This is a genomic window from Streptomyces tatrensis (assembly GCF_049310065.1).
Lineage (GTDB): Bacteria > Actinomycetota > Actinomycetes > Streptomycetales > Streptomycetaceae > Streptomyces.
In genome coordinates this window covers 2,528,028-2,583,405 of the sequence record NZ_JBMDLB010000011.1, presented here as the reverse complement: position 1 = coordinate 2,583,405, position 55,378 = coordinate 2,528,028, and the positions used below count along the sequence as shown (strand labels likewise).

Annotated in this window: 54 protein-coding genes and 1 tRNA gene (2 of these 55 only partly in view); 34 read left to right on the top strand and 21 right to left on the bottom strand. The window is 71.8% G+C overall.

Going from position 1 to position 55,378, the window contains the following annotated elements; all coding sequences use genetic code 11:
* A protein-coding gene (locus ACODT5_RS27425) for an acyl-CoA dehydrogenase family protein (RefSeq protein WP_422521877.1) crosses the window boundary here: on the bottom strand, window positions 1-219 show its beginning. It extends 930 nt beyond the left edge of the window; 219 of the gene's 1,149 nt are visible here — the first part of the coding sequence; it begins with the start codon at window positions 217-219; the stop codon falls past the left edge of the window.
* Window positions 220-266: 47 nt separating this feature from the next.
* On the opposite strand from ACODT5_RS27425, the gene ACODT5_RS27420 reads away from it, so the two are divergent.
* From ACODT5_RS27420 to ACODT5_RS27410, 3 genes are read left to right on the top strand one after another with little or no spacing between them, the layout of a single operon-like run.
* A complete protein-coding gene (locus ACODT5_RS27420; protein WP_422521876.1) occupies window positions 267-1,127 on the top strand; it encodes an enoyl-CoA hydratase in 861 nt (286 codons plus the stop codon).
* Complete coding sequence (locus tag ACODT5_RS27415) at window positions 1,127-2,272, top strand: acyl-CoA dehydrogenase family protein (RefSeq protein ID WP_422521875.1); 1,146 nt, start codon at window positions 1,127-1,129, stop codon at window positions 2,270-2,272. Before ACODT5_RS27420 ends, ACODT5_RS27415 begins: the two co-directional genes overlap by 1 nt.
* A complete protein-coding gene (locus tag ACODT5_RS27410; RefSeq protein ID WP_422521874.1) occupies window positions 2,272-3,255 on the top strand; it encodes an acyl-CoA dehydrogenase family protein in 984 nt (327 codons plus the stop codon). Before ACODT5_RS27415 ends, ACODT5_RS27410 begins: the two co-directional genes overlap by 1 nt.
* Here the strand turns inward: ACODT5_RS27410 and ACODT5_RS27405 are convergent.
* From ACODT5_RS27405 to ACODT5_RS27395, 3 genes are all read right to left on the bottom strand, one after another.
* Complete coding sequence (locus ACODT5_RS27405) at window positions 3,237-3,611, bottom strand: YrdB family protein (protein WP_422521873.1); 375 nt, start codon at window positions 3,609-3,611, stop codon at window positions 3,237-3,239. The genes ACODT5_RS27410 and ACODT5_RS27405 overlap by 19 nt on opposite strands.
* Before the next feature lie 54 nt (window positions 3,612-3,665).
* Window positions 3,666-4,460, bottom strand: a complete 795-nt coding sequence (locus tag ACODT5_RS27400) for a class I SAM-dependent methyltransferase (RefSeq protein WP_422521872.1) — start codon at window positions 4,458-4,460, stop codon at window positions 3,666-3,668.
* A 67-nt stretch (window positions 4,461-4,527) separates the two neighbouring features.
* Window positions 4,528-5,181 carry a response regulator transcription factor gene (locus ACODT5_RS27395; RefSeq protein WP_422521871.1) on the bottom strand — a complete coding sequence of 218 codons (654 nt, stop codon included), beginning with the start codon at window positions 5,179-5,181 and terminating at the stop codon, window positions 4,528-4,530.
* A gap of 228 nt (window positions 5,182-5,409) precedes the next feature.
* On the opposite strand from ACODT5_RS27395, the gene ACODT5_RS27390 reads away from it, so the two are divergent.
* The 4 genes from ACODT5_RS27390 to ACODT5_RS27375 all read left to right on the top strand — a co-directional run bounded on the left by ACODT5_RS27390 (window position 5,410) and on the right by ACODT5_RS27375 (window position 10,025).
* Window positions 5,410-6,543, top strand: coding sequence for a peptidoglycan DD-metalloendopeptidase family protein (locus ACODT5_RS27390; RefSeq protein WP_422521870.1), 1,134 nt, complete (start codon window positions 5,410-5,412; stop codon window positions 6,541-6,543).
* A 133-nt stretch (window positions 6,544-6,676) separates the two neighbouring features.
* Window positions 6,677-7,882, top strand: coding sequence for a sensor histidine kinase (locus tag ACODT5_RS27385; RefSeq protein ID WP_422521869.1), 1,206 nt, complete (start codon window positions 6,677-6,679; stop codon window positions 7,880-7,882).
* A gap of 127 nt (window positions 7,883-8,009) precedes the next feature.
* The gene (locus ACODT5_RS27380) at window positions 8,010-8,213 is read left to right on the top strand and encodes a cold-shock protein (protein WP_112447913.1); all 204 of its coding nucleotides are present in this window, start codon (window positions 8,010-8,012) and stop codon (window positions 8,211-8,213) included.
* 120 nt (window positions 8,214-8,333) lie between these two features.
* Window positions 8,334-10,025 (top strand): DEAD/DEAH box helicase, encoded by a 1,692-nt coding sequence (locus ACODT5_RS27375; protein WP_422521868.1) that lies wholly within the window; start codon window positions 8,334-8,336, stop codon window positions 10,023-10,025.
* Window positions 10,026-10,146: 121 nt separating this feature from the next.
* On the opposite strand, the gene ACODT5_RS27370 is transcribed toward ACODT5_RS27375, so the two are convergent.
* Genes ACODT5_RS27370 through ACODT5_RS27350 form a run of 5 tightly spaced genes read right to left on the bottom strand, consistent with a single transcriptional unit; the run spans window position 10,147 to window position 14,598 of the window.
* Window positions 10,147-11,079: a tyrosine-protein phosphatase gene (locus ACODT5_RS27370; protein ID WP_422521867.1), complete on the bottom strand. Its 933-nt coding sequence runs from the start codon at window positions 11,077-11,079 to the stop codon at window positions 10,147-10,149.
* A gap of 31 nt (window positions 11,080-11,110) precedes the next feature.
* Window positions 11,111-12,217 (bottom strand): NAD(P)H-dependent flavin oxidoreductase, encoded by a 1,107-nt coding sequence (locus ACODT5_RS27365; protein ID WP_422521866.1) that lies wholly within the window; start codon window positions 12,215-12,217, stop codon window positions 11,111-11,113.
* Window positions 12,218-12,221: 4 nt separating this feature from the next.
* Entirely contained in the window at window positions 12,222-12,974 is a 753-nt protein-coding gene (locus ACODT5_RS27360) for a CoA-transferase subunit beta (RefSeq protein ID WP_422521865.1), read from the bottom strand.
* Window positions 12,971-13,822 carry a CoA transferase subunit A gene (locus ACODT5_RS27355; protein ID WP_422521864.1) on the bottom strand — a complete coding sequence of 284 codons (852 nt, stop codon included), beginning with the start codon at window positions 13,820-13,822 and terminating at the stop codon, window positions 12,971-12,973. Before ACODT5_RS27355 ends, ACODT5_RS27360 begins: the two co-directional genes overlap by 4 nt.
* Window positions 13,819-14,598: an enoyl-CoA hydratase family protein gene (locus ACODT5_RS27350; RefSeq protein ID WP_422521863.1), complete on the bottom strand. Its 780-nt coding sequence runs from the start codon at window positions 14,596-14,598 to the stop codon at window positions 13,819-13,821. The genes ACODT5_RS27355 and ACODT5_RS27350 overlap by 4 nt, the downstream gene beginning before the upstream one ends.
* A 56-nt stretch (window positions 14,599-14,654) precedes the next feature.
* On the opposite strand from ACODT5_RS27350, the gene ACODT5_RS27345 reads away from it, so the two are divergent.
* Together ACODT5_RS27345 and ACODT5_RS27340 are read left to right on the top strand one after the other, a co-directional pair.
* The gene (locus ACODT5_RS27345) at window positions 14,655-15,464 is read left to right on the top strand and encodes an SDR family oxidoreductase (RefSeq protein WP_422521862.1); all 810 of its coding nucleotides are present in this window, start codon (window positions 14,655-14,657) and stop codon (window positions 15,462-15,464) included.
* Between the two features lies 1 nt (window position 15,465).
* Entirely contained in the window at window positions 15,466-16,374 is a 909-nt protein-coding gene (locus ACODT5_RS27340; RefSeq protein WP_422521861.1) for an SDR family oxidoreductase, read from the top strand.
* A 341-nt stretch (window positions 16,375-16,715) separates the two neighbouring features.
* On the opposite strand, the gene ACODT5_RS27335 is transcribed toward ACODT5_RS27340, so the two are convergent.
* On the bottom strand, window positions 16,716-17,129 hold the full coding sequence (locus tag ACODT5_RS27335) for a BAR domain-containing protein (RefSeq protein ID WP_422521860.1): 414 nt from the start codon (window positions 17,127-17,129) through the stop codon (window positions 16,716-16,718).
* Window positions 17,130-17,266: 137 nt separating this feature from the next.
* On the opposite strand from ACODT5_RS27335, the gene ACODT5_RS27330 reads away from it, so the two are divergent.
* The 7 genes from ACODT5_RS27330 (at window position 17,267) to ACODT5_RS27300 (ending at window position 23,078) form a co-directional block, all read left to right on the top strand.
* A complete protein-coding gene (locus ACODT5_RS27330) occupies window positions 17,267-17,482 on the top strand; it encodes a hypothetical protein (protein ID WP_422521859.1) in 216 nt (71 codons plus the stop codon).
* A gap of 216 nt (window positions 17,483-17,698) precedes the next feature.
* On the top strand, window positions 17,699-18,481 hold the full coding sequence (locus tag ACODT5_RS27325) for a 2-keto-4-pentenoate hydratase (RefSeq protein WP_422521858.1): 783 nt from the start codon (window positions 17,699-17,701) through the stop codon (window positions 18,479-18,481).
* Window position 18,482: 1 nt separating this feature from the next.
* Entirely contained in the window at window positions 18,483-19,424 is a 942-nt protein-coding gene (locus ACODT5_RS27320; RefSeq protein WP_422521857.1) for an acetaldehyde dehydrogenase (acetylating), read from the top strand.
* Window positions 19,421-20,467 (top strand): 4-hydroxy-2-oxovalerate aldolase, encoded by a 1,047-nt coding sequence (gene dmpG, locus ACODT5_RS27315; RefSeq protein ID WP_422521856.1) that lies wholly within the window; start codon window positions 19,421-19,423, stop codon window positions 20,465-20,467. Before ACODT5_RS27320 ends, dmpG begins: the two co-directional genes overlap by 4 nt.
* An 88-nt stretch (window positions 20,468-20,555) precedes the next feature.
* Window positions 20,556-21,704: a 3-ketosteroid-9-alpha-monooxygenase, oxygenase component gene (locus ACODT5_RS27310; RefSeq protein ID WP_422521855.1), complete on the top strand. Its 1,149-nt coding sequence runs from the start codon at window positions 20,556-20,558 to the stop codon at window positions 21,702-21,704.
* A complete protein-coding gene (locus ACODT5_RS27305) occupies window positions 21,704-21,934 on the top strand; it encodes a ferredoxin (protein ID WP_422521854.1) in 231 nt (76 codons plus the stop codon). The genes ACODT5_RS27310 and ACODT5_RS27305 overlap by 1 nt, the downstream gene beginning before the upstream one ends.
* Window positions 21,927-23,078, top strand: a complete 1,152-nt coding sequence (locus tag ACODT5_RS27300; protein ID WP_422521853.1) for a 2Fe-2S iron-sulfur cluster-binding protein — start codon at window positions 21,927-21,929, stop codon at window positions 23,076-23,078. Before ACODT5_RS27305 ends, ACODT5_RS27300 begins: the two co-directional genes overlap by 8 nt.
* A gap of 153 nt (window positions 23,079-23,231) precedes the next feature.
* Here the strand turns inward: ACODT5_RS27300 and ACODT5_RS27295 are convergent, their stop codons facing one another.
* Entirely contained in the window at window positions 23,232-24,113 is an 882-nt protein-coding gene (locus ACODT5_RS27295; protein WP_422521852.1) for an IclR family transcriptional regulator, read from the bottom strand.
* A gap of 256 nt (window positions 24,114-24,369) precedes the next feature.
* Here ACODT5_RS27295 and hsaA point away from each other — a divergent pair, with 256 nt between their 5' ends.
* The 5 genes from hsaA to ACODT5_RS27270 are packed head-to-tail and all read left to right on the top strand — an operon-like array spanning window position 24,370 to window position 29,500.
* Entirely contained in the window at window positions 24,370-25,539 is a 1,170-nt protein-coding gene (gene hsaA, locus ACODT5_RS27290; protein ID WP_422521851.1) for a 3-hydroxy-9,10-secoandrosta-1,3,5(10)-triene-9,17-dione monooxygenase oxygenase subunit, read from the top strand.
* Window positions 25,536-26,396: a 4,5:9,10-diseco-3-hydroxy-5,9,17-trioxoandrosta-1(10),2-diene-4-oate hydrolase gene (hsaD, locus tag ACODT5_RS27285; RefSeq protein WP_422521850.1), complete on the top strand. Its 861-nt coding sequence runs from the start codon at window positions 25,536-25,538 to the stop codon at window positions 26,394-26,396. The genes hsaA and hsaD overlap by 4 nt, the downstream gene beginning before the upstream one ends.
* Before the next feature lie 19 nt (window positions 26,397-26,415).
* The gene (locus ACODT5_RS27280) at window positions 26,416-27,321 is read left to right on the top strand and encodes a VOC family protein (RefSeq protein ID WP_422521849.1); all 906 of its coding nucleotides are present in this window, start codon (window positions 26,416-26,418) and stop codon (window positions 27,319-27,321) included.
* Window positions 27,309-27,836, top strand: coding sequence for a flavin reductase family protein (locus tag ACODT5_RS27275; RefSeq protein WP_422521848.1), 528 nt, complete (start codon window positions 27,309-27,311; stop codon window positions 27,834-27,836). Before ACODT5_RS27280 ends, ACODT5_RS27275 begins: the two co-directional genes overlap by 13 nt.
* Window positions 27,833-29,500 (top strand): FAD-dependent oxidoreductase, encoded by a 1,668-nt coding sequence (locus ACODT5_RS27270; RefSeq protein ID WP_422521847.1) that lies wholly within the window; start codon window positions 27,833-27,835, stop codon window positions 29,498-29,500. Before ACODT5_RS27275 ends, ACODT5_RS27270 begins: the two co-directional genes overlap by 4 nt.
* Window positions 29,501-29,518: 18 nt before the next feature.
* Here the strand turns inward: ACODT5_RS27270 and ACODT5_RS27265 are convergent, their stop codons facing one another.
* Window positions 29,519-30,178 carry an HAD family acid phosphatase gene (locus ACODT5_RS27265; protein ID WP_422521846.1) on the bottom strand — a complete coding sequence of 220 codons (660 nt, stop codon included), beginning with the start codon at window positions 30,176-30,178 and terminating at the stop codon, window positions 29,519-29,521.
* 179 nt (window positions 30,179-30,357) lie between these two features.
* Between ACODT5_RS27265 and ACODT5_RS27260 the strand changes: the two genes are divergently transcribed.
* Entirely contained in the window at window positions 30,358-30,564 is a 207-nt protein-coding gene (locus ACODT5_RS27260; protein ID WP_422521845.1) for a hypothetical protein, read from the top strand.
* A gap of 47 nt (window positions 30,565-30,611) precedes the next feature.
* Here the strand turns inward: ACODT5_RS27260 and ACODT5_RS27255 are convergent, their stop codons facing one another.
* Entirely contained in the window at window positions 30,612-31,505 is an 894-nt protein-coding gene (locus ACODT5_RS27255; protein WP_422521844.1) for a hypothetical protein, read from the bottom strand.
* A gap of 143 nt (window positions 31,506-31,648) precedes the next feature.
* On the opposite strand from ACODT5_RS27255, the gene ACODT5_RS27250 reads away from it, so the two are divergent.
* The 7 genes from ACODT5_RS27250 (at window position 31,649) to ACODT5_RS27220 (ending at window position 43,606) form a co-directional block, all read left to right on the top strand.
* Window positions 31,649-32,443, top strand: a complete 795-nt coding sequence (locus ACODT5_RS27250) for a serine protease (RefSeq protein WP_422521843.1) — start codon at window positions 31,649-31,651, stop codon at window positions 32,441-32,443.
* Window positions 32,444-32,735: 292 nt separating this feature from the next.
* The gene (locus ACODT5_RS27245) at window positions 32,736-33,395 is read left to right on the top strand and encodes a response regulator (protein WP_422521842.1); all 660 of its coding nucleotides are present in this window, start codon (window positions 32,736-32,738) and stop codon (window positions 33,393-33,395) included.
* A 1,054-nt stretch (window positions 33,396-34,449) separates the two neighbouring features.
* On the top strand, window positions 34,450-35,637 hold the full coding sequence (locus ACODT5_RS27240; RefSeq protein ID WP_422521841.1) for a sensor histidine kinase: 1,188 nt from the start codon (window positions 34,450-34,452) through the stop codon (window positions 35,635-35,637).
* Window positions 35,638-36,133: 496 nt separating this feature from the next.
* Window positions 36,134-36,457, top strand: a complete 324-nt coding sequence (locus ACODT5_RS27235) for a chorismate mutase (RefSeq protein WP_422521840.1) — start codon at window positions 36,134-36,136, stop codon at window positions 36,455-36,457.
* A gap of 30 nt (window positions 36,458-36,487) precedes the next feature.
* Window positions 36,488-39,028, top strand: coding sequence for an aminopeptidase N (pepN, locus tag ACODT5_RS27230; protein WP_422521839.1), 2,541 nt, complete (start codon window positions 36,488-36,490; stop codon window positions 39,026-39,028).
* Between the two features lie 1,771 nt (window positions 39,029-40,799).
* Window positions 40,800-42,200, top strand: coding sequence for a pyridoxal phosphate-dependent decarboxylase family protein (locus tag ACODT5_RS27225; RefSeq protein ID WP_422521838.1), 1,401 nt, complete (start codon window positions 40,800-40,802; stop codon window positions 42,198-42,200).
* On the top strand, window positions 42,197-43,606 hold the full coding sequence (locus ACODT5_RS27220) for a lysine N(6)-hydroxylase/L-ornithine N(5)-oxygenase family protein (protein ID WP_422521837.1): 1,410 nt from the start codon (window positions 42,197-42,199) through the stop codon (window positions 43,604-43,606). The genes ACODT5_RS27225 and ACODT5_RS27220 overlap by 4 nt, the downstream gene beginning before the upstream one ends.
* Window positions 43,607-43,646: 40 nt before the next feature.
* On the opposite strand, the gene ACODT5_RS27215 is transcribed toward ACODT5_RS27220, so the two are convergent.
* Window positions 43,647-45,458: a bifunctional metallophosphatase/5'-nucleotidase gene (locus ACODT5_RS27215; RefSeq protein WP_422525052.1), complete on the bottom strand. Its 1,812-nt coding sequence runs from the start codon at window positions 45,456-45,458 to the stop codon at window positions 43,647-43,649.
* Window positions 45,459-45,598: 140 nt separating this feature from the next.
* Between ACODT5_RS27215 and ACODT5_RS27210 the strand changes: the two genes are divergently transcribed.
* Together ACODT5_RS27210 and pyk are read left to right on the top strand one after the other, a co-directional pair.
* Window positions 45,599-46,300 (top strand): SIMPL domain-containing protein, encoded by a 702-nt coding sequence (locus tag ACODT5_RS27210; protein WP_385379398.1) that lies wholly within the window; start codon window positions 45,599-45,601, stop codon window positions 46,298-46,300.
* A gap of 146 nt (window positions 46,301-46,446) precedes the next feature.
* Window positions 46,447-47,874 carry a pyruvate kinase gene (pyk, locus tag ACODT5_RS27205; protein WP_422521836.1) on the top strand — a complete coding sequence of 476 codons (1,428 nt, stop codon included), beginning with the start codon at window positions 46,447-46,449 and terminating at the stop codon, window positions 47,872-47,874.
* 16 nt (window positions 47,875-47,890) lie between these two features.
* Here the strand turns inward: pyk and ACODT5_RS27200 are convergent, their stop codons facing one another.
* On the bottom strand, window positions 47,891-48,463 hold the full coding sequence (locus ACODT5_RS27200; RefSeq protein WP_422521835.1) for an alpha/beta fold hydrolase: 573 nt from the start codon (window positions 48,461-48,463) through the stop codon (window positions 47,891-47,893).
* Window positions 48,464-48,549: 86 nt separating this feature from the next.
* On the opposite strand from ACODT5_RS27200, the gene ACODT5_RS27195 reads away from it, so the two are divergent.
* Both ACODT5_RS27195 and ACODT5_RS27190 read left to right on the top strand, forming a co-directional pair.
* On the top strand, window positions 48,550-49,173 hold the full coding sequence (locus ACODT5_RS27195; RefSeq protein ID WP_422521834.1) for a TetR/AcrR family transcriptional regulator: 624 nt from the start codon (window positions 48,550-48,552) through the stop codon (window positions 49,171-49,173).
* Between the two features lie 33 nt (window positions 49,174-49,206).
* Window positions 49,207-49,668, top strand: coding sequence for a MarR family transcriptional regulator (locus ACODT5_RS27190; protein ID WP_422521833.1), 462 nt, complete (start codon window positions 49,207-49,209; stop codon window positions 49,666-49,668).
* Here the strand turns inward: ACODT5_RS27190 and ACODT5_RS27185 are convergent.
* Both ACODT5_RS27185 and ACODT5_RS27180 read right to left on the bottom strand, forming a co-directional pair.
* On the bottom strand, window positions 49,665-50,408 hold the full coding sequence (locus tag ACODT5_RS27185) for a transcriptional regulator (RefSeq protein ID WP_422521832.1): 744 nt from the start codon (window positions 50,406-50,408) through the stop codon (window positions 49,665-49,667). The two genes, ACODT5_RS27190 and ACODT5_RS27185, sit on opposite strands and share 4 nt — an antisense overlap.
* A 108-nt stretch (window positions 50,409-50,516) precedes the next feature.
* Window positions 50,517-50,591, bottom strand: a tRNA-Leu gene (locus ACODT5_RS27180).
* Between the two features lie 99 nt (window positions 50,592-50,690).
* Between ACODT5_RS27180 and ACODT5_RS27175 the strand changes: the two genes are divergently transcribed.
* A complete protein-coding gene (locus tag ACODT5_RS27175) occupies window positions 50,691-51,350 on the top strand; it encodes an ANTAR domain-containing response regulator (RefSeq protein WP_250744985.1) in 660 nt (219 codons plus the stop codon).
* A gap of 85 nt (window positions 51,351-51,435) precedes the next feature.
* On the opposite strand, the gene ACODT5_RS27170 is transcribed toward ACODT5_RS27175, so the two are convergent.
* The 4 genes in view from ACODT5_RS27170 to ACODT5_RS27155 are tightly spaced (at most 5 nt apart) and all read right to left on the bottom strand, a layout consistent with a single transcriptional unit that may run on beyond the window.
* A complete protein-coding gene (locus tag ACODT5_RS27170) occupies window positions 51,436-52,152 on the bottom strand; it encodes an ABC transporter ATP-binding protein (protein WP_422521831.1) in 717 nt (238 codons plus the stop codon).
* Window positions 52,149-53,066: an ABC transporter ATP-binding protein gene (locus tag ACODT5_RS27165; protein WP_422525051.1), complete on the bottom strand. Its 918-nt coding sequence runs from the start codon at window positions 53,064-53,066 to the stop codon at window positions 52,149-52,151. Before ACODT5_RS27165 ends, ACODT5_RS27170 begins: the two co-directional genes overlap by 4 nt.
* Window positions 53,067-53,071: 5 nt before the next feature.
* Entirely contained in the window at window positions 53,072-54,796 is a 1,725-nt protein-coding gene (locus tag ACODT5_RS27160; RefSeq protein WP_422521830.1) for a branched-chain amino acid ABC transporter permease, read from the bottom strand.
* A 5-nt stretch (window positions 54,797-54,801) separates the two neighbouring features.
* Window positions 54,802-55,378, bottom strand: the 3' portion of a protein-coding gene (locus ACODT5_RS27155) for a branched-chain amino acid ABC transporter permease (protein WP_385379380.1). 356 nt of this gene lie beyond the right edge of the window; the window shows 577 of its 933 coding nt (coding positions 357-933); its start codon lies off the right edge, out of view — the gene reads right to left on this strand; its stop codon occupies window positions 54,802-54,804.

Sequence of the window (55,378 nt, the reverse complement as noted above, 5' to 3'; positions counted from 1 at the left end):
CTGCTGCTCGGTGCTCGCGCCGCGGCCGCCGTACTCGACGGGCCAGCCCACGCAGGTCCAGCCGTGCGCCGCCATGTGCCGCTCCCACGCGAGGCGTTCGGCGAAGGCCTCGTGCTCCCGGCCCGGTCCGCCGCGGCCCTTGAGGGCGGCGAACTCACCGGTGAGGTGGGCCCGTAGCCAACTCCGAACCTCGGTGCGGAACTCCTCGACGCTGCTCATGGCCGTACGTTAACCTACCAAACACTTGTTAGGGAAGGATCCCAGGGATGCCCGACGAAACCCCCGTGCCCGACGAACCCCCCGTGCTCTACGAGCGCCGCGGCCCGGTCGCGTACGTGACCATGAACCGCCCCCGATACCGCAACGCCCAGAACAGCGCGATGACCTACGCCCTCGACGACGCCTTCTACCGCGCCGCCGACGATCCCGCGGTCAAGGTCGTGGTCCTGGCCGGGGCCGGCGAGCACTTCTCGGCGGGCCACGACATCGGCACCCCGGAACGCGACGCGCACCTGCCCTTCGAACGCCGGGCCGGCCTGTGGTGGGACCACTCCCAGCGATCCGGCGCCGAATCCCGCTTCGCCCGCGAATCCGAGGTCTACCTCGGCATGTGCCGGCGCTGGCGCGAACTGCCCAAGCCCGTCATCGCCTCCGTCCACGGCGCGTGCGTGGCCGGCGGGCTGATGCTCGCCTGGGTCTGCGACCTGATCGTGGCCGGCGAGGACGCCTTCTTCGCCGACCCCGTCGTCCGCATGGGCATCCCGGGCGTCGAGTACTTCGCCCACCCGTGGGCCATGCCCCCGCGCATCGCCAAGGAGTTCCTCTACACCGGCGACCGGATGCCCGCCCGCCGCGCCTACGAGATCGGCATGGTCAACCGCGTCGTCGAGCGGGCCGAACTGGCCGAGGCCACCGACCGGCTCGCCCTGCGGATCGCCGAGATGCCCTCCTTCGGCCTCGCCCTCACCAAACGGGCCGTCAACCAGGCCGAGGACCTCCAGGGCCTGCACACCGGCATGGACTCCGTCTTCGGCCTGCACCACCTCGCGCACGCCCACAACGCCGAGACGGCGTCGGACTCGCTCGGCGGCATGAACATCACGGCGATGAAGGAGGCGAACAGCTGATGGACCTGAACCATGCGGCGGACGTGGAGGCCTTCCGGGCCGAGGCGCGCGACTGGCTGGCCGCCCACGTGCCCGCCACCCCCCTGCCCTCCCTGGAGACCCGCGAGGGCTTCGCCGCCCACCGCGAGTGGGAGGCGCTCCTGCACTCCGCCCGCTGGGCGGTGGTGTCCTGGCCCGAGGAGTACGGCGGTCGCGGCGTGGACATCGAGCACTGGCTGGTCTTCGAGGAGGAGTACTGGGCCGCCGGCGCGCCCGGCCGGGTCTCCCAGAACGGCATCAACCTGCTCGCCCCCACCCTCTTCGACCACGCCACCGACGAGCAGCGCGCCCGCGTCCTGCCCTCCATGGCGAGCGGCGGGACGATCTGGGCCCAGGCCTGGTCGGAGCCCGAATCCGGCTCCGACCTCGCCTCCCTGAAGTCCCGCGCCGTGCGCACCGAAGGCGGCTGGCTGCTGTCCGGGCAGAAGACCTGGTCCTCGCGGGCCGCCTTCGCCGACCGCGCCTTCGGGATCTTCCGCACCGACCCCGAAGCCCCCAAACCCCACCAGGGGCTCACCTACCTGATGTTCGACCTGCACGCCCGCGAGGTCACCGTGCGGCCCATCGGCCGCCTCGACGGCAAGCCCGCCTTCGCGGAACTCTTCCTCGACGAGGTCTTCGTCCCCGACGCGGACGTCATCGGGGAGCCCGGACAGGGCTGGCGCATCGCCATGTCCACCACCGGCAACGAACGCGGGCTCACCCTGCGCGCCCCCGGCCGCTTCCTCGCCGCCGCCGACCGCCTCGTGGAGCTGTGGCAGAGCCACGGGGACCCGGCCGACACCGCCCTGGGCGACCGGGTCGCCGACGCGGTCGTCGGAGCCCGCGCCTACCAGCTGTTCACCTGGGCCAACGCCTCCCGCTTCGCCGCCGGCGAGACGATCGGCGCCGAGTCCAGCCTCAACAAGGTGTTCTGGTCCCAGTACGACATCGCCCTGCACGAGAGCGCCCTCGACCTGCTGGGCCCCGACGCGGAACTCGCCGACGGGCCGTGGGCCGAGCCGTGGATCTTCTCCCTCGCCGGACCCATCTACGCGGGGACCAACGAGATCCAGCGCGACATCATCGCCGAGCGGCTGCTCGGCCTCCCGAAGGGCCGCCGCTGATGCGCTTCCTGCCGACCGAGGAACAGTCGGACTTCGCCCGCACCCTGCACGGACTGCTCGCCGCCTCGGACGTCCCGGCGGCGGTACGGGCCTGGGGCGCGGGCGACCACACCCCGGGCAGGGCCCTGTGGGCGCGGCTCGCCGCCACCGGACTGTTCGCCCTCGCGGCCGACGAGGCCCACGAGGGCATGGGCCTGATGCCGCTGGAGATGGCGGGCGGCTTCGTGGAACTGGGCCGCGCCGGGGTCCCGGGCCCGGTGGTGGAGACGGCCGCCGCCGCCGTACTCCTGACCCGGCTCGGCGACGAAGCACTGGCCAAGCGGTTCCTCCCCAGGCTGGTGGCGGGGGAGACCTCGGCCACCCTCACCCTGCCCGGCGCCGGCCCGTACGCCCTGGACACCGACGCGGCCACCCACCTCTTCACGGTGTCCCCGGCCGGGGAGCTCCGCCTGGCCCCCGGCGCCGGTCCGCTGCGCACCTCCGTCGACCCCGCCCGCCGCCTGGCCCTCCCGGACGGCGGCGGCGAACTCCTCGCCACCGGCCCGGCGGTCACCGCGGCGGCCCGGGACGCCGCGCACTGGGCCCGGCTGCTCACCGCCGCCCAGTGCCTCGGCACCGGCGAGGCCCTCCTCGCGCGCACGGTGGAGTACGCGAAGCAGCGCACCCAGTTCGGCACGGCGATCGGCGGCTTCCAGGCGGTGAAGCACCGGCTGGCCGACACCCTGCTCGGCCTGGAGTTCGCCCGGCCGCTGCTCTGGGCGGCCGCGCTCTCCCTGGCCCCCGGGGAGGTCGCCGCGGCGAAGCTGACCGCGGGCGAGGCGGCGTACGCGGCCGCCATGACCGCCCTCCAGCTCCACGGGGCCGTCGGCTACACCGAGGAGCTCGACCTCTCCCTCTGGCTGCGCAAGGCCCGCCCGCTGCGCGACGCCTGGGGGAGCCCCTCGCAGTGCCGGGCGGCGGTGCTTCAGGAGCGGCTGCGGTAGAAGGTCGCCAGCGCGGTGTTCGCCACGACGATCACCGCGAACCAGAGGGACGGCAGCCGCTGCCCGAGCGCGAGCAGCGCCAGGGTGGCGGCGCCGAACACCACCGCCTTCACCCCGAGCTGCGCCGCGAGCGGCACGGCGAACCGGGCCTTCGGCGCGGCGAACATCCCCCAGAGCACGGCGGCGGCGAGCGGCGCGGCCACCGCGAGGGCGATCGACCCCACCCGCCCGATGTCCCGCGTGAAACCCCACCAGGCGAGCAGGCCCAGGGCCAGCAGCTCCAGCAGGAAGGCGAGGCCCTCGTTGGCGAGGAAGAACACCTTGACGGCAGGGGGCAGCGAAGAAGAGGAGGACATGCCGGCCAGCCTCGTGCGGCCGGGGCGGAAGGCGTCGGTCCACACCGGGCCGTCTCAGATGACGGCCACGCTGACGCTCACCACGTAGGGCTCTTCCACCGTCCCGTCCGGAAAGAGCGGGTTCAGCCGCTCCCGCTCGGCGTCCAGGAACTCCCGTGTGCCCGCCTCGCCCAGCAGCAGGAACGCGGAGTGGCTGGCCAGGTTCGCCAGGTGCGCCTCCAGCGGGATCCGCCGGGACCACGGGACGCTCCGCGTGGCGAAACCGGAGTCGAGGCCGCGCGGGAGCGTGCGGTAGCCCAGCGTCTGGGCGGTCCCGCCGACCGCGCCGGCCCCGCCCGTGACCGCGCCGCCCGGGCCGTCGGCCCCGAAGAAGGCGCGGATCCGCTCGCCCTGCCCCGCGACCCAGCCGGCCGACTCGTCCAGGTCGTTCCACCAGATCGCCAGCGCCCCGCCGGGCTTCAGCACCCGGCGGGCCTCGGGCACGGACCGCGCCGGATCCGTCCAGTGCCAGGCCTGGGCGTAGGTCAGGAAGTCGAAGGAGGCCCCGGCCAGCGGCAGCCGGTCCCCGTCCCCGCGCACGATCGGGATACCCGGCCGGGTGCGCCGGAACTCCTCCGCCATCCCGTCCCCGGGCTCCACCGCCACCACCTCGGCTCCCCGGGCGCGCATCGGCGCCGTCCCGATGCCCGTCCCCGCGCCCACGTCGGCGACCCGGGCCCCGGCGAACCGGCGCCCGGCCAGCTCCTCGACGGCGTCGTACAGCGCCTCGGGATAGCCGGGCCGGTGCTGCCCGTAGAGAGCGGCGGCGCTGTCGAAGGACCGGGCCCGGGAGCGGGGAGTCGTCGTCATGGCGCCATTGTTTTCGATCACGCCCGTCCCGGCCAGACCCTCCCCGCCAGACCCTCCGGGACCGTGCTCACGCGGCGCGGACCAGCCCCGCCTCGTAGGCGAGGATCGCGGCCTGGGTCCGGTTCGAGAGGTCGAGCTGCGTCAGGATCCGCGAGACGTACGTCTTCACGCTCGCAGGGGACAGGTGCAGCGCCTCCGCTATCTGCAGGTTCGTCCGGCCCTCGCCGACCAGCGCGAGGACGTCCCGCTCGCCGGGGGACAGGGTGGAGAGCTGCTCCGCGTGGTCGGGCGCCTCGGTGCGGGTGTCCGCCCGTTCCAGCAGCACCCGCATCACCCCGGGAGCCAGCGCGCTGCCGCCCGCCGCGACCGTGCGGATGCCGGCGAAGAGCTCCTCGGGGCGCAGGTCCTTCAGCAGGAATCCGGCCGCTCCGGCCCGCAGCGCGTCCAGGACCAGGTCGTCCGCCGTGTAGCCGGTGAGGACGAGCACGCGCGGCGGATCCGGCAGCCGCAGCAGCTGCAAGGTCGCCTCCAGGCCGTCGACCTTCGGCATGACCAGGTCCATCAGCACCACGTCCGGCCGGTACGTGCGCGCCAGCGGCACCGCCTCGGCCCCGTCGGCGGCTTCCGCGACCACCTCGATGTCGGGCGCGCTCGCGAGCAGGGTCACCAGGCCCGACCGTATGAGGCTCTGGTCGTCGACCACCATCACGCGGATCGTCATGTGACCCACCTCCCCTGAATCCCCGTCTCATTGCGGACATTACCGCCATATCGGGACTTAGGGCCCCCCAACCCTCCCTCCCCAGTCCCCTTTTGCTGTCCCGCTTGTCCTCTTTCGGGGACTTCGGGGACCCCCCGTCCTCCCGGACGGTGGTTACCGAGGCAGAACGCACCACCGCTTCACCCGGTGCACCGGCCTCCGCAATGTCCCCGAAGTCAGGAACTCCGCATGTCTTTCCCGTCTGCTCGTACCCTCGCCGGTCTCGTTGTCGCCGGTATCGCCGCACCCGCCGCCGTGGGTCTCGTGGCTCAGCCCGCGTCCGCCGCGTCGGTCGGCACGTGGGACAAGGTCGCCCAGTGTGAGTCGACCAACGGCTGGAGCATCGACACCGGCAACGGCTACTACGGCGGCCTGCAGTTCTCCTCCAGCACGTGGGCGGAGTTCGGCGGCCGGCAGTACGCCCCCCAGGCCGACCAGGCCACCAAGGCGCAGCAGATAGCCGTCGCCGAGAAGGTCCTGGCCGTCCAGGGCCCCGGCGCCTGGCCCTCCTGCGGCAAGCTCGCCGGCCTGCAGCGCGGCGGACCGGCCCCCGAGGCCCCGGAGGCCCCCGCCAAGGGCACCGGCACCTCGACCGCGAACAAGAACGCCGAGGCCCCGGCCGCCCCGAAGGCCCAGGGCGCCGACACCTACACCGTCGCCAGCGGCGACACCCTCGGCACCATCGGTTCCGAACTCGGCGTCAGCTGGCAGACCCTCTACTCCGAGAACCGCTCGGTGATCGGGTCCGACCCCGACATGATCTTCCCGGGCCAGCGCCTCGCGTACGGCTCCGACTCCGGCGGCTCCTCCGACTCCGGCAGCAGCACCCCGGCCGCGCCGAAGTCCTCCAGCTCGTCGAGCTCGTCCAGCTCCTCGGAGTCCGCCGACTCTTCGGACTCCTCGGAGAGCAGCAGCGGCGCCGAGGGCGTCCTGCCCGTCTCGGGCGGCAGCATCTCCGCGCGCTACCACCAGGCGGGCGGCTGGGCCGCCGGCTACCACACCGGCATCGACTTCGCGGTGTCCACCGGCACCCCGGTCCGGGCCGCGGCCGCGGGCACTGTCGTCTCCTCCGGCTGGCAGGGCGCGTACGGCAACGCCGTGGTCATCAAGCACGACGACGGCCGCTACACCCTGTCCGCCCACCTCTCCTCGGCGACCGCCTCCGAAGGCGAGCGCGTCTCCGCCGGCGAGCAGGTCGGCCGCTCCGGCAACACCGGCAACTCCACCGGCCCGCACCTCCACTTCGAGGTCCGCTCCAGCAACAGCTACGGCGCCGACGTCAATCCGGTCACCTGGCTGAACGGCCTCGGCGTCTCCCTGTAGGCAGCGAGAAGCAGCGGGCCGGTTCACCAAAAACGCGTCCCCCCGGGATGCCCCTTCGGCGGAAGAAGGGCAACCTGGGGGGACGTTTTGGCATGTTCTGCGCACTTCTGTGCGCCGATGGGGGGGTGGAGTCATGCAGGCCGTGCCCGGTCGCGCCGGACAGCTGCTGGAACGGGGTCTGCGGACCCTGACCGGGGAGAGCAGCGGGGCGCCGGACCCCGTGCGCGCCCGCCGCACCGACATCTGGCTCGCCCTCGTCTGCGGACTGCTCACCACCCTCAACCTCCACGACGTCCACCGCTTCGGCCTCGTCACCGACTACCCCACGAGCCTGGCCGCCGGCTGGCTCGCGGCGCTCTCCCTGCTCTGGCGCCGCTCCCACCCCTGGCTCCCGGCCCTGGTGGCGACCGCCGCCACCGTCGTATCGGACGACCGCGGCCCCCTCGTCTTCGCCGCCTACGCCCTGGCCGCGTACGGCCGCACCCACCGCTGGGGCGGGATCCTGCTGATGGCCGTCGTCTACGCCGCCACCCGCGACCTGCTCCTGCCGCTCGGGTACGCCGGGCGCGACCCCGCCTCCTTCGTCCTCGGCTCCATCCTCGTGCCCGCCCTGTACGGGGAGACCGTGCGCCGCAACCGGCACGTGATGGCCGCGCTGCGCGAGCGGGCCCGCCAGGCCCACGCCGCCGTCGACCAGGCCGCGGACCTGGCCGTCGTCCAGGAACGCACCCGTTTGGCCCAGCGCACCCACGACGGGCTCGGCCACCGCCTCACCGCCCTCACGATGCAGGCCGCCGCCCTGCGCCTGGACGCCGAGGCCGATCCCCGGGTCCGGGAGGCCGCCGGCGCCGTGGAGGAATCGGCGCGGGCCGCGATGGCCGAGGTCCGGGAGGTGCTGGACATGCTGACCGACCCCGCGGGCAGAGTTGCGTACACCTCGCCCGTGGACGTGGGCCGCTTCCTCGGCTCCCTGGCCCGGAACATGCGGGCCACCGGCATGGAGATCACCCACCACACGCAGCCCGGCCTGGGGGCCTTCCCGCCGGCCGACGGGCGCCTCCTGCTGCGGATCGCCCGCGAGGGGCTCACCAATGCGGCGAAGTACGCCCCCGGCTCCGCCGTTCGGATGAATCTTTCCGCCGATGGCGGGGAGGTCCGCCTCGATGTGGTCAACACCGCACCGGAGGGGGAACGGATCGTCCTGGACTCCGGCGGGATGGGCATTCCGGGGCTCCGGCGCGCCCTCACGGAGGTGGGCGGGAAGCTGCGCGCCGGATCCACTCAGGACGGAGGTCACATGCTCGCGGCGACACTCCCCGACCGACGTGTGCTAGCTTAGAGCTCGTTGCAGTTGTGGTACCCATGAACTTTATGTGCGCCTGACGGGAATGCTCCGACAGGCGCTTTTATTGTTTTGCCGGAATCTCCGGATGGGGCCCTTTGCCGCCTATTCAGGAGATTCAAAAATGGCACTTGGCACCGTGAAGTGGTTCAACTCGGAAAAGGGCTTCGGCTTCATCGAGCAGGACGGTGGCGGCCCGGACGTCTTCGCCCACTACTCGAACATCGCCACCCAGGGCTTCCGTGAGCTCAACGAGGGCCAGCGCGTGTCCTTCGACGTCACCCAGGGCCAGAAGGGCCCCCAGGCGGAGAACATCCTCCCCGCCTAAGGCAGTCAGCACGCCGGGGTCCGCACCGAGTAGGTGCGGGCCCCGGCTTGTCTGCTGTTTCGCACCATTTGTTTGCAGTGCTTTGTGCAGTACCTGCCGGTTTCAGGAGGGCTTTCTCGCATGACCAGCTCCAGCTCCGCACGACCCAGCCGCCGCCCCACCCGGGGTCGAGGTGCGGCTCAGGGACGTCCGAAGGCTGGCGCGGGACGGCAGAAGTCCGCCCCCGTAGCCAGGCCCCAAGAATTCACCATGCCCGAACCGCTGACCCCGGCCCTGCCGCCGGTGGACGCGTTCGGCGACATGGACATGCCCGAGGCGCTGCTGAAGACCCTCGCCGCCCAGGGCGTCACCGAGCCGTTCCCGATCCAGGCCGCGACCATCCCGAACTCGCTGGTCGGCCGTGACCTGCTCGGCCGCGGCCGTACCGGCTCCGGCAAGACGCTGGCCTTCGGCCTGGCCCTGCTGGCCCGCACCGCCGGCCGCCGCGCACAGCCGAAGCAGCCGCTCGCGCTGGTCCTCGTACCGACCCGCGAGCTCGCGCAGCAGGTCACCGACGCGATGTCCCCGTACGCCACGGCCGTCAACCTGCGGATCACCACCGTCGTCGGCGGCATGTCGATCAACCGGCAGTCCGGCGCCCTGCGCCGCGGCGCCGAGGTGCTCGTCGCCACCCCCGGCCGCCTGAAGGACCTCATCGACCGCGGTGACGCCGACCTCTCCCAGGTCGCCATCACGGTCCTCGACGAGGCCGACCAGATGACCGACATGGGCTTCATGCCGCAGGTCACCGCCCTGCTCAAGCAGGTCCAGCCCGACGGCCAGACCATGCTGTTCTCGGCGACCCTCGACAAGAACATCGACAAGCTCGTCAAGATGTTCCTCACCGACCCGGTCGCCTTCTCCGTCGACCCGTCCGCCGGTGCGGTCAGCACGATGGAGCACCACGTCCTGTACGTCATGGACGAGACCGACAAGAAGGCCGTGGCCACGCGCATAGCCGCTCGTGACGGCCGGGTGATCATGTTCGTCGACACCAAGCGCGGGGTCGACCGCATGGTCAAGAAGCTCCTCGCCGACGGCGTCCGCGCCTCCGGCCTGCACGGCGGCCGCTCGCAGCCGCAGCGCAACCGGACCCTCGACTGGTTCAAGACGGGCGAGGTCACCGCGCTGGTCGCCACCAACGTGGCCGCGCGCGGCATCCACATCGACGACCTCGACCTCGTCGTCAACGTGGACCCGCCGACCGACCACAAGGACTACCTGCACCGCGGCGGCCGTACCGCCCGCGCCGGCGAGTCCGGCAGCGTCGTCACCCTGGTCCTGCCCGACCAGAAGCGCGACATGACCCGCCTGATGTCGGACGCCGGGATCTCCCCGCACACCGCGCAGATCAAGTCCTCCGACGAAGAGCTCGCACGCATCACCGGTGCCAAGGAGCCCTCGGGCATCCCGGTCGTCATGGACGTGCCGCAGGCGACCCCGCCGCGTCAGCGTTCCGCCGGCCAGGCCGGCGGGGGCTCGGGCTCCGGCGCGCGCCGCCGCTCGGGCGGACCGCGTACGGGCTCCGGCACGGGTGCGGCTCCGGCTGCCGGTGGCGGCCGCGGCCGTCGCACCGGTGGCGGCGCCGCCGGTCAGGCTCCGGCCTCCGGCTCCGGCCAGGCCCGCCGCGGCCAGGGCGGACAGGGCGGCTCCACGGGCGGTACCGGCGAGCGCGGCCGGCGTACCGGCGGTGCCCCCTCCGGTGGTGCGGCCGCGGCTTCGGCCCGCAGCCGGGTGGGTGGCGCAGGCCAGGGCCGTCGCCGCTCCGCCTGATCCGAGAAGTACGTAAGAACCACCGCACGTAAGAAACCACCGCACGTAAGAAACCACTGCGCCGGGCGGCATGCGCCGCCCGGCGCAGTGGTGTTTTCCGGCCCGGAGGCCGGGCGGGTGCCTAGCGGACCATCTTCACCTGGAGCTTCGCCAGGGTCCGCAGGTCCAGGCCGAGGCCGTCGGTGAGGTAGCCGTAGAGGCTGCCGTAGTCGGCCTCCATCTGCGTGGTCGCCGCGTCCAGGTAGTCCTGGCGGACCTCCTGGAGCGGGATCAGCAGATCGGGGTTCTGCATCCTGCCGGATGCCTTGATGCCCGCCCGCACCTGGGCGTCGTACGCCGCGCGGAAGGTGTTCGAGGCGAGGTAGTCGCGCTCGGCCGTGGCCTTGGGGACGGCCAGGGCGTTCAGCAGGATGTAGCTCATCCAGCCCGTCCGGTCCTTGCCCGAGGTGCAGTGGTACAGCAGCGGGCCCTGGTTGCCGTCGGCGATCTCGCGGAGGGTGGTCGCGAACTGCGCCCGGTTCTCGGGGTTGGTCACGAACGCGCGGTAGACGTCGCGCATGTACGCCTCGCCGCGGCCGCCGCCGAGCATCTGCTCCTGCTTCACGGGGTCACCGCTGCCTATCGCGGACATCAGCAGCCCGTACAGGCCGTTGTCGTTGACCGGGCGGGCGGTGGAGGTCAGACCGGCGGGCAGCTTGTCGGCCCCGTCGTACTGGACCTCCATGGGGATGCGGAAATCGAGGACCTTCGTGAGGCCCAGACCGCCGACGGTGGTGATGTCCGAGGCGGTCAGCTTGCCCAGTGCGTCGGCGCGGTAGACCAGTCCCTGACGAACTTGGCCTCCCGTCCAGGTGCGGTAGCCACCGAGGTCGCGGACGTTGACCGCGCCCTGGAGGGGGATCTGGCGGATCGTTTCCGTCGTCTGCGTGTGCCAGTGGTGGCGCGCGACGGAGGTGCTGCCGGCCGGCGCGGCGTACGCGGCGGCGGGCAGGGTCCCGATGGCGAGGGCGGACGCGAGCACCGCGGTCGCCAGGCGGATTCGGGCACGGCTCATCTGGGTCAACTCCTGTAACGGAGAAGGGGAATCACCCTGGTGGTGGCAGGGTGCCGAGCGGGTGCGGGGGGAGGGGGAGATGCTGTGGGGGAGTGAGGCCCTGTAGCCGGTCCAGCACGGCATGGGCCTCGGCCATGACGCGGGTGACGAGCTCCGCACAGGACGGAAGATCCTCGATCACGCCCGCGACCTGGCCCGATGCCATGACACCGAGGTCCGTACGGCCCTCGACCATGGACGCCTTGAGGAGCATGGGGGTGTTCGCGGCGAGCAGCACCTGGCTCCAGGACAGGTCCTTGCCGTGTTTCATCGCGAGGCCGTCCCGGACCATCTCGGCCCAGGTCAGGCCCGAAAGCTTCTTGAATCCGGCCGCGTGCCGCACCGCCTTGGCCAGCGCCCTGGCCCGGCCGGACCGCTCCAGGGAAGCGACCAGCTCGCTGCGCAGCATCCGGTGCGGGAGGCCGTCCACGGCCGTGGTGACGGTGACGTCCTTCACCGTGGCCTTCAGGTACTCGGCCTTCACCGCGTCGGGGACCGTCGAGTCGGAGGTCAGCAGGAACCGGGTGCCCATGGCGATGCCCGCGGCCCCGTAGGCCAGCGCCGCCACCAGACCGCGGCCGTCGCTGAACCCGCCCGCCGCGATCACCGGGATGTCCACGGCGTCGACCACCTGCGGAAGCAGCACGGTCGTGGCCACGTCACCGGTGTGCCCGCCGCCCTCGCCGCCCTGCACGATCACCGCGTCGGCGCCCCACGCCGCGACCTTCTCGGCGTGCCGGCGGGCCCCGATCGAGGGGATCACGACCACACCCGCGTCCTTGAGCCGCGCGATCAGCTCCCTGGACGGGGCCAGCGCGAAGGAGGCCACCCGGACGCCCTCGTCGATGATCAGCTGCGCCCGCTCGGCCGCGTCCCCGGCGTCCGCGCGCAGATTGACCCCGAACGGGGCGTCCGTACGGGACTTGACCTCGTGGACCGCCGCCCGCAGCTGCTCCATCGTCATCGTCGCCGAGGCCAGGATGCCGAGCGCGCCGGCGCCCGCAGCCCCCGACACCAGGCGCGGACCGGCCACCCAGCCCATGCCCGTCTGCACGATCGGATGCTCGACCCCGACCAGCTTGGTGAATGCCGTCTCCATCGGATCAGACCCGCACTTCGCGGTCGCGCAGCCCCTTGGGGTCGATGACCTCGCGGATCAGCCGCAGCTCCTCCGGCGTCGGCTCCCGTGTGTACGGGACCTCCTCGGGGAGGTCCAGTTCGAAGCCGGTCGCCGCCCGGACCTGCTCCACCGTGACCCCGGGGTGCAGGGAGACCAGGCGCATGGCGTGGCCGGGGCCGCCGAAGTCGAAGACGCCGAGATCGCTGACCACGCGGGGGAGCCGGTGGAAGCGGGTCACCCCGGCCGCCTCCGCGCGGTCGTAGCCCACACCGCTCACCATGTCGACGCGCTCGACGAACACCCGGGTGGAGTGCTTGGGGATCCAGTAGCTGACCGGATTGTTCAGGGTGTTCACCGGGGCGCCGCGCACCCCGAGGAGCTGGCGGGCCGGCTGCTCCCAGTCCCCGATGCAGGAGATGTTCTGGTTGCCGAACCGGTCGATCTGGCTGGCGCCCATCATCACGTGCCGGCGGCCGCCGGTGACCATCGTCAGGTGACGGCGGTACGGGAGCCAGCCCTCGGCCGAGCCGTCGAGCCCGACCAGCATGGCTTCGCCGTCGGTCAGCAGCAGGTCGGGGGAGAAGGTCCGCTTCGCCAGCCGGGCCCCGAAGGAGGGCACCAGGCCCATCGGGCTGGCCAGCACCTCGCCGTTGTCCCGCCAGGCCTCGGCGCAGGCGATCACGCAGTATTCGGCGCGGGTCACCGCGGTCGTACTCGTCGTGGAGGGCGTGCTCACTTCTGCTCCTTGTGCCAGGCCTGGACGGCGGACTGGTAGGCGTGCTCGCTGCCACCGGAGAGGAAGCGCTCGGCGAACTCGGGCCAGGGGGTGGTCGCGTACAGCTTCTGGAAGGCCTCGTCGCGGTCGTAGTCGGGGGCGCAGGAGGTGAAGTGCGCGCCGTTCGGGGTCTCCACGACCCCGCTGACCGAGTGCCGGCTGACCAGGAGGGACTGCGGGGGCCCGGACTTGGCGAGCTCGGCGGTCTCCACGAGCTGCTCGCAGGAGACGTAGGCGGCGTCGGCGGCCTCGCAGAAGAGGTCGTCGAAGTACGGGTCGGGGCCCAGGTACTGGGCGTTGCCGAGCCGGTCGGCCCGGTTGAGGTGGACCAGCGCGGCGTCCATGCGCAGGGCGGGGACCGCCACGAACTCCTCCCCGTCGGCGTACGGGGAGGTGACCGTGCGCAGCTCGGGGTTGACGCGCATGACGTCGGAGCCGAGGCCGGCGCGGACGGGGAGGAAGGGCATCCGGTTGGCGGCCGCGTGCAGGCCCCACATGAACATGGCCTCGTCGAGCTCGGTGAGGGCGAAGGCGCGGCTCTCGCGGGCGGCCCGGTAGTGCGGCTCCAGCGGGATGGAGTCGAGGGTGACGAAGGGGGTGACCAGCTTGCGGATCCGGCCGGCCGCGGCGAGCAGGCCGACGTCGGGTCCGCCGTACGAGATCACGGTGAGATCGGTGATCTCGGAGCGGAGCAGTGCGCGCACCAGGGCCATGGGCTTGCGCCGCGAACCCCAGCCGCCGATGCCGATGGTCATCCCGCTGTGCAGCCGGCCGACCACGTCTTCGGGGGTCATGCTCTTGTCGGTCATGCCGATTCCGCCTTTGCTTCGGTGCTTCCGGAGGGACCGCTGCTGCCGAAGGTGTCGCGGACCCGGTCGGCCACGCCGCTGAGGTTGGCCTCGAAGGTGAAGCCCTGCTCGAAGCGGTAGCTGCGGCGCACGTCCACGGGGTCGATGCCGTTGATGGCAGCCTTGGCGAGCCGGATGAGGTAGCCGTCCTTCTTCGCGATCTCGGCGGCCAGCTCCAGGGCGGCCGCCCGCAGTTCGGAGCGGGGGACCACCTTCCACACCGAGCCGTGCGCGTGCAGTTCGGCGGCGGTGGCGGTGCGCGAGGTGTAGTACAGGGTCCGCATGAGGTGCTGCGGGACGAGCCGGGCCAGGTGGGTGGCGGCCCCGAGGGCGCCCCGGTCCAGCTCCGGCAGTCCGAAGGTAGCGTCCTCGGAGGCGACGATGGCGTCGGCGTTGCCGACCAGGCCGATCCCGCCGCCGAGGCAGAAGCCGTTCACGGCCGCCACGACCGGCACCTCACACTCGTAGACGGCGGCGAAGGCCTCGTAGCAGCCCCGGTTGGCGCCGATGAGCGAGGCGTGGCCGGTGTCGCGCTGCATCTCCTTGATGTCGACGCCGGCGTTGAAGCCGCGGCCCTCGGCGGCCAGGACCACGCACCGGACCTCCGGGTCGCGGCCGGCCGCGCGCAGAGCGTCGGCCAGGTCGTACCAGCCCTGCACGGGCAGTGCGTTGACCGGCGGGTAGTCGACTGTGACGAGTGCGATGCCCTTGTCGGGGCTTGAGGTGGAGACACCCATGAGCGGATCAGCTACCTTTCCACCAAACATTTGTTAGGTGAGGAAGGTAGCAGCCGATGGAGCTCAACGGGAGGGTTGTCGTCGTCACCGGCGGAACCCGGGGCGTCGGCGCCGGGATCGCGCGGTCGTTCCTCGAGGCGGGGGCCGAAGTGGTCGTCTGCGCGCGGCGGCCACCGGAGGAACCGGTGGCGGTGGAAGGCCGCTCGGCGTCGTTCACCGCCGTCGACCTGCGCAATCCCGCCGCCGTACAGGACTTCTTCGACGCCGTCGCCGCGCGCTACGGGCGCGTCGACTGTCTGGTGAACAACGCCGGCGGAACCCCGTACCGGCTGCTGGGGGAGGGCGAGGCCGAGCGCCACGCGCGGGTCGTCGAGCTCAACCTGATCGCCCCGATGACCGCCTCGGTGGCCGCGTACCCCTGGCTCCGGGAGACCCGGGGCTCGATCGTGATGATCGGCAGCGTCAGCGGGACCCGGCCCTCGCCGGGCACGGCGGCCTACGGGGCGGCGAAGGCGGGACTGGAGAACCTGGCCCGCTCCATGGCCGTGGAATGGGCCCCCGAGGTACGGGTCAACTCGCTGGTCCTGGGCATGGTGCGGACCGAGCTGTCGCACCTGCACTACGGCGACGAGAGCGGGATCGCGGCGGTCGGCGCGACCGTACCGCTGGGACGGCTGGCGGAGCCCTCGGACGTGGGCGGGGCCGCCGTCTTCCTGGCCTCCGACCGGGCCGGGTACGTGAGCGGGGCGAGCCTGCTCGTGCACGGGGGCGGCGAACGACCGGCGTTTTTGGATGCGGCAACCGCGAACAAGTCGAACGAGCCGAACAACTCGAACGAGCCGAACGAGTCGAAGAAGGAGAGCTGACATGGGACTTGCCGAAGGCCGTGTGGTCATCGTGACGGGCGCCGGACGGGGGCTGGGCCGCGCGCACGCGCTGGCCTTCGCCGAGGAGGGGGCGCGGGTCGTGGTCAACGACCTCGGCGTCGGCCTGGACGGGCTGCCCGGGCCGGAGAGCCCGGCGGCGCAGGTCGTCGCCGAGATCCAGGCGATGGGCGGGGAGGCGGTGGCGCACGGCGGTGACATCGCGACGACCGAAGGCGCGGCGTCACTGATCGAGACGGCCGTCTCGGCCTTCGGGCGGCTGGACACCCTCGTCAACAACGCGGGGTTCCTGCGCGACCGGATGCTCGTGAACCTGGACGAGGACGACTGGGACGCCGTGATGCGGGTCCACCTGAAGGGGCACTTCCTGCCGCTGAAGCACGCGGCGGCGTACTGGCGGGCCGAGGCGAAGGAGGGCCGGCAGGTCGCCGCCCGGGTCGTCAACACCTCCTCGGGGGCGGGGCTGCTCGGCTCCGTGGGCCAGGGCAACTACAGCGCGGCCAAGGCCGGAATCCTCGGGCTGACCCTGGTCTCGGCGGCGGAAATGGGCCGCTACGGAGTCCAGGTCAACGCGATCGCCCCCGCGGCGCGCACCCGGATGACGGAGCAGACCTTCGCGGACACCATGGCCGCCCCGGAAGCCGGGGCCTTCGACGCGATGGCCCCGGAGAACGTCTCCCCGCTGGTGGTGTGGCTCGGCTCCGACGCCTCGGCCGGGGTCACGGGCCGCGTCTTCGAGGCGGAGGGCGGCCGCATCACGGTCATGGAGGGCTGGCGGCCCGGCCCCACGGCCGACTGCGGAGCGCGGTGGACTCCGTCGGAGGCGGGAGCGCAGACGGCGAAGCTCCTGGCGGAGTCGGAGCCGCCGCAGCCGGTGTACGGGGCGCGCTGAGGGGGGCCGGGGGAGGGCGGCGGCCGGAGGGCGGGCCGCGGGGTGCCGAGGGGGAGGGCCGAGGGGGAGGGCGGCCCGAGGGGGGCGATGCGGGGAGGGCGGGCCGAGGGGTGCCGAGGGGGAGGGCCGAGGGGGAGGGCGGCCCGAGGGGGGCGATGCGGGGAGGGCGGCCCGAGGGGCGCCTGAGGGGGCGGCTCGGAGGAGCGGCCCGAGGCGGGTGGCCCGAGGGGGATGGCCCGTACTCCGCGGAGCGGCCCGAGGAGGGTGGCCCGAGGAGGGTGGCCCGTACTCCGCGCCGGCCGCGTCTGCGGGGCGGGCCGGTGCGGGGCGGGGCCGTGGCCTCAGCGGGTGGCGGGCTTCGGGGTCGGGGTGGGGACCGGGGTCAGGGTCGGGACCGGGACGGGGGTGGGGACCGGGGTCGGGGTCGGCGCGGGAGTGGGCTTGGGGGTCGGGGCGGCCGGGACCACCACGAAGACGTACTCGTGGATCGTCGCCGCGTGCCCGCAGACCCCGTCCTTGCCGGCGAACCGGCCGTAGTCGAAGGTGAAGCCGTCGCCGGCCTTGGACCGGCGGTCGGCCATCACCCGCATCCTCACGTCGGAGCGGGCCCCGGGCTTCAGGGTCCGCGCGACGGTGGCGAACTCCGCGGGGTGCGTGGGCATCGGCCGCCACTTCTTCGCGGCCTTGTCGTACCACTGCGTCGTGAGCTTGATGCGCGGGGAGTTGGTCCCCTCCAGCCACGCGGTGGAGTCCACGTTCGCGCCGATCGCGGCCAGCGTGCCGCCGGAGATGTTGACCGTGCGGAACGTGAAGGTGGACCAGGTGCCCGCGACGAGCCGGGTTGGGAATCCCAGCAGCTCGGTGGTGGGTCCGCTCGGTCTGCGACCACGTCGTGCAGGTGGGGAAGGGGGCGACGGGCGTCGGCGTCGGCGTCGGCGCGGCCGTGGCCGCGGCCGTCGCCACGGCTCCTGCCGTCGACGGCAGGGCGACGGCGGCGGGCGCCGAGATCAGAACGGCGGGCGCCACGACGGTGGTCGCGGCCAGGGTCGCCAGGATGCGGCGAAGGTTCATGGAGCTCTCTGCTGGGCTGGTGCTGTCGTTCCGTTGAAGCCGCGGGCGGTGTGCCGCCCGGGGCCCGCGCGCGGTGACGCATGCGCGAGCCGCACGTAAGACCGCGGAACGCCTCCCGGGGTTGCCCGGAACGTGCGGATTCCTTTCCGGACCGGCCTTTCCCGGTGGCCGGGAAAACGCCCTCCCGGCGCCGGACGGGGGCCGTCTAGCCTCGCCGCACCGAACCCGCCCCCACCGCACGCAAGGACCGCACATGCTCTCGGACCGCCACCGGCTCCACGTCGCGCAGCAGCTGCGATCCGCCGAGCACGCGCGGACGCCCGTCGCACCGCTCGGCGCCCGCTTCCCCGGCATCGACACCGAGGACGCCTACGAGATCCAGCTCCTCAACATCCGCCACCGCCTCGCGGCCGGCGACCGCGTCACCGGGCACAAGGTCGGGCTGTCGTCCCCCGTCATGCAGGCCATGATGGGCGTCGACGAACCCGACTACGGGCACCTGCTGCACTCCATGGAGCTGCACGAGGACACCCCGGTCCCGGCAGCCGCGTACTGCGCGCCGCGCGTCGAGGTCGAGATCGGCTTCGTGCTCGGCGACGACCTCCCCGGCGAGGCCTGCACCGTCGCCGACGTACTGGCCGCCACCGAGCGGGTCGTTCCGGCCCTGGAACTCATCGACAGCCGGATCGCCGACTGGCGGATCGCCATCGCCGACACCATCGCCGACAACGCCTCCTCCGCCGGATACGTCATCGGCGAGGGCCGGGGCCCCCGCGAGCTGGACCTGAAGGCCGTCGACGCCACCCTGACCAGCGGATCCGACACCCTGGCGAGCGGCCGCAGCGACGCCGTGCTCGGCGATCCGGCCGCCTCCGTCGCCTGGCTGGCCCGCACCGTCGCCCGCTTCGGGGTCCAGCTCCGCAAGGGCCACCTGATCCTGCCCGGGTCCTGCACCCGCGCCGTGGACGTGGCCGCCGGGCGGACGTACACCGCCGACTTCACCGGGCTCGGCCCGGTGTCCCTCTCCTTCTCCTGAGGTGATCACGATCAGTACGAAGACGAACGGGCCCGCTAAGGCGAACGGGCCCGCGAAGGCGACCGCGGCCATCGTCGGCTCCGGGAACATCGGAACCGACCTGCTCTACAAGCTCCTGCGCTCCCCGCACATCGAACCCCGCTGGATGATCGGCGTGGACCCCGGCAGCGAGGGCCTGGCCCGCGCCCGCCGCGCCGGACTCGACGCCTCCCACGAGGGCGTGGACTGGCTGCTGGCCCAGGACGAGCTGCCGGACCTGGTCTTCGAGGCCACCTCCGCCTACGTGCACCGCTCCAACGCCCCGCGCTACGCCGAACTCGGCATCAAAGCCGTCGACCTGACCCCGGCCGCCGTCGGCCCCGCCGTCGTCCCGCCCGCGAACCTGACCGCCCACCTCGACCGTGCCAACGTCAACATGATCACCTGCGGCGGCCAGGCCACCATCCCCATGGTGTACGCCGTCTCCCGCGTGGTCCCCGTCGCCTACGCGGAGATCGTCGCCTCGGTGGCCTCCGTCTCGGCCGGCCCCGGCACCCGCGCCAACATCGACGAGTTCACCCGCACCACCTCCCGGGGCATCGAGGAGATCGGCGGCGCCGCCCGCGGCAAGGCCATCATCATCCTCAACCCCGCCGACCCGCCGGTGATCATGCGCGACACCGTCTTCTGCGCGATCCCGGCCGACGCGGACCGCGAGGCCATCGCGGCCTCCGTCAAGCAGGTCGCCGAGGACGTGGCCTCGTACGTACCCGGCTACCGGCTGCGCACCGAGCCGCAGTTCGACGACCCCTCCCCGCTCAACGGGGGCATGGCCCGGGTCGCGATCTTCCTGGAGGTGGAGGGCGCGGGCGACTACCTGCCGCCCTACGCCGGAAACCTCGACATCATGACCGCCGCCGCCACCAAGGTCGGCGAGGAGCTCGCGAAGGGGCTGCAGAAGTGACCACCTACTCGACCTACTCGGACACCCTCGACATCCGGATCACCGACTCCTCCCTGCGCGACGGTTCGCACGCCAAGCGGCACCAGTTCACGGGTGAGGACGTACGGTCCATCGTCTCCGCGCTCGACGGCGCGGGAGTCCCCGTCATCGAGGTCACGCACGGGGACGGACTCGGCGGGTCCTCCTTCAACTACGGCTTCTCGAAGACCCCCGAGCAGGAACTCATCAAGATCGCAGCCGATACGGCGCGCCACGCGAAGATCGCCTTCCTGATGCTTCCGGGGCTCGGCGTGAAGGACGACATCCGCGCCGCCCACGGCAACGGCGGACAGATCTGCCGGATCGCCACCCACTGCACCGAGGCGGACATCTCCGTCCAGCACTTCGGGCTCGCCCGCGAGATGGGCCTGGAAACCGTCGGCTTCCTGATGATGGCCCACTCCACCACCCCCGAGAACCTGGCCCGCCAGGCCCGGATCATGGCCGACGCCGGCTGCCAGTGCGTGTACGTGGTCGACTCCGCGGGCGCCATGGTCATGGACGAGGTCACCGACCGGGTCGCCGCGCTAGTCGCCGAGCTGGGCCCCGACGCCCAGGTCGGTTTCCACGGGCACGAGAACCTCGGCCTGGGCGTGGGCAATTCGGTCGCCGCCGTCCGCGCGGGCGCGCTCCAGATCGACGGTTCCACCCGGCGCCTCGGCGCGGGCGCCGGGAACACGCCCGTCGAGGCCTTCGCCGCCGTCTGCCGGAAGATGGGCATCCGTACCGGCATCGACGTCCTGAAGATCATCGACGCGGCCGAGGACGTGGTCCGCCCCGTCATGGAAGACGAGTGCACCCTCGACCGCATGGCCCTGCTCATGGGCCACGCCGGCGTCTACTCCAGCTTCCTCAAGCACGCCTACCGGCAGGCCGAGCGCTACGGGGTCTCCGGCGCGCAGATCCTGCTGCGCGCGGGCGAACGCCGCCTCGTCGGCGGCCAGGAGGACCAGCTCATCGACATCGCGCTCGAACTTGCCAATTCCAGCCCCGCCGGCGTTTGAGGCGCGGGGTCTGGGGCGGAGCCCCAGGACACGGCGGCCCGCCCGACCACGAACCGAACCACACCACAACGAAGTGGAGGGCCATCCCATGGCCGAAACGACCGCAGCCGACGAAGCACCCCGTGTCATCGAAGCCGCCCCCACGCCGACCCGCTTCGCCCGGGGCTGGCACTGCCTGGGACTCGCCGCCACGTTCCGGGACGGAACCCCGCACGAGATCGAGGCCTTCGGCACGAAACTCGTCGTCTTCCAGGGCGCCGGGAGCGGCGAGCTGAGCGTCCTGAACGCCTACTGCCCCCACATGGGCGGCAACCTCGCCCACGGCACCGTCAAGGGCGACGCCATCGCCTGCCCCTTCCACGACTGGCGCTGGTCCGCAGACGGCCGCTGCGCCGCCATCCCCTACGCCCGCCGCGTCCCGCCCCGCGCCAGGACCCGCGCCTGGACCTCACTGGAACGCAGCGGCCAGCTCTACGTCTGGCACGACCCGGAGGGCAACCCGCCGCCGCCCGAGGTCACGATCCCCGTCATCGAGGGCGTCGGCGACCCCGAGTGGAGCGACTGGAGCTGGAACTTCCTGCGCGTCGAGAACTCCAACTGCCGGGAGATCGTCGACAACGTCGTCGACATGGCGCACTTCTACTACGTGCACTACGCCTTCCCGCACTACTTCAAGAACGTCTTCGACGGCCACGTCGCCACCCAGTACATGGAGTCCACCCCGCGCGGCGACGTGGACCTCGGCACCCTCTCCACCGGCGGCGGCCTGCGCTCCGACGCCTCGTACTACGGCCCCTCCTACATGATCGACAAGCTGTGGAGCGACATCGGCGGCGGCGTCGAACTCGAATCGGTCCTCATCAACTGCCATTACCCGATCGACGAGAACAGCTTCATGCTCATGTACGGGACCATCGTCAAGAAGCTCCCCGGCATGACCGACGAGCAGGCCGCCGACGCCGCCCGCCTCACCTCCGAGGGCCTGGCCGTCGGCTTCGAGCAGGACGTCGAGATCTGGAAGAACAAGACCCGCATCGACAACCCCCTCCTCACCGAGGAGGACGGCCCCGTCTACCAGCTCCGCCGCTGGTACGAGCAGTTCTACGTGGACGCCGCCGACGTCAAGGACGAGATGGTCCGCCGCTTCGAGTTCGAGATCGACACCGCCCGCGCCACCGCCGCCTGGAAGGCCGAGGTCGCCGAGAACCTCGCCCGCCGCGCGGCCGGGACCCCGTGATGACCCCCGTGGTGTGCGGGGAGTGCGCCGCCGTGGCGCTGTGCGAGAAGTTCAGCCCCGCCCACACCCAGGTCCAGTGGACCGAGGAGGCGGCCGTGGCCTGCCCGCGCATCGCCGCCGAGACCGGGACGGGCCGCCCCAGCGGCCGCGTCCGCTCCTGCGAGGCCCTGCGCGCGGGCATCGAGGCCGCCGTCCTGGCGGGCCGCCTGGAGGTGCCGGCCGATGTCTGACCTCGACGGCCGTACGAAGTCCCGCGCCGCGGGGGTGCCCGGCCCCGCGGCGGCTGCCGCCCGGGGCGGAGCCGGAGGCAGGCTGCTGGTCCGCGTCACGGACCGGATCCAGGAGACCCCCGAGGCGGTCTCCCTCGTACTCGACGCGGAACTCCCGTACCGCCCCGGACAGTTCCTCACCGTCCGGGTTCCCTCGTCGAGCGGTGCGGGCGCCGAGGCCCGCTGCTACTCCCTGGCCGGCTCCCCGCACGCCGGGGACCCGCTGCGCATCACCGTCAAACGGGTCCCCGGCGGCCTCGGCTCCGGCTGGCTGTGCCAGGACGTGGGCATCGGCGACGAGCTGGAGATCCTGCCCCCCGCCGGCACCTTCACCCCGCCCGACCTGGGCCGGGACCTGCTGCTGGTGGCGGGCGGCAGCGGGATCACCCCGGTGCTGTCGGTCGCGAAGTCGGCGCTCCTGGCCGGCCGGGGCCACGTCGCCCTGGTGTACGCCAACCGCGACCCCGGCTCGGTGATCTTCCGCGACGAGCTGTGGGGGCTCGCCGAGGAACACCCCGGGCGGCTCACCGTCGTGCACTGGCTGGAGACCCTCCAGGGACTGCCGACCGCCCCGCAGCTGGGCCCGCTCGTGGCCCCGTACGCGAACCGCGAGACCTATCTGTGCGGGCCGGCTCCGCTGATGGACGCGGCGGAGACGGCGGTGCGTGCCTCGGGCGGCCGGGGCCGGGCGATCCACCGGGAGCGGTACTTCTCCCTGAGCGGGGACGTCTTCGCCCCGGCGGTGGCGGCCCCGGCCACGGGCGCCGGGAGCGCGGCTCCGCCGGCCGGCGCTGCTGGGGACGGGCAGGACACGCCCTCCTCCGGCGGCGGCGCGACCGCCGAGGTCGAGTTCGAGGGGGTCGTGCACACCATCGCCTGGGGACGGCAGACCCCACTGCTGACCGCGCTGCTCGCCGCGGGCGTCCCCGCCCCGTACTCCTGCCGCGAAGGCGCTTGCAGCGCCTGCTGCTGCCGAGTGCTGGAGGGCGGGGTCACGATGGTCCGCAACGAGGTCCTGGCCCCCGAGGACCTCGCCGACGGCTACGTCCTGGCCTGCCAGGCCCTGCCGCTCGGCGACCGCGTCCGCATCAGCTACGACGGCTGAACGGCCCCGCCGGACGGGTCCGGAGAACGGACCCGGCGAACGGCTCCGGAGGCCCCGACGGCGAACGACCCCGCCGAACGACCGCGGGCCCGGCCCCCTGGCGAGGGGTCGGGCCCGAAATCGTTCACTCGTGCGTTGGGGTACCACTACCCACTACATCCACTCGCTGAACCGCAGCCACCCCATCATGTTGTCCATCGCCTGCGCCGAGACCGCCGGCTCCAGGTCCCGCGCCGGCGCTGCCGCGGCCCGCCCCGGCCGGCCCGGCCCGTACAGCTCCCGCCACACCGACCGCGCGCAGGCCAGTACCGCCGGCGCGAGGCGGGCCGTCTCCCGGTCGCCCCGGCAGGAGGACACCGACACGGCGGCCACGGCCCGCCCGGCACCCCGCAGCGGCGCGGCCACGCAGGAGATGCCCCGGAAGCTCTCCTCCCGGTCGTACGCCACCCCGCGCTCGCGGACCGCCGCCAGCTCCGAACGCAGCGCGAGCGGCCGGATCAGGGTGCGCGCGGTGCGCGGGCGCAGCCCCTGCGCGAGGACGTGTTCCACCGCGGCGGGATCGCTGAACGCGAGGATCGCCTTGCCGGCGGCCGTGCAGTACGCCGGCATCCGGCCGCCGACCCGCGAGGGCACCGTGGTGGCCTCCGAACCGCCGATCCGCTCCAGGCACACCACCTCGGCCCCGTCGAGCACCGACAGGTGCACCACCCGGCCCGTCTGCTCGTGCAGCGCGTGCAGCAGTGGCAGCGCGGCCCGGCGCAGCCGGTTGTGGTGGGAGGCGAGCGCGCCCAGCTCCAGCATGCGCATGCCCATGCGGTAGTCCCGGCCCTCCCGGTCCAGCCAGCGCAACTGCACCAGCTGGTCGAGGATCCGGTGGGCGGAAGAACGTGGGATTCCGGAGCGGCGCACGACCTCGGTGAGCGACAGCCGCGGCTGTGGACCCTCGAAGGCGCCCAGCACCTTCGCGGCCTTCTCCAGCAGCGAAAGCGGTGCGAGCTCGGTCTCCACGACCTGCTCCATGAACTGGTCAAGCACGAGAAAACCCCCTGCGTGAGGCGTTGGGGCGACCCTGCCACGCGCCCCCGGCCGGAGGGAAGCACCCGGAGGGGTGTATTTCATTCAGTAATACTTCAAGTAGTCGTTTCGGCGAGTTCTTAGGTACTTCCGAGGGACTTCGGAGGAGCTTCCCGCTCAGCGGGAACAGCTCGTTCCCGCGCCCGGACCACCCGGCGTACGTTCCTCGCCATCGATCCCGAACACCTGAAGATCCTTGATCTGAGAAGGGGACACCATGAGTGACGAAGAGGTCCTCGCAGCGGTCCGCGCCCTCGCCCCCGCCCTCCGCGAGCGCAGCGCGGAGGCCGAAAACCTGCGCAAGGTCCCCGAGGCGAGCATCAAGGAACTCGCCGCCACCGGCTTCTTCCGGCTGCTCCAGCCCAAGGCCCACGGCGGCTACGCCGCCGACCCCGCCGTCTTCTACGCCGCCGTCAAGGACATAGCCAAGGCCTGCGGCTCCACCGGCTGGGTCGCCTCCGTCGTCGGCGTCCACCCCTGGCACGTCGCCCTCTACGACCCCCGCGCCCAGGAAGAGGTCTGGGGCCAGGACCGCGACACGCGGATCTGCTCCTCCTACGCCCCCACCGGCAAGGTCACCCCCGTCGACGGAGGCTTCACCCTCTCCGGCCGCTGGCACTTCTCCTCCGGCTGCGACCACGCCGACTGGGCCCTGCTCGGCGGACTCGTCACCGACGCCGAAGGCCGCCCCGTCGACATGCGGACCTTCCTGATCCCGCGCTCGCAGTACCGCATCGACGAGGTCTGGGACACCGTCGGCCTGCGCGGCTCCGGCTCCAACGACATCGTCGTCGAAGAGGTGTTCGTCCCCGAACACCGCGCGCTGAGCTTCGGCCCCGTCACCGCCCTCCAGGTACCCGGCCACCGCCTCAACCCCGAGCCGCTCTACCGGCTCCCGTACGCCTCCGTCTTCACCACCACCATCTCCACCCCCATCGTCGGCATCGCCGAAGGCGCCTACGAGGACTACGTCGCCGCGACCCGCGACCGCTTCCGCATCTCCTACGGCCAGCAGGTCGCCGAAGACCCCTTCGCCCAGGTCCGCATCGCCCGCGCCGCCAGCGACATCGACGCCTCCTGGCTCCAGCTCCAGCGCAACATCTCCGAGCTCTACGCCCTCGCCGAACGCGGCGAGGAACTCCCCACGCCGCTGCGCACCCGGGCCCGCCGCGACCAGGTCCTCGCCACCGAGCGCTGCGTCGCCGCCGTCGACCTCCTCATGGAGAACGCGGGCGGCAGCGCCATGCGCACCGGCCCCCACCCCGTCCAGCGCGCCTGGCGCGACGTCCACACCGGCCGCGGCCACGCCGCCAACGACCCGGAGCGGGCCCTGGTCCTGTTCGGGCAGGGCGCGCTCGGCCTCGACATCCAGGACACGATGCTATGAGCGCGCAGGGATTCACGTACGAGAACACCTCCCGCACCGCCAAGGCCGGCGCCCTGAACCTGCACTACCACGAGGCCGGCGCGCCCGGCGCACCCGTCGTGATCATGTTGCACGGCGGCGGGCCCGGCGCCTCCGGCTGGTCCAACTTTGGCGGCAACCTGCCCCACTTCGCCGAACGCTTCCGCACCCTGCTCGTCGACCAGCCCTGCTACGGCCGCTCCGACAAGCCGGAACCCGACCGCGACTACTTCGGTTTCAGCGCCGACGCCGTCCTCGCCCTCATGGACGAACTCGGCATCGAGCGGGCGCACTTCATCGGCAACTCCCTCGGCGGAGGCGCCGCCACCCGGCTCGTCCTGGACCACCCCGAACGCGTCGGCAAGCTCCTCCTCATGGGCCCCGGCGGGATCTCGCTCAACCTGTTCTCCGCCGACCCCACCGAAGGCATCAAGCGGCTCTTCGAGTTCAGCCTCGCCCCCGAGCCCACCCGCGAGCAGATGCGGACCTTCCTCACCACCCTCGCCCACGACCCGGCGATCGTCACCGACGCCCTCGTCGAGGAGCGCTACGCCCAGGCGATCGACCCCGAAGCCAGGCTCGGCAACGCCCGGATGGGCGCCTCCTTCGCCAAGTGGCCCGAGGCCGCGATGCTCTGGCGCGAAGCGCACCGCATCAGCCGGCCCGTCCTGCTGACCTGGGGCCGCGAGGACCGCGTCAACCCGGTCGACGGCGCCTTCCTCGCGCTGAAGACCATCCCCGACGCCCGGCTGCACGTCTTCCCGCACTGCGGGCACTGGGCGCAGACCGAGGCCGCCGACGAGTTCAACCGCCTCGCCACCGACTTCTTCCTCCACTGATCCCACCGAGGAGTTCCCCATGGACATCCGCGCACTCGGCTACCTCCGCATCGAGACCGCCGACCTCGCCGCCTGGCGCACCTACGTCCTCGACATCCTCGGCATGGCCGAAGCCGCCGGCACCACGGACACCCGTCTGGGCATCCGCATCGACGACCGCACGCACCGCTTCCAGTTCGTCGCCGGCGCCCAGGACCGCCTCCTCGCCGCCGGCTTCGAAGTGGCGAACGCCCGCGCCCTCGAAGACGCCGCCGCCGAACTGGAGGCCGCCGGACACCCCGTCAAGCAGGGCGACGCCGAGACCCTCGCCGACCGCCGCGTGCAGGGCCTGATCCACTGCGAGGACCCCAGCGGCAACCCCCTGGAGATCTACTGGGGCCAGGCCCAGGACCACACCCCGCTCGCGGCCCGGTACGGCAGCCGCTTCGTCACCGGCGGCCGCGAGGGGAACCTCGGCCTCGGCCACGTCGTCCTGCCCGCCGCCGACACCGAGGCCACCCTCGACTTCTACGAGAACCTCCTCGGCTTCCAGCTGCGCGACTCGATGCGGCTGCCCCCGGTCGCCGTCCCCACCGGCAAGCCCGGCCAGGACTTCTACTGGATGCACTTCCTCAGCCCCAACCGCCGCCACCACAGCCTCGGGCTCTACCCCGGCGCGCTGCCGCCCGGCATCGTCCACTTCATGGTCGAGCTGGAGACCCTCGACGACGTCGGCTACTGCCTCGACCGCATGAACAAGGCGGGCATCCCCATCGCCTCCACCCTCGGCCGGCACTCCAACGACCACATGGTCTCCTTCTACGCCCAGGCCCCCGGCGGCTTCCAGGTCGAGTACGGCTGGGACGGCCTCCTCGTCGACCCCGCCACCTGGACCGCGAAGGAGATCACCGCGGACAGCTTCTGGGGCCACCAGTGGAACGGCTGACCGCGACCCCGGCCGGCGCGGGCGACCCCGGAACTCCGGTCGACCCGGCCCTGTTCCGCGAGGTCCTCGGCGCCTTCGCCTCCGGTATCACCGTCGTCGCGGCCGTCGCGGACGACGGCCGCCCGGCCGGCCTGGCCTGCCAGTCCTTCGCCTCCCTCTCCCTCGACCCGCCGCTGGTCCTGCTCTGCGTCGGCAAGGGCTCCTCCAGCTGGCCCAGGGTCCGGGCCGCCGGCCGCTTCGGCGTCAGCATCCTCGCCGAGGAGCAGCGCGCCGTGTGCGAGGCGCTCGGCCGCCGCGGCGAGGACAAGTTCGCCGGCGTCGACTGGGAACGCTCCGCCCGCGGAGCCGTCCGCATCACCGGCGCCCTCGCCACCGTCGACTGCGCCCTCGAAGAGGTCCACGAGGCGGGCGACCACTACCTCGTCACCGCCCGGGTCCTCGAACTGAACGCCCGGGACGGCGGATCACCCCTGCTGTACTACCGCAGCGACTACGCCACGGGAGCCTTCGGATGACCACCGAGCACCTCACCGAATACGCCTACGACGTGGTGGTCGTCGGCTCCGGCGCCGCCGGATTCGCCGCCGCCGTCACCGCCCGACTGCGGGGCCTGAGCGTCCTCGTCGTGGAGAAGACCGACCGCTACGGGGGTTCCACCGCCCTGTCCGGCGGCGCGATCTGGGTCCCCGGCAACTTCCACCTCGACCGCGCCGGCCTCGCCGACACCCGAGAGAAGGCCCGCGCCTACCTCGACGCCACCGTCGGCGACCGGGTCCCGGCCGCCCGCAAGGACGCGTACCTCACCCACGGGCCGCGCATGGTCCGGGAGTTCCACGACCGCACCGAGATCCGCTTCATGTACACCCCCGGCTACTCGGACTACTTCCCCGAGGCCCAGGGCGGCATGGCGCAGGGCCGGTCCATCGAGCCGTGCATCGTGGACTTCAAACGGCTCGGGGAGCTCGGCGCCTCCATGCGCCGGGCCGGACTGCCCACGTACGGGCTGACCATGACCTCGTACGACTTCCGCTTCCTGAACATGGTCAGCCGGACCTGGGCGGGCAAGAAGACCTCCGTCAAGGTGGGCCTGCGCGCGGTCAAGGCCCTGGCCACCCGCCGCAAACTGCTCTCCCTCGGCGAGGCGCTCGTCGCCCGCATGCGGCTCTCCCTGGACGCGCTCGGCGGCGAACTGTGGCTGTCGGCGCCCCTGACCGGCCTGGTCACCGACCCGGCCGGCCGGGTGACGGGCGTACGGATCCTGCGCGCCGGGCGCGAGGTGACCGTAGCGGCGCGGGGCGGGGTGGTGCTGGCCTCGGGCGGGTTCTCGCACGACCAGGCCCTGCGCGAGAAGCACCTGCCCGCGCCCACGTCCACGGTCTGGACGCACTCCTCGGAGGGGCAGACCGGCGACGCCCTGAAGCTCGGTGAGGAACTGGGGGCCGCCACCGATCTGCTGGACAAGGTCTGGGGCGCCCCGTCGGTGTGCCCGCCGGGGGAGAAGCCCTTCTTCCTCGTCGCCGACCGGGGCATCCCCGGGATGGTCATCGTCAACGAGGCGGGGGAGCGCTACGCCAACGAGGCCCTGCCGTACCACGCGTTCGTGGACCGGATGTACGCCGCCGACCGGCCGGGCGCCGGCACGGTGCCGTCCTGGCTGATCCTGGACGCCCGCTCCAAGGCCCGGTACATCTTCGCCGGACTCTTCCCCGGACAGCCCTTTCCCAAGAAGTGGCTGGACAGCGGCTTCCTGAAGAAGGCCGACACCGTGGAGGAACTGGCCCGGCAGATCTCCGCCCCCGCCCTGCCCGCCGCGATCAGCCGCTTCAACTCCTTCGCGGAGGTGGGCACCGACAAGGACTTCGGGCGGGGCGAGAGCGTCTACGACCGCTACTACGGCGACCCGACGCTGCCCAACCCGAACCTGGCGCCGATCGAGAAGGGCCCCTTCTACGCGGTCCCCGTGCACCCGGGGGACATCGGCACCAAGGGCGGCCTCGTCACGGACACCGACGGCCGGGTGCTGCGCGAGGACTCCACGCCGATCCCGGGGCTCTACGCCTCCGGAAACTGCTCGGCGGCGGTGATGGGGGAGACCTACCCCGGACCGGGCGCGACGATCGGCCCCGCGATGGCCTTCGGCTGGGCCGCCGTCAACGCGATCGCCGCCGGGCTGGAGTAGGCCGCGGCCCGGCCCGGGCTAGGAGAGCTTGCCGCCGTAGTCCGGGAGCTTGACGGTGCGCTCGGCGTGGCCGCCGACCAGGTCGCTCTGGTTGTTGCCGATGTTGGCGATGATCGTGTAGCCGCGCGCCTCGATCTCCGCCCGCTTGGCCGTCTTGTAGGCGCTGACCTCGCCGAACAGGGCGGGCAGGTCGCGGACGTAGAGGCCCGAGACCGGATAGCCGACCGCCTTGAGGTTGCGCTCCGTGAGGGAGTAGATGATCCCCGGGCGGGCGGTGACGAAGAAGATGGCGACCCCGCGGTCGTTCGCGTACCGGGTCAGGTCGCGGACCTGGGCGATCGCGGGGGTCGGGAACGTCCAGAACCAGTGGAAGTCCGTCTCCAGCGAGGAGTTGTCGATGTCGAGGACGATCGCCGGCTTCTCACCGGCCGGCGAAGCGGCGATGCGCTGCTCGATCCCGGGGCGGGCCGCGTCGACGACGGCGGACACGTCGCGCTGCCAGGTGGCGTAGTCGATGCCCAGGATCGCCGCGTTGCCGCCGGGTGCGGAGGCGGTGACGGTGCTGACGGCCGAGGGGGCCGCGGGGGCCGCCTGGGCGGAGGCGGCGGGAACCAGGGCCAGTACGGCTGCTGCTACGGCCACGGCGGCGGCAGTGGCACGGGTGCGGGTGCTGCGCATGGGGGACGCTCCTCGATCACGTGTTGACATGTACGTGACCAGGCTGGAGATCGCCCGCCCCCATGTCTACTGGCTGGTAAGTAACTTTTCATGGCCGCCCGGTGAACCTCCGTCACGCGGTCCGCGGGTCGTCGGCGGAGGGAGGTGTTCCGTCCTTGGGGGCCGGGCAGGGCGCCCGTATGAGTGAAGGTGTCATCGCCCTGATCGTCGTGTCCGGGACCATCGTCGCCTGGGGCGTGGTGTACTTCGCGGCCCACCGCTCGATCTATGGCGGCAGTCACTCGACGGCCACCCGCAGGAGCAGCGGCGACAGCGGGGGCGGTGACGCGGGCTGCGGCGGGGGAGCCGGCTGCGGCGGTGACTCCGGGGGCTGTGGCGGCGACTGACCGCGCGGGCGCCGCACTCCGTGCCGTGCGGGGCGGCGGCCGGCCGCTCAGGTGACGCAGTCCAGCACCGCGCGGCACAGCCCGCAGCGGGCCCGCAGCGGCCCGCGGCCCGCCGGTAGCCGCAGCCGCTGTCCGCACACCGGGCACGGGAAGCTCACCCGCAGGCCGCCCGCGTGCTCCTCGAAGCCGTACGAAGCCCCGGGCGGGGCGGCCCCGCTCCGGCGGGCCGCCGCGTACCGGAGGCGCTCCGGCCGGCCCGCGGCCGCGAGGGGGGCCCGGCGCAGGTCCCGGTCGGCCAGGGCGCGGCCGCGCACGTACGCCTCGTAGGCCCGCGGACTGGTGAACCACGCGGAGAGGTCCTCGCCGCCGAGGAACCGGCCGCGTCTGGCGAGGACGTAGCCGAACTCCTCCGGGGTGAGGTAGCCGAGCTTCTGGTGGCTCAGCTCGTCCTCCCGGTAGGCGTCGAGCAGCAGCCAGCCGGCGCCCAGGTAGGCGGCCGCGGTGTCGGTGAGGATCTCGTTGCCCAGGGTCGTGGGGAAGCGCAGGTCCAGGCGGTGCAGCAGTACGTGCGTGACCTCGTGGGCGAGGGCGGCCGCCAGATCGCGGCGGTGGACGCGGAAGCGGTCGTTGACCTCGACGAAGTACTCGGGCCCGGCGGCCAGTTCCACGGTCGCCGCCTCCTCCATCGCCCGGAAGGCCACGATCAGGCGCGCCTCGGGGAGCTGCAGCGCGCGGACCATCGCGGAAGCCACCCGATGGGCGCCGAGGTGCAGGTCCTCGGAGGCGGGGAAGGCCGCGTCGGCGGGGGCGAAGGCGGTGTCGTAGGCGCGGATCCCGTCGGTGGACAGCCGCCGGAACAGCGCGGTGACCGCCGCGCGGACCGTCTCCAGATGAGGAAATCCGTGCTCGATCGGGCTGCTGAGCCGCCCGTTGTGCGTCATCGGGCACCTCCGGCCGGAAGTTGTCCGAAAACGCGTTCTTGAAGCCCTCCGTGCGAGAGGTGTGTCATGTCCTCGTCATCCATGCGCCCTTTCCCACCCGTCATGGAGCGACGCGCACGGCCCAACCCCCCACGAAAGGCAGTGTGTCGACTGTGTCCAGCCTCACCACCACCCTCAAGCGCATCCTTGCCGCCGGAGCGGTGACTCTCGCGGCCATCAGCCTCCAGCCCGGCTCCGCCACCGCCGCCCCGGTCCCCGCCCCGGCCCCCGTGGTCGGCGGAACCCTCGCCGCCCAGGGCGAATTCCCCTTCATGGTCCGGCTCTCCATGGGCTGCGGCGGCGCCCTCTACACCCAGCAGATCGTGCTCACCGCCGCCCACTGCGTCGGCAGCTCCGGCAACAACACCACCATCACCGCCACCGCCGGAGTCGTCGACCTGAACAGCTCCAGCGCCATCAAGGTCAAGTCCACCAAGGTGCTCCGGGCCCCCGGCTACAACGGCACGGGCAAGGACTGGGCGCTGATCAAGCTCGCCAAGCCCATCAACCTCCCCACCCTCAAGATCGCCGACACCAAGGCCTACGACAACGGCACCTTCACCGTCGCCGGCTGGGGCGCCACCCGGGAGGGCGGGGGCCAGCAGCGCTACCTCCGCAAGGCCACCGTCCCCTTCGTCTCCGACGCCTCCTGCCAGGCCTCCTACGGCAGCTCCCTCGTGCCCGCCGAGGAGATCTGCGCCGGATTCGACGCGGGCGGCGTCGACACCTGCCAGGGCGACTCCGGCGGCCCCATGTTCCGCCGCGACAACGCCAACGCCTGGATCCAGGTCGGCATAGTCAGCTGGGGCGAGGGCTGCGCACGCCCCGACTACCCCGGCGTCTACACGGAGGTCTCCACCTTCGCGGCGGCGATCAAGAGCGCGGCCGCCGCGCTCTGACCGCCGTTCGGTGCCGCTGCCCTGACCCTCGCCATCCTCGCCACCCTCCTCCTCCCGGCCCATCCGACAGGGGCCGGAAGAATGAGGCGCGATGCCCCACATGTCCGTAAGGTCGACCGCAGTACCGTGAGGCCGGAACGACGCCGTTCCGGCCTTGCGGCATGCTCCCGGCGGTCTGCTGTGCGGTTGCGGGCCGAGGCGCCCGCAGGTCCCATGGAGAGATCCCACCGGGTGGGAGTGCCGGGGAAGCCGGGACAGCACAGGCAACGGGCGACAGTGGGGCAGGCGGCGCATGACGATCAGAGTGATCATCGCGGACGACCAGGAGATGGTCAGGACCGGCTTCCGGATGATCCTCGAAAGCCAGCAGGACATCGAAGTGGTCGCCGACGTCGAAGACGGCGAAGCGGCCCTCGCGGCCGTCGCCGAACACCGGCCCGACGTCCTGCTCCTCGACATCCGCATGCCCAAACTCGACGGGCTCGAAGTCACCCGCCGGCTCTCCGGCCGCGAAACCCCCCGCATCGTCATCGTCACCACCTTCGACCTCGACGAGTACGTCCACGCGGCGCTCCAGGGCGGAGCGTCCGGCTTCCTCCTCAAGGACGCGAGCCCGGCCATGCTGGTTGAAGCGGTACGGGCGGCAGCCGTCGGAGACTCCCTCGTCTCACCCGCCATCACCGTACGGTTGCTGCGCGAAATGGCCCACCGCACCCCGGTCGCCACCGCTGCCGCCCGCCGCCCGGCCGAGCCCCTCACGGACCGGGAACGCGAGGTCGTACGCTGCCTCGCGCGCGGGCTGACCAACGCCGAGATCGCGGGAGAGCTCTTCGTCTCCCTCTCCACGGTCAAGACCCACCTGGCCAACGTCCAGGCCAAACTCGACGCCCGCAACCGCGTGGAAATCGCCGCCTGGGCCTGGGAAAGCGGCCTGGCAGGCACCCCGGCGTGACCCACCCCCACCCCCCGAACACCCCCCACCGCGACACGCCCGCGTCGGGGCGGAACCGGCCCCGCCACTGCTCGGGCACCGCCGGGGGGAACCAGCGTCGATGCCGCTGGGTGGCTGCCGTTCAGCGTCGGCCCCGCCGTTGTTCGGGCGCTGCCTGGGGGAACGAGCCTCGATGCCGCTGGGTGGTCGCCGTCCAGCGTCAGTCCCGCCGTTGTTCGGGCACCGCCGGGGGGAACCAGCGTCGATGCCGCTGGGTAGCCGCCGTCCAGCGTCGGCCCCGTCGTTGTTCGGGCGCTGCCTGGGAGAGCCAGCGTCGATGCCGCTGGGTGGTCGCCGTCCAGCGTCGGCCCCGTCGTTGTTCGGGCGCTGTCGGGGGGAGCCAGCGTCGATGCCGCTGTGTGGCTGCCGTCCAGCGTCAGTCCCGTGGCCTTTCGGGCGCTGCCTGCCAGAACCGGTCGCGCGGCCTTTCGTGTGCCGCCTGGCGGTGTCAGGCCAGCTGCTTGTCTGGGGCAGCCGGGCAGAGCCGGCCCCGTGGCTGTTCGGGCGACGCCGGGCAGATTCACCCCTGTGGCTGTTCAGGGGCCACCCGCCAGAGCCGGCCCCGCGGCCTTTCATGCGCCGCTTGTCGGAGTCAAGCCCGCCGCTGTTCGAGGGCCGCCGGGCAAATTCAGCCCCGCCGGCGTTTGAGGCGCGGGGTCTGGGGCGGCGCCCCAGGAAGCCGGCGCACGCCGTCCCCGACGACACCGGCCGCCACGGGCCCGGGCAACGCCCGGCCGAACCGCCGCCCCCACCTGCGGCGAAGCCCGCACACCCCCGGCGGAGCCGCCCGAGCCCCGGGCGGAGTCACCGGCGCGGGGCGCCGTACGACGGGCGGAGTCGCCGGGGCGCGGTCCCGTACAGCGGGCGGAGCCGCCCGCACGGGGTGCCGTACAGCAGGCGGGGTCACCGGGGCGGGGTGCCGTACGACGGGCGGGGTCACCGGGGCGGGGCCCCGTGCAACGGGCGGAGCCACCCGCGCGGTGCCCCGTCCCACCGGCGGAGCCCGAGGCGCCGCATGAGCCCCCTGGGGCCATGGGCCCGCCGCCACCCCTACGCCGCGGACTGGATCCGCATCCTCCTCTCCGTCACCCTCCTCTCCCTCGTCACCTTCGAGGGAGTCGTCCTCGCCCGCCAGCCCAGCACCCCGCACGCCGCCGTCTGGGTGTCCGGCATCCTCGTCTGCCTCAGCGCCGCGCCCTGGCCGGCCATCCCGCTCCTCGCCCGCGCCTGGTTCGCCTCCGCCGTCACCTGGACCGTCACCCTCTCCCTGCTCTTCAGCCACCACCCCCTCGTCGTCTGGGGCGGCGGCGAAGCCATCGCCCTGCTCGTCCTCCTCACCCAGGTCCTGCTCCGCGCCCCCGCCCGCACCGCTGCCGTCCTCGGTCCCCTCCTCGCCCTCGGCTCCATGGCGGCACCAGTCCGCGACGCGGACCCGGGCCGCTTCACGCTGCTCTTCTCCGTGCTCGCCGTCGTCGTCACCGCGTACTCCCTGCTCCTGCGCCTGCAGTCCGTCCAGCGCGTCCGCGAGCTGCGCGCCGTACGCAGCGCCGAGCGCCTGGAACTGGCGCGCGAGCTCCACGACCTCGTCGCCCACCACGTGACGGGGATCGTCGTCGAGGCCCGCGCCGCCCGCTACACCAAGGTCTCCGCGGAACGCGCCGGCGAGATCTTCGGCCGCATCGAGACCGCCGGAGACGAGGCACTCGGCTCCATGCGCCGCCTCGTCAAGATCCTCCGCGAGGGCGCCGACGACACCGGCCCGGATCACGGCAAGGGCACCGGCAAACCCGGCCCCGCCGGAACGGCCCCCGTAGCCGGCCTCCGGGAGATCCGCGAACTGACGGAACGCTTCGCCGCCACCGGCCCGCCCGTCGTCCTCTACGTGGAGGAGGGCCTGGAGGCCCGGCTCCCCGCCGACGTCGCCGCCACCGCCCACCGCATCGTCCTCGAAGCCCTCACCAACATCGGCAAGCACGCCGCCACCGCCACCGCCGTCCGGGTCGGCCTGCGCACGGTCCCGGCCGGCCTGGAAGTACGGATCGCCGACGACGGCGGCCACCCCGCGAAACTCTCCGAGAACGCCCGCGGCGGCGGCTACGGCCTCGTCGGCATGGCCGAACGCGCCGAAGCCCTCGGCGGCTCCCTCACCGCCGGCCCCACCCCCGAAGGCGGCTGGCTGGTCACAGCCCTCCTGCCCCTCTAGGGCCCGCCGTCACATTCCCGTCCGCCTCGCGACGCCCCTTCGGACGACGACGGGAACGTGACGACAGGCCTTGAGGCGTCCCCCTCCGGATCCTGCTCGGCCCGACCGCATCGCCCGGTGCCGCACCCGTCCGCCCTACCGGGCCCGTAGTCGGCCGCGCCCCTGGCCGCACCGCCCCACGGGCCCGGCGGTCCTGGTCGCCTGCCCGAGCTCGGGGTCTGCCACCGCTCGTGTTGCCCGGGCACGGACCACTGAATCCGGCCCCGTGCCGTCCCGCCGCCGCCCTCTGGGCCCCGTACCGGGCCCCCTGCCCGGTCCCCGTTCCCCGGGTGCGCCCGGCGGCCGGCTCAGCCGCCCTGACGGGCACCCGGGGCCGGGGACCGATCCTCACGGGCCGCCCCCGTTCCCGGCGCGCACCAGCGCGTCAGCGCCCCCGCCGTCTCAGTGGCCGATCGGCCGACGAACCGAACGTGCGAGCCACGTATTCTCGTGGACCATGAACATCAGGGACATCGACGAGAACGTCACCGCCGAGCTGGCCCGGCTCAGGGACAGCATCGACAACATCGACGCGGCCGTCGTCCACATGCTCGCCGAGCGTTTCAAGTGCACGCAGCAGGTCGGCCACCTCAAGGCCCGCCACCAGCTGCCCCCGGCCGACCCGGGCCGCGAGGCCAGCCAGATCGCCCGGCTGCGCCAGCTCGCCGAGAACGCCAAACTCGACCCGGCCTTCGCCGAGAAGCTCCTCAGCTTCATCATCGCCGAGGTCATCCGCCACCACGAGACGATCGCCGCCGGCGAAGGCGAAGGCGAAGAATAGAAGCCGGGCCCGGCGCCGCCATCCGGCAGCATGGGCCCCATGCCCGCACTGACGCGCAACGAAGCGCAGCTCCGAGCCCAGCTCCTCGACGTCCGCCACTACGAGGTCGCCCTCGACCTCACCACCGGCGACGAGACCTTCGAGTCCAGCACCGTCATCCGGTTCGCCGCCCGCGCCGCCGGCGACACCTTCGTCGAGCTGAAACCGGACGAACTGCGCTCCGCCGCCCTCGACGGACACCCCCTGGACCCGGCCTCCCTCACCGACGGCCGCCTCCCCCTCACCGGCCTCACCGAGGGCCCCCACGAGCTCCGCATCGCCACCCGCATGCGCTACTCCCGCACCGGCGAAGGCCTGCACCGCTTCACCGACCCCGCGGACGGGGAGACGTACGTCTACACCCAGATGTTCCTCGACGACGTCCAGCGCGTCTTCCCGGCCTTCGACCAGCCCGACCTCAAGGCCGTCTTCGAGTTCACCGTCACCGCCCCCGCACACTGGACCGTCCTCGCCAACGGCATCACCACCCGCATCGGCGAACGCCTCGGCGACAGCGGCGGCGCTTCCGGCGACGGCTCCGCCTCCGAGGCCGGCATCTGGGCGTCCGCCCCCACGCCCGTCATCTCCACCTACCTCGCCGCCGTCGCCGCCGGCCCCTGGCACAGCGTCCGCACCGAACACGCCGGGCTCCCCTTCGGCATCCACTGCCGCCGCTCCCTCGCCCCCCACCTCGACGCCGACGCGCAGGAGATCCTCGACCTCACCACCGCCTGCTACGACCGCTTCCACGAGAAGTTCACCGAGCCCTACCCCTTCGACTCCTACGACCAGGCCTTCGTACCGGAGTTCAACGCCGGCGCCATGGAGAACCCGGGACTCGTCACCTTCCGCGACGACTACGTCTTCCGCTCCGCCGTCACCGACGCCGAACGCCAGCGCCGCGCCGTGACCATCGCGCACGAGATGGCCCACATGTGGTTCGGCGACCTCGTCACCCTCAGCTGGTGGGACGACATCTGGCTGAACGAGTCCTTCGCCGAGTTCATGGGCTACCAGACCCTCATCGAAGCCACCCGCTTCACCGAGACCTGGACCGGATTCGGCATGGAACGCAAACCCTGGGGCTACGACGCCGACCAGCGCCCCTCCACCCACCCCGTCGCCCCGGACGCCGCCTCCGTCCCCGACACCGCCTCCGCCCTCCTCAACTTCGACGGAATCTCCTACGCCAAGGGCGCCTCCGCCCTGCGCCAACTCGTCGCCTGGCTCGGCGAGAAGGACTTCCTGGCCGGCATCAACACCCACTTCGCCCGCCACAAGTTCGCCAACGCCTCCCTCGCCGACTTCGTGGACTCCCTCGCCGCCCACACCGACCGCGACGTCCACACCTGGGCCGAGACCTGGCTGCGCACCACCGGCGTCGACACCCTCACCCCCCGCCTCGAAGAGAGCCACGGAGGCTGGACCCTCACCGTCGACCGCACCGGAAGCCGCCCCCACCACATCGCCGCCGGCCTCTACGACCGCGCCCCCGACGGCGTCATCGAACCGCGCGAGGTCCTCGCCCTCGATGTCCCCTCCGACGAGATCCTCTCCGTGAGCGGCCCGCGCCCCGCCCTCCTCGTCCTCAACGACGGCGACCTCACCTACGCCAAGGTCCGCCTCGACGAGACCTCGCTGGAAACCGCCCTGCGCGGCATCTCCCGCATCGCCGACCCGCTCACCCGCGCCGTCGTCTGGAACTCCCTGCGCGACATGGTCCGCGACGGCGAACTGGGCGCCGCCGACTACCTGGCCACCGCCGAAGCCCACGTCCCCGACGAAACCGACCTCGCGATCGTCCAGGGCGTCCTCGGCTTCACCCGCGCCCAGATCGCCGACCGCTACGTCACCCCCGACCGCCGGAGCGACGCCCTCAACACCCTCACCACCATCGCCCGCGACCTGCTGCGGCGCACCGAGGACGGCTCCGACCCCGGCCTGCGGCTCGTCGCCGTCCGCACCCTCGTCGACAGCGCCACCCAGCCCGACACCATCGCCGGCTGGCTCGCCGAAGGCACCGTCCCCGGCGGCCCCGAACTCGACCCCGAACTGCGCTGGCGCATCCTCGCCCGCCTGTCCGTCCTCGGCGCGGCCGGCGAAGCCGACATCGACGAAGCCCTCGCCGCCGACCCCAGCGGCACCGGCCGCGAAGGCGCCGCCCGCTGCCGGGCCGCCCTCCCGACGGCCGAGGCCAAGGCCGCCGCCTGGCAGCGCCTCTTCCACGACGACTCCCTCTCCAACTACCTCTTCACCGCCACCGCCCAAGGCTTCTGGCAGCCCGAACAGGCCGACCTGCTACGGGACTACGTACCCCGCGCCTACTCCGAAGCGGTCACCCTCGCCGCCCGCCGCGGCCCCGCCATCGCCGAAGCGGCAGGCCGCTGGGCCCTCCCCGGCCACGAAATCACCGAAGCCAACCTCCAGGCCGGCCACACCGCCCTGACCTCCCCCGACATCACCCCCCTCCTCCACCGCAAACTCGCAGACCACCTCGACGACCTCACCCGAGCCCTACGCACCCACCCCTAACCCCCACGCCGACCCCCGGACCGACTCCTGGTCCGCCCCGGGCTCGAGCCCTGGCCCAACCTCCGTGCCGAGCCTTGGCCCGAGCCCGGCCCAAGCCCTGGCCCGACCTCCGGGTCGCGCCCCGGGCCGAGCCGCGTGCAGAGTCCTGGTCCGAGCCTCGGGGCCAGTCCTGGGCCGACCTCCGTGCCGCGACCTGGGCCGACCTCCGCGCCGGGCCCCGGGCCGGGCCCCGGGCAGAGTCCTGGGCCGAGTCCTGGCCCGACCTCCGGGTCGCGCCCCGGGCCGAGCCGCGTGCGGAATCCTGGTCCGAGGCTCGGGGGCAGTCCTGGTCCGACCTCCGTGCCGCGACCTGGGCCGACCTCCGCGCCGACCTCCGCGCCGGGCCCCGGGCCGGGCCCCGGGCAGAGTCCTGGGCCGAGTCCTGGCCCGACCTCCGGGTCGCGCCCCGGGCCGAGCCGCGTGCGGAATCCTGGTCCGAGGCTCGGGGGCAGTCCTGGTCCGACCTCCGTGCCGCGACCTGGGCCGACCTCCGCGCCGAGCCCCGGGCCGACACCTGGGCCGTGCCCCGGGCCAGCCTTTGGGTCGCGTCCCGGGCTGACCTCCGTGCCGAGTCCTGCGCCGAGCTCTGGGCCGGCTTCCGGGTCGCGTCCTGGTCCGAGCCTCGGGGCCAGTCCTGGGCCGACCTCCGGGCGGAGCCCCATGCCGAGTCCTGGGCCGACCTCCGGGCCGAGTCCTGGGCCGACTTCCGGGCCGAGTCCTGGGCCGACCTCCAGGTCGCGTCCCGGTCCGAGCCCGCGCCGAGGCCTGTGTCGACTCCGGGCTGCGCCCCGGGGAGAGTGCTGGGCCGCTCCCCGTGTCGACCCTTGGGCCGAGCCCCGGGCTGGCCTCTGAGCCGCTTCCTGGGCTGAGCCCTGGGGCGAGCTCCGGGCTGCGCCCCGTCCCGAGTCCTGGGCCGAACTGGGCCGAGCCCCGTGTCGACCCGCGTGTCGAGTCCGGGGCCGAGCCCCGTGTCGACCCTCGTGCCGAGACCTGGGCCGAGCTCCGTGCCGACCCCGGGGCTCGACCCTGGGCCGAGCCCCGGGCTGGCCTCCGAGTGCTCCCTGAGCTGGCCTCCGGGCCGCTCCCCGGGCTGCCCTCCGGGTCAAGGTTCCGAGGGTGCCCCTGGCCGGGCCCCTGCCGGGCGCTCGGCGGAGCCCGAGCCGGGATCCCGAAGGCGATCCTGGCCGCGGACCCGGACTCGCCACGCGCCGTGCCCGCCCTGTACCCCGCCCCGCCCGGTGCGGGGTCCTTTGCGCCGGGACGGCTCGCCCCAGCCATACCCCTCAGGGCCGCCGGCCCCCTGTACGCGCCCGCCGCTGCCCCGCTGCCCCGCTGCCCCGCTGCCCCGCGGCACTCGCGCCGGCACCCGCCCCGCTGCCCCGCGGCACTCGCGCCGGCACCCGCGCCGGCACCCGCGCCGCCGCCCCGCCGGCCCCGCGCCCAGACCGCCGCCGCGCCGCCCCGCCCACCGCTGAGGCCCCGTCCGTGTCTTCGGCCAACGGCCCGCACGCCGACGGATGCACGCCCACGGCGGGGACGGCACCGATGCGGGCAGCCCCATCCGCCCCAAGCCGCATCACGAGCACCAGGGTTATCAGCCCCCGACGGCTTGAAATCAACCACTCATAAACCCGGGCGGTTACCCCATTCGGGTCGGATCGTTGTACCCCCGGGTCCCCGACCCAGCGAGCGGCACCACCCGCCGCCGAACCGTTCCCGTGAGGACAACCGCATGACAGCGCCCCCCGGCACAGGCAGACGCGGCAACCCCCCGCTCGCCGGCGGACCCCACGGCCCCGACGCCCTGCAACCACTCCTCGCCACCGTCCTCGACGCCCTGCGCACCGGAGCCCGCGCCCGAGGCGGACCACTCCCGGCCGGCGGACCCGAGGCCGTCACCGCCCGCGTCACCGCCGCACTGGGGGAGATGCTCCCCGACCACGGACACGGCGACCACGAAGCGCTACGGACCCTCGTCCACACCCTCACCGCCGGCGCAGCCGACCCCGCCGACCCCCTGTGCGCAGCCCACCTGCACTGCCCACCCCTCGCCGTCGCAGCCGCCGCCGACCTCGCCGCCAGCGCCCTCAACGCCTCCCTGGACTCCTGGGACCAGGCCCCCGCCGCCTCAACCCTCGAAGCCCTCCTCACCCGCACGCTCGCCGCGGAGTTCCACGACACCCCCCACCCCGACGCCGTCCTCACCACCGGCGGCACCGAAGCCAACCACCTCGCCCTCCTCCTCGCCCGCGAACGCCACGGCCCCCACCTCGCCGTCCTGCACGGCGCCAACGCCCACCACTCCATCCCGCGCGCCGCCTGGCTCCTCGGCCTGCCCCCCGCCCGCAGCCTCCCCACCCCCACCGGAACCCTCACCCCCGCCACCCTCGCCGAGGCCCTCGCCACGACCACCGGGCCCGTCCTCGTCACCGCCACCGCCGGCACCACCGACGCCGGACTCATCGACCCCCTCGACGCCCTCGCCGACCTCTGCGACCAGCACGGCGCCGACCTCCACATCGACGCCTCCTACGGCGGCCTCCTCCAGCTCAGCCCCCGCCACCGCCCCAAACTCGCCGGCCTGCACCGCGCCCGGTCGATCACCATCGACCTGCACAAACTCGGCTGGCAACCCATCGCCGCCGGACTCCTCACCGTCCCCGACACCACCCTGCTCGCCCCCCTCGCCCACCAGGCCGACTACCTCAACGCCACCGACGACACCCAAGCCGGCCTGCCCGACCTCCTCGGCCGCTCCCTGCGCACCACCCGCCGCGCAGACGCCCTCAAGATCGCAGCCACCCTGCGCTCCCTCGGCCGAGACGGACTCACCCACCTCATCGACCGCACCTGCGCCCGAGCGGACCAGCTCGCCCGACTCCTCGAAGCACACCCCGCCTTCGAACTCCACGCGGCGCCCACCATCAGCACCGTCCTGTTCCGGCCCACCCACGCCGACGACACCGCACTGGCCACCCTGCGCCGCACCCTCCTCCAGGGCGGCACCGCCGTACTGGGCCGGGCCACCGCCGACGGCCGCCTGTGGCTCAAGGCCACCCTGCTCAACCCCCACACCACGGCGGGGGACCTGGACGCCCTCGTGAACCTCCTGGAAGGCAGCACCCACCGATGACCGCCCAGCTCGATGCACCCCACGACCTCGTCGGAATCGGCATCGGCCCCTTCAACCTCTCCCTCGCGGCCCTCGCCCACGGCCTGCCCCAACAAGGCGCCGCAGAACTCGCCACCGCCTTCTACGACCAGCGTCGCGACTTCCGCTGGCACCCCGGACTCCTCATCGACGGAGCCACCCTCCAAGTCCCCTTCCTCGCCGACCTCGTCACCCTCGCCGACCCCACCAGCCCCTGGTCATTCCTCAGCTACCTCAAGCACAAGGAACGCCTCTTCCCCTTCTACTTCGCCGAGAGCTTCCACATCCAGCGCGCCGAATACGACGCCTACTGCCGCTGGGTCGCCGGCCGCCTGCCCGGACTCCACTTCGGCCACCAGGTCGACGCCGTCCGCTGGAACCCCGAACGCGACCTCTTCGAAGTCGACTTCACCCAAGTCGACACCGACGGAGAAGTCGAAGCCCTCGGCCGCACCTACACCCGCAACCTCGCCCTCGGCATCGGGACCGCCCCCTACGTCCCCGAACCACTGCGCCCCCTCGCCGAAGCCCCCACCGTCCCGGTGATCCACTCCTCCGAGTACCTCGACAACCGGCAGCGCATCCTCGGCGCCGACCACGTCACCGTCATCGGATCGGGCCAGTCCGGAGCCGAGGTCTTCCTCGACCTGCTCCGCTCCCGCCCCGCCGGCCGCGAACGCCTCACCTGGCTCGCCCGCACCCCCTCCTTCGCCCCCATGGAGTACTCCAAGCTCGGCCTGGAACACTTCACCCCCGACTACACCCGCTACTTCCACTCCCTTCCCGAACCGGTCCGCGACCGCCTCGTCCCCGCCCAATGGCAACTCCACAAGGGCATCGACGCCGCCACCATCGCCGCCATCCACGAGGAGCTCTACCGCCGCACCCTCGACGGAGGCTGGCCCGACGCCGTCCTCACCCCCGGAGTCAGCGTCCGCACCGCCGGCCGCGTCGCCACCACCAAGGTCGAACTCCACCTCGAACACGTCGACCAGGGCAGCCGCTCCCGGCTCACCACCGACGCCGTCGTCCTCGCCACCGGCTACCGCGAACGCCCCCTCGCCCGCCTCCTCGCCGGACTCGACCCCTACCTGCGCAAGGACTCCTCCGGCCGCCCCCGCATCGACGACCGCTACCGGATGATCACCGACCCGGCCGTCACCGGCAGCGTCTTCGTCCAGAACGGCGAACGCCACACCCACGGCGTCGGAGCCCCCGACCTCGGCCTCGCCGCCTGGCGCAGCGCCGCCATCCTGAACACCCTGACGGGCAAAGAGCCCTACCCCCAGCCCACCCGAACGGCCTTCACCACCTTCGGCCTCGAACAGCGGGAACACACCCGGCCCCAACCCGCCGGCGAACTGCTCCCACTGGTCGAGCATCCGTAAGGAGAAACGTTTAGAAGACCACCGTTCGGAAGACCACCGCCTAGAAGACCGGTGCCCCGGCTCGGGTCAGCCGCCAGTCCACGGACGCGAACTGCGCCGGGTCCACCGTCCCCTTCGCCTTCACCCACTGGATGATCGTGTTGCGTATCTCATCCGAGTTCGCCCACAACTGCTTGGACTGCGGCACGTGCGGGAAGTTCCCGCCCCCCGAAGCCCGGTAGTTGTTCACCGCCAGCACGAACTGCGCCGCCGGATCCACCGGCTTCCCCTGGAAGGACAGACCCGAGATCCGCGAACCCACCGGCTCGGAGATGTCGATGTCGTACGTCAACCCGTACACGGCGTCGTAGTTGTAGTCCGGCGTGCCCTCCGCATTCGTCAGCTTCGCCGGATCCACCACGTCACCCGGAGCCGTCCGCACGAAGTACTTCGCCGAATACTCCAGGTACTCCCTGACCTGCGCACCGGTCAGCAGTCGTGCCTCCAGCGTGTTCTCGAACGGATACAGGCCCGCCGCATCCCGAATCGTCACCTGCCCGGCCGGAATCGCCGCCGTCCGCGAGAAGCACGAAGCCTGCGACAGCACCGGCAGCGCACCCCACTCCGTACCCGCCAGCGCACCCTTCACCGTCTCCGCCTGCACGTGGTTGATCAGATCGATGATCGCCACGTCCTTGACCGGACCGTCCACCGAGGACATCGCCTGCGTCGACGTACCGATCACCTGGTTCACATACGCCACGACCTTGCGGTGCTCGTCCGACAGCAGGCCCACGATCTCCGGGTCCTCCACCGCCGCATTCGAATTCAGCACCCGGGCGGACACCTTCGACACCGACCAGCAGCCCTTCGCCCACGTCAGCTTGAAGTCGAACAGCGTCAGCCGCTGCCCCCACTTCAGCGGCTCGGACAACACCACGTCCTTGCCCGTCGCCTTGTTCCGCACCCGGTACTCCGGGATCTCCGTGTGCGCGTGCCCCACCAGGATCGCGTCGATCCCCGGCACCTGCTCCGCCACCAGACCCGCCGCGTTCTCGACGTACGGCAGCTGGTCCCCGTAACTCGACGTGCCACTCGAACCCGAATGCGCCGACACGATCACCACATCCGCGCCCAGCGACCTCAGCCGCGGCACGTACTTCGCGGCCTGCTCCTCAAGGCCCGGGAACGTCATCTTCCCCTGCACGTTCGCCTTGTCCCAGATCGCGATCCCCGGATTCGTCAGACCCAGCACCGCGACCTTCACGTCCCGCCCGTGCGGAGTCCGCAGCCGGTGCATGCTGTACGGCGGGAACGCCGGCCGCAGCGTCTTCGCATCCAGCGCGTTCGCCCCCAGCAACGGGAAATCGCACTGCTCCTCGAACTTCCGCAGCACCGGAATGCCGTAATTGAACTCGTGGTTCCCCAGCGCCGCCGCGTCATAACCGATCGCGTTCATCGCCTGCGCCATCGGATGAACCGGACCACGCCGCGCCGTGATCGGATCCACCTTCGCGTAGTAGTACGAAAGCTGCGTCCCCTGAATGGTGTCCCCGGCATCGATCAGCAGTGTGTTCCGCCGCCCCTTCTCCGCCCGCACCTGGTTCACCAGCGTCGAGATCTTCGCCAGACCGACGTCGTTGTGAGCCTTGTCGTCGAACTCCTTGTCCGTGAAGTAGTCCCAGTTGAAGACGTTCCCGTGCAGGTCCGTCGTCCCCATCACCGTGAACGCGTACGTCTTCGCCCCCGCGGCCGAAGCGCCGCCGGCCACCGGGGCAGCCGCGGCGGCCGGGGAGCTCGTGGCCCCCGCCAACGCCACAGCCGCACCCGTCGCAGCCGAAGTACCCAGAAATGTCCTACGGTCGAACGCCATGCCATCTCCCCTTGTGAGGTGCGTGTGTACAGATAGGCAACGCGCGTAGATTCTGACCCGGCAGTAACAAGCCGCAACACCCCCAGCAGGTTTCGATCCGATGACCACGCCCGTACGAGCAGCAGTGCGACAGTGAATCCATGACCCAGGACGCATCGCACCAGCCCTACGGAACCCCCGAAGTCCCCCGCGTCGCAGTCCGCGGCGAAGCCACCCTCGAAGTCGACCCCGAGATCGCCCGCATCGGCATCACCGTCAGCGCCCGCGGCACCGACCGGCGCACCGCCCTCGAAGACCTCACCCGCCGCAACAACGCCGTCCTCGACCTCGTCAAAAGCTACGGCGACCCCGTCGAAAAACTTGAAACCGGCGCCTTCTCCATCACCCCCGAACTCACCCGCCACGGCCGCGGCGAACGCATCCGCGCCTACCACGGACGCGTCCACCTCACCGCCGAACTCAACGACTTCACCACCCTCGGCGAACTCACCACCCGCCTCGCCGACCTCGAACTCACCCAGGTCGACGGACCCTGGTGGGCCCTGCGCCCCACCTCGCCCGCCCACGGCGAGGCCCGCCGCCAAGCCGTACTCGAAGCCGTCCAGCGTGCCCGCGAATACGCCGCCGCCCTCGGAGCCGAACTCGCCGCCCTCGTCGAACTCGCCGACCTCGGCGCCGAGAACGCCCCCACCCCCTTCCCGGCAGCCGGCGCCGGAATGCGCACCATGGCCTTCAGCGCCGCCGAAGACGCAGGCGCCCCCGCGCTCGACCTCGAACCCCAGCGCCAGACCGTCTACGCACAGGTGAACGCACGCTTCACGATGACCCCTCCCCGCCTCTGAAAAACCAAACAATCGGCGCCCCGGGGGTGCTCATCAGAGCACCCCCATGCACATTCAACAATTGTCAACAAGCTTTTGCTCAAAGGTTGTTGAGTGGACACCCGGAACCAATTTCCTACTCCCTGGTAGGGGCATACGCTCGCTCCATGCGCCGAGCGAAAATCGTATGTACCCTGGGCCCCGCCACCGACTCATACGACCAGATCAAAGCCCTGGTCGAAGCCGGAATGGACATCGCCCGCTTCAACCTCAGCCACGGCACCTACGCCGAACACGAGGACCGCTACCAGCGCGTCCGCAAGGCTGCCGACGAAACCGGCCGCAGCGTCGGCATCCTCGCGGACCTTCAAGGCCCGAAGATCCGCCTGGGCCGCTTCCGCGAAGGCCCCGTACTCCTTGAACGCGGCGACGAATTCACCATCACCGTCGAAGACCACGAAGGCGACCGCCACACCTGCGGCACCACCTACAAGGGCCTCGCCACCGACGTCACCACCGGCGAACGCATCCTCGTCGACGACGGCCGCGTCACCCTCGAAGTCACCGCAGTCGACGGCCCCCGCGTCCACACCCGCGTCATCGAAGGCGGCATGGTCTCCGACAACAAGGGACTCAACCTCCCCGGCGTCGCAGTCTCCGTACCCGCCCTCTCCGAAAAAGACATCGAAGACCTCCGCTGGGCCCTGCGCATCGGCGCCGACATCATCGCCCTCTCCTTCGTCCGCAGCGGAAGCGACATCGAAGACGTCCACCGCATCATGGACGAAGAAGGCCGACGCCTCCCCGTCATCGCCAAGGTCGAAAAGCCCCAGGCAGTCGAAAACATCGACGACATCGTCGCCGCCTTCGACGGCATCATGGTCGCCCGCGGAGACCTCGGCGTCGAAATGCCCCTGGAACAGGTCCCGATCGTCCAGAAGCGCGCCGTCAAGCTCGCCAAGCGCAACGCCAAGCCCGTCATCGTCGCCACCCAAATGCTCGACTCGATGATCGACAACTCCCGGCCCACCCGCGCCGAAGCCTCCGACGTCGCCAACGCCGTCATCGACGGCACCGACGCCGTCATGCTCTCCGGCGAAACCAGCGTCGGCAAATACGCCATCGAAACCGTCCGCACCATGGCCCGCATCGTCGAAGCCGCCGAAGAAGACATCCTCGCCAAGGGCCTCCCCCCGCTCACCGAGCGCAACAAGCCCCGCACCCAAGGCGGAGCAGTCGCCCGCGCCGCCGCAGAGATGGGCGACTTCCTCGGCGCGAAGTTCCTCGTCGCCTTCACCCAGAGCGGAGACACCGTCCGCCGGCTCTCCCGCTACCGCTCACCCATCCCCCTCCTCGCCTTCACCCCCGACCCCGCCACCCGCTCCCAGCTCAACCTCACCTGGGGCGTGGAAACCTTCCTCGGCCCCCACGTCGACTCCACCGACGCGATGGTCGCCCAGGTCGAAGAAGAGCTCCTGCGCATCGGACGCTGCGTACCCGGCGACGTCGTCGTCATCACCGCCGGCTCGCCCCCTGGTGTCAGCGGATCCACCAACCTCGTCCGCATTCACCACATCGGCGACGCAGTCCGCTGAAACCGCCGGCCAGCGGCTACAGCACCTCACGTATAAGACGCACCGCGTCGGGCAACACCAACCGGCTCTCACCCGTACTCGGGAAGTGCCCGCCCGACGCGGTCACCCGCGCCTCGGCGCCCAGCTCACGCACGAACCGCATCACGTGCTCACCCGTCGCCTCCCCGGTCACCGGGTCATCCGCCGCGTGCAGCACACGGAACTCCCGGGCAGCCTTGCGGATCCGCTGCCAGTCGAACTCCGGCGAGAAGAACGGCGCCAACGCGTCGTACCCCACCTCGCCGGACATCGACGCCACGAACACCACCCCGGCGAACGCCCCCTCGGCCTCCGTGTCGTGCGCCTGCAGCAGCCGCAGCACATTCACCCCGCCCAGACTGTGACCCACCAGCACGGTCTCACCGGCCGGCGCACCCGCCGCCGCCGCCTCCAGCTCCTTCAGCCACACATCGGCCTCCGGGGCGAACGGCTCGGGGAAGTTCGGGATCCGCACCTCGTGCCCCTCCGCGGCGAACTCCTCACCCGTCGCCGCATACCAGTGCTCCCCGGCGCTCATCCCGTACCCGTGCGCGATCACGATCTTGCCCATGACTCCACCCCTCGTACGCCTAGGTCGATCCTTCAATCGAAACGCTACGCCGCGTTTCGATAAAACGCTAGGGCTATCGTGAAGCCGTGTCAATCACTCCTTCGAGCAACTCTTCGAGCAACCCGCCCCGCACCGGCGGCCGCCTCCGCAACGAAGACGCCCACCACTCCGTCCTCGAAGCCACCGCCGCACTCCTCGTGGAGAACGGCTACGGCGCCCTCACCATCGAAGGCGTCGCCAAGCGCGCCAACGTCGCCAAGAGCACCGTCTACCGCTGGTGGAAGTCCAAGCCCGCCCTCGTCATGGACGCCTACGCCCACGAAACCGCCGCCCGCGTCCCCGAACCGGACACCGGCACCCTCACCGGCGACCTCACCGCCTTCGTCACCGACCTCTACCGCATCGGCCGCGACCCCGTCCGCGCCAAAGCCCTCACCGGCCTCATGGCCGAAGCCCAGCTCGACCCCGCCTTCGCCGAACCCTTCCGCGCCTGGGTCGCCACCCGCCGCGATGTCGTTGCCACTCTCCTGACCCGGGCGGTCACGCGCGAGGAACTCCCCGCCGGCACGGACCTAGACCACGCGGTCGACCTGGTCTTCGGCCCGTTCTGGTACCGCCTCCTCGTCGCCCACGCCCCTCTGGACCCTGCCGATGCGGAAGCCCACGTGGCGACGGTCCTGCACGGCCTGGCGGGCATCAAGACGCCTTGACCTCAAGCCGACTTGAGGTCATAGCCTCCCGGCATGACGACGATCAAGACGTACTCGCAGGAGCAGCTCGCGGCCCAGCCCATCGGCTACTGGGCCCGCGAGGCCGCGAACCTCGCCATAGGCGGCCTCCGCGCCGCGCTCGCCGAGGAGAACCTCACCCAGCCCCACTGGTGGACCCTCAACCACGTGGCGGCCGCCCCGGCCCACTGGAAGCGCACGGCCCTTACCGAGAAGCTCACCCCGTACGACGACCAGGACACCGACTTCGACGCGGTCTACGACGACCTGGCGGCGAGGGGCTGGGCCACGGAGGCGGACGGGACCCTGACCCTGACCGAGGCGGGCGAAGCCGGCAGGGTCCGTGCGCACGACCGCAACGCGAAGGTGCATGCGCGGATGCGGGAGGGTATGGACGATGCGGCGTACGCGGCGACCATCGACGGCCTGCGGCGGCTGGTCGCCAACCTGGGCGGCAGCGGTGACCTGCCGGGCTAGTACTTCGGCCCGATGTGCTCGTCCATGAGCGCGACGGACGCCTTCCGGGCGACGGACACGTTGAGGGGGTCACTGCCGCGCGCGAGGATCGTCCACTGAACGCCGACCTTGGCCAGCGTGTCCGTGCAGAGCTGCCGGATGTCGTCGGACTTGTTGGTGAAGAAGTACCGGGGGTACTCATAGCGCTTGCCGTTGCGGACGGTCCAGTTGGTGACCCGACACCCGTCGGAGTGGATCAGCCCCCGGATGAACTCCCACGGGTGGGCGTTGACGATGGCCTGCTGCCAGTCTTCAAGGACGATGCGCCGCTCGTGCTTCTTGCCGGGAGCGTGCTGCGGGAACAGGCAAGTCCAGTGCCGTCCGTAGCTGGTGACGGCCACGCAACCTTGGCGCTGCAGGATGTAGACCTTGTCGGACGGGCGGACCGCCAGGATGGCTGCGCGGCACAGCTCGATGAGGCCGGGCCAGGCGTCTGCGCACGCGATGCGGAGGTGGTGTCCGCCTCGGGGGTGAGGGCTGATGCACCCGTCGCCGAGATAGAGGCCGAGGAGGTATGCGTATGCGGCTGGGTCGGGCGGGCCCGCGCATGGTGTCTGGTTCATGCGGGGGAGGGGTTCGAGGCGAACCTGCCAGGCGCGGATGGCGGCCCGGGATATCCCTGTTTGCTTGCTGACTGAGTTTAGGCTTCGCCCGTCACTGAGAAGGGCTAGCGTGTGCTGCCGAGTTGCCAGATCGTACATATGGCCGACAGTGGGCAAAACTCCCGGCCCCGGCGCGCAGTTTCCGGCGGATTCCCTCGAAAGAGGCGGGGGGAGTAAGCGGGCGTGACCTTGGAAATCAAGGAAAGGTGCCCCAGGTGGGATTCGAACCCACACTGTCCGCTGTTTGAGAGCGGCCTCTCTAACCAGTTGGAGTACTGGGGCCTAAGAAACGAAGGTTTACGGGAACCCTGCGTGCCACCACCATACCGTAGCTAGGTAGGCTCGGGGGAGCTTGATATGCCCCGCAAAGAGGAGCCCTCCGTGACCGCCGAGCACGAGTCGACGCCCACGCCCGACGCCGACCAGTCGCACGTTCCGCCGCTGACGACGCGCGTCGTCATCGCCGAGGACGAGGCGCTCATCCGTCTCGACCTCAAGGAGATGCTTGAGGAAGAGGGCTACGCCGTTGTCGGTGAGGCCGGAGACGGGCAGACCGCCGTCGAGCTGGCCCGGGAGCACCGCCCCGACCTGGTCATCCTTGATGTGAAGATGCCCGTCCTCGACGGGATCTCCGCCGCCGAGAAGATCGCGGAGGAGTCCATCGCCCCCGTGCTGATGCTCACCGCGTTCTCGCAGCGCGACCTGGTCGAGCGGGCGCGCGACGCGGGGGCCATGGCGTACCTCGTGAAGCCCTTCAGCAAGAGCGACGTCGTCCCCGCCATCGAGATGGCCGTGTCGCGCTTCGCCGAGCTCCGTGCGCTGGAGAAGGAGGTCGCCGACCTCTCGCTCCGCCTGGAGACCCGCAAGCTCGTGGACCGCGCCAAGAGCATCCTGCAGACGCAGTACGGGCTCTCCGAGCCGGCCGCCTTCCGCTGGATCCAGAAGACCTCCATGGACCGCCGGATGTCCATGCAGCAGGTCGCCGAGGCCGTCATCGAGGACGCCGAGGAGAAGAAGGCCGCCGCGGGCAAGGGCGAGTAGCGGCCCCCCGTACGGCAAACAGTGAGGCCCGCCTCCGGATCCTGGATCCGGAGGCGGGCCTCACTCGTATGACGAGGGGTGGGGCTCAGTCCTCGCCGAGGTACGCCTTGCGGACGTCCTCGTTGTGCAGGAGTTCCTGGCCGGTGCCGGACAGGACGATCTTGCCGATCTCCATCACGTGGGCCGTGTCGGCCAGAGAGAGGGCGGCCTGGGCGTTCTGCTCGACCAGGAGGATCGTGGTCCCGGTTGCCTTGAGTTCGGAGATCGTGGCCATGATCTTCTGCATCATCAGCGGGGAGAGGCCCATGGAGGGCTCGTCCAGCATCAGCAGCTTGGGCTGGCACATGAGGGCGCGGCCCATGGCGAGCATCTGCTGCTCGCCGCCCGAGAGGGTGCCGGCGGCCTGCTTGCGGCGCTCTCCCAGGATGGGGAAGAGGTCGTAGGCGCGCTGGATGTCCTTCTCGATGCCTTCTTTGTCCGTGCGGAGGAAGGCGCCGAGCTGGAGGTTCTCGGTGATCGTCAGCCGGGGGAAGATGTGGCGGCCCTCGGGGGAGTGCGCCAGCTTCATGGAGACGATCTTGTGGGCGGGTACGCCGGCCAGGGGCTTGCCGTCGAAGGTGATGCTGCCCGCGGTGGGCTTGAGGAGCCCGGAGAGGGTGCGCAGGGTGGTCGTCTTGCCGGCGCCGTTGGTGCCGACGAGGCAGACGATTTCGCCTTCCTTGACTTCGAAGGAGATGCCCTTGACGGCTTCGATCTTGCCGTAGGCGACCTTGAGGTCTTCGACCTTGAGCAGTGCGGTCACTTGGCCTCTCCTTCCGGGTCCGTGCCGGTGGTGCTGTTGGTGCTGTCCGCGTCCGCGTCTTCTTCGGCGGCGGGGGCGGAGGCTTCGGCGGCCTCTACTGCGGCCACCTCCTCTTCGCCCGGGGCGCCTTCGAAGGGCTCGCCGAGGTAGGCGGCGATGACGCGTTCGTCGCCCTGGACCTCGGAGGCGGTGCCCTCGATGAGCTTTTCGCCCTGGACGAGGCAGGCGACGCGGTCGCAGAGGTTGAAGATGAAGCGCATGTCGTGCTCGATGACGAGGACGGCGATGCCCATGTCGCGGATCGCGAAGATGAGTTCTTCGGCGGCGCGGGTTTCCTGCGGGTTCATGCCGGCGGTGGGCTCGTCCAGGAGGATGAGGCCGGGGTCGCTGGCCAGCGCGCGGGCGATCTCGAGCTTGCGCTGTTCGCCGTAGGGGAGGTTCTTGGCGACGTGTCCGGCCTTGTGCTTCAGGCCGATGAACTCGAGGAGTTCCATGGCGCGCGCTTCGCTGGCGGCTTCGGCCTTCTTGAAGCCGGGGCCGCGCAGGAGGGCGGACCAGAGGCCTTCCTTGGTGCGGGTGTGGCGTCCGACGAGGACGTTCTCCAGCACGGTCATGTTGTGGAAGAGCCGGATGTTCTGGAAGGTGCGGGCGACGCCTGCTGCGGTGACCTTGTGGGGCGTGGGCGGCAGGACGGTGCCCTTGTAGCTGACGGTTCCCTCGGTGGGGACGTACAGCCCGGTGAGGCAGTTGAAGAAGGTGGTCTTGCCGGCGCCGTTGGGGCCGATGAGGCCGACGATCTCGCCTGCGTTGACCGTGAGGTCGACGCCCTTGACGGCGGTGAGGCCGCCGAAGCGCATGGTGACGCCGCTGGCTTCGAGGACCGTGGTCTTCGTGGTGGTGTCCGTGTTCGTCATGGTGTTCACGCACCCGCCTTGGCGGTGGCCAGGTCCGTGGGGGCCTGGTCAGTCGTCTCGTCGTCGTGGAACTCGAGCTTCGCGCGCTTGTTGGCGATGAGGCCTTCGGGGCGGAAGCGCATGAGCAGGATGAGGGCGATGCCGAAGGCGAGGAGCTGGTAGTCCTGGAGGAAGGCCAGCTTCGCCGGGATCAGGAAGAGCAGTGCGGCGCCGAGGATGGGGCCGCGGATGGTGCCCATGCCGCCGAGGATGACGGCGGCGAGGAGGAACGCGGAGTTCGGCGGGACGGGCCCGGCGAAGACGTAGTTCTCGGGGACGACCGTGCTGTTGACGTGTGCCTGGACGGTGCCGGCGAGGCCGGCGAGGGTGGCGCCGAGGGCGAAGGCGATGAGCTTGACCTTGAAGCCGTTGATGCCCATGGCTTCGGCGGCGGTCTCGTCCTCGCGGATGGCGACCCAGGCGCGGCCGATGCGGCTGTTGCCGGCGCGGGCGAAGATCACGATGACCAGGGCCATCACGAGCAGCATCAGGAAGTAGTAGTTGGCGTAGGCGCCGAGGGTGATGCCGCCGACCACGTGGGATTCCCCGAAGTTCCACCCGAAGAGTTCGAGGTGGGGGATGTTGGGGATGCCGTTGGGGCCGTTGGTGATGTCGGGGCCGGACTGGCCGTCGAGGTTGCCCATGGCGATGCGGAAGATTTCTCCGAAGCCGAGGGTCACGATGGCGAGGTAGTCGCCGCGCAGGCGCAGCGTCGGTGCGCCGATGACCACGCCGAAGATGAGCGAGGCGAGGGCGCCGACGATGACCGCTGCCCAGAAGGGCAGCTGGATGCCGAACGCGGAGGCGGTGGATCCGGAGACCAGGGCTGCGGCGTAGGCGCCGACGCCGAGGAAGGCGACGTAGCCGAGGTCGAGGAGGCCGGCGAGGCCGACGACGACGTTGAGGCCCAGCGCGACGGTCGCGAAGATCAGGATGTTGACCGCGATGAGCGTGTAGGTGTCGCCGCTCTGCTGGATGAACGGGAAGGCGATCGCGGCGGCGGCGGTCCCGATGAGGGTGACCTGCCGGTTCTTCGCCGTGATGGTGCTGAACCGGTCCAGGAGTCCCGACTTGAGCAGGCCGAAGGCGGCGAAGCCGAGGGTGATCAGGTAGGCGACGAAGAGCTGCGGTTCCTTGTCGTCGGTGTCGATGCCGAAGGTGACGACGTAGAGGCCGAGGGCGAAGACGCCGGTGATGATGAGGATCTCGGCCCAGGAGGGCAGCGGCTTGGCGGGGGCCGCCTTGTGGCTGTCGTCGGGGAGCTTGTACGCGGCGAGGGCCGCGATGAGCGAGCCGACGAAGGCCACGTAGGCGCCGGGGTCGAGGTCGGCGATCTTGCCGAGGACGACGACGATGGAGATGACCGTGAATCCCGTGGCCAGGAAGTTCCCGAGGGCCAGGAACCGGACGGCCTTGTGGGATCCGGCGGGGGTCAGCCACTGGAGGCCCTTGACGCCGAGCGCGGAGAGCGCGAAGGCGAGGGTGAGGACTGCTCCGATGAGGGTGACGTACTGGAGGCTGGCGGGGCTGCCGTAGTAGGTCAGGTCACCGGGGAAGTCGGGGGTCCACGTCCAGGCCAGGAAGGCGCTGACGATGGTGATGAGGCTGCCGGCGACGACCGCGTAGAGCAGTGCGGCGGGGGCGGGGCCCTGCTTGGCCGGGGCGGTCTGCGGGGTGGTGTTGGTGGTCATGGTTCTCACGCCCGATCCGCGACGCGCTCACCGAGCAGGCCTTGCGGCCGCACGAGGAGGACGACGATGAGGAGTACGAAGGCCCAGACGTTGGACCAGGCTCCACCGCCGAGCTGCTGCATGCCGGGGATCTCTTCGATGTATGCGATCGAGAGGGCTTCGGCGAGGCCGAGGACCACGCCGCCGACCATGGCGCCGTAGATGTTGCCGATGCCGCCGAGGACGGCTGCGGTGAAGGCCTTCAGTCCGAGGATGAAGCCCATCTCGAAGTTGATCTGACCCTTGTCGAGGCCGTAGGCGACGGCTGCGACGGCGGCGAACGCGGCACCGATGGCGAAGGCCATGACGATGATGCGGTCGGTGTTGATGCCCATCAGCTTCGCGGTGTCGGGGTCCTGCGCGGTGGCCTGCATGGCGCGGCCGCTGCGGCTCTTGGAGACGAAGATGCCCAGGGCGAGCATGCACGCGGGGGCCAGGATCAGGACGAAGAGGTCCGCGCGCTGGATGGCGAGGCTGTCGGTGATCTTGAAGGCGGCGCCCTTGAATTCGGGGAAGCTGACTGCCTTCTTGGCGTCCGGGTAG

Bases quoted from the DNA above. Each gene is read 5' to 3' on its own strand.
- ACODT5_RS27420 (WP_422521876.1), top strand. From the start codon at position 267: ATGCCCGACGAAACCCCCGTGCCCGACGAACCCCCCGTGCTCTACGAG.
- ACODT5_RS27415 (WP_422521875.1), top strand. From the start codon at position 1,127: ATGGACCTGAACCATGCGGCGGACGTGGAGGCCTTCCGGGCCGAGGCG.
- ACODT5_RS27410 (WP_422521874.1), top strand. From the start codon at position 2,272: ATGCGCTTCCTGCCGACCGAGGAACAGTCGGACTTCGCCCGCACCCTG.
- ACODT5_RS27405 (WP_422521873.1), bottom strand. From the start codon at position 3,611: ATGTCCTCCTCTTCTTCGCTGCCCCCTGCCGTCAAGGTGTTCTTCCTC.
- ACODT5_RS27400 (WP_422521872.1), bottom strand. From the start codon at position 4,460: ATGACGACGACTCCCCGCTCCCGGGCCCGGTCCTTCGACAGCGCCGCC.
- ACODT5_RS27395 (WP_422521871.1), bottom strand. From the start codon at position 5,181: ATGACGATCCGCGTGATGGTGGTCGACGACCAGAGCCTCATACGGTCG.
- ACODT5_RS27390 (WP_422521870.1), top strand. From the start codon at position 5,410: ATGTCTTTCCCGTCTGCTCGTACCCTCGCCGGTCTCGTTGTCGCCGGT.
- ACODT5_RS27385 (WP_422521869.1), top strand. From the start codon at position 6,677: ATGCAGGCCGTGCCCGGTCGCGCCGGACAGCTGCTGGAACGGGGTCTG.
- ACODT5_RS27380 (WP_112447913.1), top strand. From the start codon at position 8,010: ATGGCACTTGGCACCGTGAAGTGGTTCAACTCGGAAAAGGGCTTCGGC.
- ACODT5_RS27375 (WP_422521868.1), top strand. From the start codon at position 8,334: ATGACCAGCTCCAGCTCCGCACGACCCAGCCGCCGCCCCACCCGGGGT.
- ACODT5_RS27370 (WP_422521867.1), bottom strand. From the start codon at position 11,079: ATGAGCCGTGCCCGAATCCGCCTGGCGACCGCGGTGCTCGCGTCCGCC.
- ACODT5_RS27365 (WP_422521866.1), bottom strand. From the start codon at position 12,217: ATGGAGACGGCATTCACCAAGCTGGTCGGGGTCGAGCATCCGATCGTG.
- ACODT5_RS27355 (WP_422521864.1), bottom strand. From the start codon at position 13,822: ATGACCGACAAGAGCATGACCCCCGAAGACGTGGTCGGCCGGCTGCAC.
- ACODT5_RS27350 (WP_422521863.1), bottom strand. From the start codon at position 14,598: ATGGGTGTCTCCACCTCAAGCCCCGACAAGGGCATCGCACTCGTCACA.
- ACODT5_RS27345 (WP_422521862.1), top strand. From the start codon at position 14,655: ATGGAGCTCAACGGGAGGGTTGTCGTCGTCACCGGCGGAACCCGGGGC.
- ACODT5_RS27340 (WP_422521861.1), top strand. From the start codon at position 15,466: ATGGGACTTGCCGAAGGCCGTGTGGTCATCGTGACGGGCGCCGGACGG.
- ACODT5_RS27325 (WP_422521858.1), top strand. From the start codon at position 17,699: ATGCTCTCGGACCGCCACCGGCTCCACGTCGCGCAGCAGCTGCGATCC.
- ACODT5_RS27310 (WP_422521855.1), top strand. From the start codon at position 20,556: ATGGCCGAAACGACCGCAGCCGACGAAGCACCCCGTGTCATCGAAGCC.
- ACODT5_RS27305 (WP_422521854.1), top strand. From the start codon at position 21,704: ATGACCCCCGTGGTGTGCGGGGAGTGCGCCGCCGTGGCGCTGTGCGAG.
- ACODT5_RS27300 (WP_422521853.1), top strand. From the start codon at position 21,927: ATGTCTGACCTCGACGGCCGTACGAAGTCCCGCGCCGCGGGGGTGCCC.
- hsaA (WP_422521851.1), top strand. From the start codon at position 24,370: ATGAGTGACGAAGAGGTCCTCGCAGCGGTCCGCGCCCTCGCCCCCGCC.
- hsaD (WP_422521850.1), top strand. From the start codon at position 25,536: ATGAGCGCGCAGGGATTCACGTACGAGAACACCTCCCGCACCGCCAAG.
- ACODT5_RS27280 (WP_422521849.1), top strand. From the start codon at position 26,416: ATGGACATCCGCGCACTCGGCTACCTCCGCATCGAGACCGCCGACCTC.
- ACODT5_RS27270 (WP_422521847.1), top strand. From the start codon at position 27,833: ATGACCACCGAGCACCTCACCGAATACGCCTACGACGTGGTGGTCGTC.
- ACODT5_RS27265 (WP_422521846.1), bottom strand. From the start codon at position 30,178: ATGCGCAGCACCCGCACCCGTGCCACTGCCGCCGCCGTGGCCGTAGCA.
- ACODT5_RS27260 (WP_422521845.1), top strand. From the start codon at position 30,358: ATGAGTGAAGGTGTCATCGCCCTGATCGTCGTGTCCGGGACCATCGTC.
- ACODT5_RS27255 (WP_422521844.1), bottom strand. From the start codon at position 31,505: ATGACGCACAACGGGCGGCTCAGCAGCCCGATCGAGCACGGATTTCCT.
- ACODT5_RS27245 (WP_422521842.1), top strand. From the start codon at position 32,736: ATGACGATCAGAGTGATCATCGCGGACGACCAGGAGATGGTCAGGACC.
- ACODT5_RS27240 (WP_422521841.1), top strand. From the start codon at position 34,450: ATGAGCCCCCTGGGGCCATGGGCCCGCCGCCACCCCTACGCCGCGGAC.
- ACODT5_RS27235 (WP_422521840.1), top strand. From the start codon at position 36,134: ATGAACATCAGGGACATCGACGAGAACGTCACCGCCGAGCTGGCCCGG.
- pepN (WP_422521839.1), top strand. From the start codon at position 36,488: ATGGGCCCCATGCCCGCACTGACGCGCAACGAAGCGCAGCTCCGAGCC.
- ACODT5_RS27225 (WP_422521838.1), top strand. From the start codon at position 40,800: ATGACAGCGCCCCCCGGCACAGGCAGACGCGGCAACCCCCCGCTCGCC.
- ACODT5_RS27220 (WP_422521837.1), top strand. From the start codon at position 42,197: ATGACCGCCCAGCTCGATGCACCCCACGACCTCGTCGGAATCGGCATC.
- ACODT5_RS27215 (WP_422525052.1), bottom strand. From the start codon at position 45,458: ATGGCGTTCGACCGTAGGACATTTCTGGGTACTTCGGCTGCGACGGGT.
- ACODT5_RS27210 (WP_385379398.1), top strand. From the start codon at position 45,599: ATGACCCAGGACGCATCGCACCAGCCCTACGGAACCCCCGAAGTCCCC.
- pyk (WP_422521836.1), top strand. From the start codon at position 46,447: ATGCGCCGAGCGAAAATCGTATGTACCCTGGGCCCCGCCACCGACTCA.
- ACODT5_RS27200 (WP_422521835.1), bottom strand. From the start codon at position 48,463: ATGGGCAAGATCGTGATCGCGCACGGGTACGGGATGAGCGCCGGGGAG.
- ACODT5_RS27190 (WP_422521833.1), top strand. From the start codon at position 49,207: ATGACGACGATCAAGACGTACTCGCAGGAGCAGCTCGCGGCCCAGCCC.
- ACODT5_RS27185 (WP_422521832.1), bottom strand. From the start codon at position 50,408: ATGTACGATCTGGCAACTCGGCAGCACACGCTAGCCCTTCTCAGTGAC.
- ACODT5_RS27165 (WP_422525051.1), bottom strand. From the start codon at position 53,066: ATGACGAACACGGACACCACCACGAAGACCACGGTCCTCGAAGCCAGC.
- ACODT5_RS27160 (WP_422521830.1), bottom strand. From the start codon at position 54,796: ATGACCACCAACACCACCCCGCAGACCGCCCCGGCCAAGCAGGGCCCC.